The organism is Roseateles flavus, assembly GCF_039872765.1.
In the GTDB taxonomy this organism is placed as follows: Bacteria; Pseudomonadota; Gammaproteobacteria; order Burkholderiales; family Burkholderiaceae_C; genus Roseateles_B; species Roseateles_B flavus.
In genome coordinates, this window is sequence record NZ_JBDPZC010000016.1 from 1 (window position 1) to 56,986 (window position 56,986).

Consider the following 56,986-nt stretch of genomic DNA (forward strand, 5'->3'; position numbering starts at 1 on the left):
CTCTCCACGGTGCTCCAGCACCATGCGCACGGCACGCTCGCGGACTTCAGGGGAAAACTTCGGGGATTTCTTCATGGCTCCATTCTCTAGAGTTGGAGCCTCCGCGAAAGCCGGGGCGATTCAGCCAGGCTGTGGAGCATTCCTTCGCTCAACGTACGCTGGGTGCCTGCAACGATCTCCATAACGGCCCTTTTTCTTGAATCACCTCAATCGGGCTCGCATTTCACTGAAGACGGGAACTGGGCGCTACTCACCTATTGTTCAGGTGCACGTTTGAGCGCGTGCTGCGTGTTGTGCACGAAAGAGCTCGTCAACATCCCTCAAGCGGCCAGGTGGGCTCGCCGAAGAGGCTTCGTCAAGGCACCCTGCAAGGGTGCGGGCGCGTATCGCATCGCGTCGATGGCCCGCTGACAAGCAACGGTGTGGCAAGATGAGCGCCACCATGCACTTCCGCCTCTTTCGTGCGATCCGACCTTCCGAAGTTGCTTGATCGTTCAGATCAACTTGCCGCGGCGCTTCGCCAGCTCACGTACTGCGAGTTGCTACCGACGACACTGCGCGAAGCGCTGGCATTTGGCCAAGCCCGCCACTGCATGGAGTTGTCGGATGCGCAGCGGCTGCTGCTGCGGGCCGAGTTGGATGCGTCGGCCATGAGCCTCGTGAGGGTCCAGTTCGAATCCACAACACGGGCTTTGTGGCTCTCCAGTGCGGCAACCGACCACCAGTTGCAGCGCTACACCTCGCCGACTCCCTCAAGCGAGTTGAAGAGCGCTCATCAGGGGCCCTCCGTCGACGACATGCTGAAGGCCATGGGAGACGGGCCGGCCTCACACATCTCAGCAGTTCTGCGGGTGTTGAAGGAGGCCACCTGGCGCGCCATGAACCACTACAGCCATGCCTCGCTCATTGCGGTTGCCCAGGCGAACCACCAGCCTCGAGATCCCTACCAGTTGGCTGGAGCACTACTCAACGCCAACGGGATGCTCATGATTGCCGCCAACGTATCGATGATGTCGTCGCGGCACCTCTCGACCGCCGTGCTGCGGGCGGTCCAAGAGGAGTTTGCCAACTGCCTGCCCTTAACAAGCGGCACAGCCCATACGCAAGCTGCGACGTAGTGCCCCGCAGCGGCACGCGGCTACAGCCATCAACAGAGTTCAATGGCACTCAGCGTTTGCTCAGTCCAAGGCAAGGCGTCAACCACAGTGGCGAGCGCATGGAGGTTGCGATTCCAACCGTAGTCTTGGTGTTCAGCATCGACCAGCATGATGTTGCTGCGGGGCAATCCGAAGCGTACGCACTGAGTTCCGCTGCGCGGACACACTTCCAGACGCCAGTCCCAACCTAGAGACACGCCAACGTGCGAATCGCTCCCGATCCACTCGGTGTAGCCGCCGATCCACGTCACGGATTCTCCATGACGCTCACTTGAAGAGCTTTTCTCATCCAATCCGGAGATGAGATGCGTGAATTCGACGGACAACAGATCGGTCAACGCCATCCGCAGAAAGCCGTCAGGAGAGGAGGAAAGTACGGCTGGAGCCCCGAGCAACGGCGTCACCTTCTGACCATTATTTTTCGGACCTTCATCTTCCCATTCTCCGCCGGTATAGATCAAGCCTCAGTCCAGCAAACGCAGCGCGACCGCTTTCGCGACCGCCGCCGTGCGGTTGATGGTGCCGAGCTTCTCTGCCGCGTTGCGGGTATGAAACTTCACCGTCGCCACAGCGATATCCATGATCAAAGACGTCTCGCTGAAGGTCTTTCCATAGGCGGCCCATCGCAGAACCTCACGTTCACGGCCCGTCAGAGCAACGCTCCAGCGTGTCCAGAGAATCTTGCGAAAGCCCTGGTGTGCCATGCAGGCCAGCCACCGCATCTTGAACTCGTTCTCGACCAACTCCTCCGCAGTCAATGCACCGCGATTGCGAGCCAACGTCAACAGCCCCCCAGTACCTTGACCATCCAGCACCGACTTCGCCCATCCCACGCGCAGGCCGGCATCTCGCGCATCGTTCCACAACTCCGGTGCCTGGACGAAAAGGTCGTCGCACCACAAGATGGGCTGGGAAGACCTGCGGCCGGCATGCACGGTAGGGTCAATGTCCAGATAGCTGTTGCGCGCGTAGTGCTGCTGCCATGTCGCGGGATAGCTGTTCAGCATGAAGGTTTTCGGGTTCATGGCAGGCACGGGAATGAGCATGCCGTAGGCGCAGTATTCGAAACCCAGGGCCTGGGCTGACTCTTGCACCGTTGCGAACAGTGCGTGCTCGCAATCGACCGCATCGATCTCCAGTAGTAGCTTGTCGGCCCAACTCATGGCCACCTCCGAACGTAGAACAACCGTGGAGTAGCGCGACCACGTCTATCGTGGTGCCTTGCCGCCTGCTCTGATCCAGTGCGGGCGTGCACCGACAAAGCGACACTCCCTCTCATCCAGTGGCACGATACGGCGTCTGCGCGCCGGCGACCGGCGGGACAAATTCAGCATCCGTGAACAAATCAGTCATCAACTCAAATACATCCGGACGCCTGGGGAGCAGCTCTCGGACGGCTTGCTTCTCCGTGATACCAAGAATCAGACCAATCTGATCCTCATCAGCGCCGCGCGCATTCAAGCGAAATGCAATGGTGCGGCGCAGGGTCAGTGCCGATAGGCCGTGGATGTTGATACGTTTGAAAATCCGTCGGTAGGTGTCCAGCATCTGTCGGCACAGGTACCGCGAACGCCCCTCCTCCTCGTGACGCAGCACCGCATAGGGCTCTCCAGCATCGTTCAGGAAAATCCGCTCATCGGCCGCGTAGCCCCGATAGGGAAGCTCGCCGTCCGCGGCCCTGCCCTGCTGCTCAAGCCGGTGTGCGAGATAGGCATCGATCGCTCGGATGGCAGGCCTGCTGCCAAAGAACAGCGGCCTGTCTTTGCGGTTGACCGAGGCAGCCGCCCGCATGATGGAAGCTGCTCGCACGGATCCGTCTGCGTGGAGGTAGTCGGCGATCTCCAGGCGTGCGACCTCCAGCGGGCGAGCCCCCGTCGCAAGAACGATGTGGATGAGCGCCATGTCACGCAACGCAGTCGGGCTGCGTTGGCCAGCCCGGTTGACGATCGTGCGTACGTCTGCAGCGGAGAGGATCAGAGGCGGCGTCGAGGGACGAGCCTCGCCTGCCTCAAAGCGCTCCAATGTCGCTTCCACTTCGCGTCTGAATTCTCGAAGCTTGTGGACATAGCCAGTCGCTTCCGGGTTGAGCCCGGCAATACCGACCTGTCGATGGAGCAACCTCGCGAGACGCTTCACCCGGTGCTCGATGGCCGTCCTGGTCAAGCCGTGGTTTGACGCCACATCGTCATAGGTGCTTCCTGCGAGCACCGCCCTCAGGACTGCGATAGACAAGCGGGTGGAATCACTATGCATGGCTGGCAAACAGCGTGAGGTTTGACCTGAGCGCGATGCTCGTCCTTTGGAGCCGCACCCGACAGCGAAAGATCAGGACGAACACTGCCGAACTCGACACCAGTTCGGTTCCCATTCGCCACGTCGTTTGGCAAGTCCAATACTGCCCCTCCCCCGTAGGCACAGCTCAGCCAAGCCTTCATCCATCTCATGCCGTTCTCCTCCAAGACGATGTGGCATCGCGCGCGGTCGGCGCAATGCTTGTCACCGATCAGTCCACTGCGTCGTACTGCAGCGGGACACCCGCAGGGTTGCGGGAAGCGGTCTCCCGCCGACCCTGCATACGTCTGCAGGCGCCTGCTCCACACCACGGGTCTGCACGCGCGATCCATGAGTACCGCAGCCCCGGTCCAGCGGGCGCGTGCTCTCCTGCATCGGTCACTGCTTGTGTGACTCGGTCTGAATCTGAGGTTCGAGGGGGATGTGCGCCTAGAGACCCAGACCGCCGCGTGCGGCGATTCGGGAACCTCGCAGCGGGTGCGCCTACTCCTAAGACGAGTGGCGGGATTGCTGCTTCACTGGGAGTTTCCCTAGCATCGAAGCGGAGCGTCCTCTAGTGACCCACCGCCAGAGGCCTCAGGTTCTCCCAGCCACCTCCCCTAGGTGCCGCCATGCCAATGCCTGCGCCTCGTCTATGGTGGAGGTGGTCTCTACAGGGAGGCCGAAGAATGCAGCCAACTCGCCAGCTCGCGCATGGGCCTGCCGGCGCTCCCCCTCGTCAGGCTCGACGCTGATGAGGCCTTTGCATACGGAAGTCAGACGCCGCCTGTTGGCCTTGAACCAAATCATCCTGCGCTTTCCATCCTCCTGGCCTTCCTGCTCAGGGCGGCCCGCCGGGAAGAGCAGAACGAAGGGCTGCGGCTGCGCCGTCAGCGCATTCAGCTCTGCCTCCCATTGCACGGTGTAGCCCGGCGCGATGGCCTCGTTGCGCATGGTGATGATGGGGAATGCGGTGATGTCGAACACAGTGAATCTTCGAGGATCGAATTGCATGGACCTGTCCAAAGAAGTGGAAGTAACGCGAGTGGAGCCGACAGTGTTGGACCGAACGGTGAAAATCAGATACCGTTGTTTTGACGAAAAATAATGAATTTGAAGCATGCCCGACCTTGTCGAACCGTCTGCAGGAAAAGCGCAGAATCGAAACGAACGCAGCGATGGCCCCGTGCTGATTGCCTTGAGAGGGGCGGACACCCCCGAGCATCAGTTCCGGCTGGGGACCCGCGAGTACGACTGGCACAGCCATATGCGCGGCCAAGTGTTCTGCGTGGACAGCGGGCTCGTGCACGTTCGCACGGTGGGCGGCTCGTGGCTGCTGCCACCCCATCGTGCAGGGTGGATCCCCCCCCGCGAGGCCATCAAGATCAGCGTCAGCGGGGTCATGAGCGGATGGACCGTGTTCATTGCGCCCGATGCTGCACGCGACCTGCCGGATCAACCCTGCGTCATTGGCGTCAGTGAATTGATGCTCGCACTGGTCCGCCGGGCCATCTCCTGGTCAAAACAGGACGTGTTGCACCCCACGCAGGCGCGCCTGGCGGCCGTCCTTCTCGACGAGATCCGCCAAGCTCCCCACGAACCTTTGCGCCTGCTCATGCCCGTTGACCGACGCCTGCTGCGCGTCGCCCGCCAAGTCCTGGAACAGCCGCAAGATACGCGCACCCTGCAGGCCTGGGCCGCGTGGGCGGGTCTTTCTCCTAGCGCTCTGTCGCGCCGGTTTGTGGCCGAGACGGGCAGCAGCTTCGCGCAGTGGCGCCAGCAGGCTCGCCTGACACATGGGCTGGAAATGCTGGCCAATGGCGTGCCGGTGGCCCACGTTGCGGACGCCCTGGGCTACGCTACTCCGAGCAACTTCATCGCGATGTTCAGGCGCTGCTTCGGGGATTCGCCCGCCCGCTACTTCTCCAAGCGCCTGCATTGAGCCCCCAACGGTCGACTTACACAAAGTGGTGGCGGCAGGCCTTGAGTGCGAGAGCCCATCGGCGCGAGGTCCAGACCAACGCAGTCTCGGAGTGCTTGCGCCTGGTCATCAGGCGCTGATCGGCGCAGCGTCAGGCATCACGGACCATGACTGGCAAAGAAAAGCACCTCCGAACCCAGACCTCACTGAGAGATTTCGGAAAGTCTGCCAGCCCCCAGTGAGAGCCAGCCGCGAGGGGGCTACGCTCACTTGTGGGCCCCTACCCGAGCACATCGCCCCCCTTCCCGCGGCGTCCCGCAGAGAGCCTGGCACTTGCCGAGCGGCCCAAGCCCCTTCGCAAAAAAAGGGAACGCATCGCACCGTACGAGGCGCAAAAAAAACCCGGCCAGTGGCCGGGGTTGCAAAGCCTTTCCGCTGTCTTCACGCGAAGGCTCCTGCTCAGGGAGGAAAAAGCAGGGTGGCCCCATCGAGTACATGGTGACCACGGTGGCAGTGTACCGGAGAAGCCGTCCTTGCCCGGGAGCTGCGAATGCCAATCGTTTGCAATTCTGCACAGAGCGAGGGGCCCGATCGCAGGCCCATCAGCACAGTCCAACGACGCCGGGCCCCGCAGGCGGAAGCAGTGGCAACGCATCGCCTGAATCGCCGTGCCGGCCTCTGCAGGCACCAGAAGCACTGCCAAATCCATGAAGTCATCCCTTCGCCGCGGAGGCAGACTCAAGCCGATCCAAGTGCCGATTCCACAGCCGATACACCTGCCATGCGGCGAGCAGACCGACACTGCCAGACGCAATTTGGTCCCAGTCCAGCGAATAGCTGGAACGCGTGAGCTGGTCCTCCCAGAACTCGTAGCCGAAGTGCCATGTTGCCGTCAGACACCAGCCAATCCAGAAGGTCAGGCGCATGCCCCCCATCGCATAGATGGCGAAGGGCAGGAACAGCCCCAGCAGGAAGTGGGCAATGAAATAGTGCCTTGTGAAGTACAGGCCGATGGTTCCCTGCAGAATGACAACCATCAGGCAGCCTGCTGCAAAGAAACCCAGCGCAGCGTAGGAGGTTTTCTTTTCTCTTGGAGTAAGCGTGCTCATGAACCTACGCCCACCCCGCAGTGGGCGAAATCAGCAAAGGGGCGTCGCTGACCGCGGAACGGCAGGACAGGGATTTGACGCGAATTGTCCATCCCCTTGGTGCCGTGCCGACCAGTAGGGGCGGCCCGCGGCTCCCGCCCTGCACCCTGGCAACATGGAGTGCCGCCCACCTCCCTTGACCGGCAATGCGCAGGACCATCGACGCATTCGATCAGCGAGGGGCTTTCACCGAAGGCGAGTCGCCACAGAATCAGCCACTGCGAAGCAGAAGGACACCGGGACTTGCACGGCGCCAGCCTGCGCATGCGGCTTCACGCAGCGAATGCCGCCGTCGGGTGCGCGGATCATCTCCCAGTCCATCTGACTACTCAGCGGATTGGGATAGGGCTGCCGCAGGTGCCGGCGCGCAAACGGCACCCGCTTGTCGTCCAACAAATCATCAATCGATCTGGGAAACGCCTTGACGCGCCCGGGAGTCGATTCGTAATAGCTACCAATGGCCTGGGCGTACTGCTGCCCAACCCACTCCAGTTGCACCTGCCGCTGCCTGCGCGCCGTAGTGCTCCAGACCTCGGAGGCAAGCGACAGGCCCAAGCCGATCAAGGCGACCGCCAGTAGCACGCCCAGGTAGGTGAATCCGCGCTGGCCGTTCATCGTCACCAGCTCGAATAGCTTGTGCCATCCCGCGCGCTTCCGGGCGCGCCGCTGTGCACATCCACGACTCCGCTCAGGCCATCCATCGCATCCTGGGTAAGCACCCAGGTGTCCGCCCGGTCCGTGATCGGATCCAGCGGGATGGCTCGCAAGTAGCGGGCCTCGACGAGCTGCTCCAAGCCCTGGGGCAAGCGCCCGGTGTCCGCCCGATGCTTGTCGATGGCCTCGCGCATGATCCGAAGGTCGGTGCGAAGCGCCGATTCCTTGGCCCGCTCCAGTGAATCAAAGTAGCGAGGCGCGGCCAGCGTGAGCAAGGCGGCGAGGATGGCCATGACCACCAGCAGCTCGACCAGCGTGAAGCCAGCCCTCAGCCCTTCACCAATCACTTTACCAGTCACGATACGGCCTCCCATCCAGCCCCGAGCCTTCGGCCTTGGAATGGACATCGAACACATCACGCCCTGGCTTGGGATCATTGAAGGCGCTGTCATAGCTGCGAAGGGCCCAGGTATCGGCGGCATCCACGACCGCCGCCGAAGCCATCGGGTCACGGGGCAGGCGACGCAAGAAGACGAGTTTGCCCGCCATGGGCATCTGAGCATTGACCGCGCCCTCGACCAGCACCTGCAGCGAAGGCGGATAGCCCGAGCCGCCGACCGGCCGGGCGACCAGCCCCGCATCGGAGGCACGTTTGTAGGCGTCCAACGCAGTGCGTATCTCCCGCAGAGACCTGCGCAACTCTTCCTCCTGCGAACGCCGATGCGCGAGCTCCGCCAAGGGAAAGCCAATGCTGGCCAGCACTGCCATGATGGCGACGACGACCAACAGCTCGATCAAAGAAAACCCGCGAGCCATGGTCGATCAGGGAACGAAGGAGGATCGGGTCGACGTGGATGGCACGGTTCCCGACGTCTGCCCCGGTACGGCGGCTCCCTGCCCGCCCGGCGGCAAGGCAGGCGCGTTCCTCGGCGGCAGGATGGGGGCATTGGGCGTCATCACGGGGCGGCCCGGGAAGGGGTTGATCTGTTCCACGCGTGTGGGAGCTTGCGATGAAGGCGCCGGCGTCCCCAGCTGAATGGGCGCAGCCCCCGCAGCAGCATCCGTGCCCGACATGAACTCTTGCAGCCCGAGGCCGGGCGGTTCGATGTTGCGGACGATATGCGGTGTGACCAGCAGCACGATTTCGGTCCGGGAGTCGTTATCGCGGCTGCCGCCAAAGAGCTTGCTCAAGAGAGGAATCTCGTTCAGGCCGGGCACGCCGGTGTTGGATCGCTGCTCATCGCGCTTGATCAGCCCGGCCAGGATGTTGGTCTCGCCGTCGCGCACCCGCAGTGCCGTCGACGTGTTGCGGGTGCCGATTCTGTACGCCTGCGCACCGCTGGCGCGCGAGATGGTCTCAATGATGTTGGAGACCTCCAGTGACAGCTTCATCGACACATCGTTGTCGACCGATACCGTAGGTTCGATGTCGAGCTTCAGCCCCACATCCAGGTAGTTCACGGATTCAGCCGTACCCACGTTGGCCGTCGCCACGGTCGTAAAGACCGGCACACGCTCGCCGATCAGGATCTTGGCGGACTGCCGGTTCCTGACCCGGACACGGGGATTGGCAAGCAGATTGGCACTGCCTACCTGGCTACGCAGCTGGGCCGCCGCCATGGGATTGCCCACATTGAGCTTCACCATGTCAGCGCCGCGATGGCGCCATTCATTGAGCGTGAGCTGACCCGCGCCTGCGGCGCCGCTGAGCGTGGCGGAGACCGAGCTAGGCCAGGTGACGCCCATCTCGAGCAGGCGGTTCACGCTGACCTCCAGCACCTCGAGCTCCAGCATCACCTCGGGCTCGGCGACATCCTGCGTCGCCACCAGCTTCTCGACCAGGCGCACGACCTCGGCACTGTCCCGAACGACCAGGGTATTGAGCTTCTCATCCACCACCACGTCCCGCGCCCGTGCAATCGTCCTTACCAGGGTCGCCACCTTGCTCGCTTCGGCATTGCTCAAGTAGAACGTCCTCACGATCATCTCCCGGTACTCCGCCTGCTTGGCCGGCGTGTTGGGGTAGATGAGCAAGGTGTCCTCATCCAGGACACGCCGTTCCAGCTGGTTGGTGGCCAGCAGCAGGCGCAGGATGTCCTCAACGGGCTTGGCCGTCACGGACAAGGTCACGCGCTGGTCTACGCGCACGTCCTTGTCGATCACATAGTTCAGACCAGAAGCTTGCTTCAATGCCTCGAACACCTGTTGCAAGGAGGCGCCCGAAAAGTTCAGGCTCACCGGCTTGCGATAGGTTTCCTTCAATCGAGGGTAGATGCCCAACTCCTTGCCTGTCTTGTCCGCCTGCTGGCGTGAGAGCTGTCGATACAGCGCAGTGGCCCGGGCGTTGTTGGAGTTCTCTGACAAGACCTGCTGAGTTCGTGAGAGCGCCGTCTCCACATCGCCTTTGCGCGCAAGGTCCTGAGCCCCGTCGAGGATGGCCCAATGCCGCTGGGCATCGGCGACTCGCACGGTCCCCGCCGTCGCTCTCGCGTTTGCAGGATCAATCGCCAACACCTGGGCGTAGGCCTGTTGCGCGTCGTCAAAGTCTCCAGACCCCATCGCCTGATCCGCCCGCCGCATCAGTGCGTTCGTCGCGCTTTCCCGCTCCGTGAAGTAGCTGCGCCGGTACTCGACATTGCCTGGGTCCTGCTCAGACGCCTCCTTCAGCTTGGTGAGCCCTGCCTGCACCTTCCCTTCAGCAAGGTCGGCTTGACCTTCCCGATACGCGCGGTAGCCCGAGCACCCCGTCAGCACTGCCGCTGCAGCAACCACCGTCATTGATTTCTTGAGCACCTGAACCTACCTTGCCGCCGAGATGGGCAGCATCATTTCTTTGTTGCTGGGCAGATGGACCAACCTCACCTGCTGTGGAGTGACGCTGGCGATGCGGTACTCCGCCAACAAGACATCGCCCACCCTGCCCTGCCTCACCCCCTGGGGGCCGACGATGAACACGCTGAGGCCCTTCTCGTCCTGCCAGGTCCCGATTGCAGTCATGGGCGGCCGAACCGGAACGGGGTCCGCCAAAGGCTGGCTTGCTGGAGCGGCCACGGCCGGAGTCGCCATCGCTGGCGTCACAGCCTTGGGTGCAGGCAGGGTGGGAGGCTGAGGAGGCACCACTGGCGACCGTGGCGCAAAGGCATTGCCTGGCTCAGCCAGGTCCGGGTCCCGCGTGCCGGCTGCGGCATCTTGCGCACCCGCTGAAACATCCACGGCGGAAGTGGCGTCCGCCGAAGGCCGGAGAGCGGCCGTCTGCGGCGCTGAGCGAACCACCGGGTGCGCTATTTCATCGGCATGGAACCAACTCCATGAGCGCAGCCCAAGGAGCCCCACCATCACGGCCAGCAAGAGGGCCAAGCGCTTCTGCTTCATCGCAAGCGCCCTCGCCCGGTGCCGGCCTGGAGGTAGACAAGCACCGTCACCCGTGCCTCAACATCCGCCCCATCGGCCGAAGACCTGCTGAGGTTGAACTCTCGCAGTGTCAGCGCGGGCTCGTCCATCAGCATGCCAGTGACAAACCGGCGTATCGCCGGATAAGGCCCCTTGAATGAGCATTTCACCTCCAGGCTCGACGGCAACTCGGCGCTGGCGGCGTTGACCTTGTAGTCCGCCTTGGGCCAGCCCAGTCCGGCATCCACCGCCGTGCGCTGCATGCGAGCAAGAAGTCGCGGGATGTCCTGCTCGTCGGCCAGCACGGTCTTCGGAGCCTGCATTGGCGCGGGCAATGGGATAGACAAGGGCGCGGCTGTCATGACTGCGTCCAACTGCCGCAGACCGTGCCATGCCCGAAGGCCTGCGGCTGTGGCAACTGCCATCATCAACAGCCCCAGCCATCCCATAGGACCGATGGTTTCATGTAGCCGAGCCACCAGAATGCGCAGCTGAAGCTTGGCGCTCCGCCTTGGATGCGGTGACATCACCGGGTCCTCCAGGGGGTCGTTATCGAGAAGCGCACCAGCGTGCGCCCCGCCACATCCATGATCGACTCATGCGAGCCCAATCGAGCCGGCCCCAGCACGCTGTCGTCATCGAGCGTCTGCGCATAAGCCAGCACTTGATCGAAGCTGCCAGCCTCCCCCTCCACTCGCACCATGCCAGTCGCAGGGTCGATGGAAAGACTCAGGAGATGGACCGGCGGCTCTGTCGCATGCTCGATCACGCGCAAGACGGGCAGCCACGGCTGGCGCAACAGCGGTGCCACGTTGCGCAGTCGCACTTGGTCTGGCGTGGGCTTTTGCGCTGCTTGCACCGCCTTGCGGGATGCTTCCACCGCTTGCGCCTGTTCCAGCTGCCGAGCTTCGCGGCTCGCATGCACCATATCCCAGCGATGCTGCAGCCACAGGGCAGCCCCCAGGGCGAGCCCGCCCGCAACCAGCAGCAGCCTTCCCGCCGAGGGAGAAGGCCTGCGCTGAACAAAATCAATGCACTGCATCAGGCGGCTCCTGCCTCGTCCAGCAACTGCCCCGGCCAGCCAGCCGCCAGCACCGGCGCGTCCTTCACAAGGCCGCCCAGGCGCACGGACTCCAGCGCTACGCAACGCTTGGCCTCCTCTAGGTTCAAGACCTGAGAGGCCGCAGGATTCAAGCTCATCACACGCCCATCACGCAGCAGCGCCACCAGTGTGCGATCCTGCTCGGACCAGACCCACCAGGCGTCCTGCCGCGCACCATGGCCATTCGCTTGACGCTCTCCGCGGCGGCATAGGGCTTCACGCCCCCACACGAAGGCGGGCTGCAGAGACGCCAGCTCCACCCCTGCAGCCCTCGCCGAGGAAAGCAGCGCCGCTTTGACAGGGCGAGCCAGCGCGTAGCCCAGCACTTGAGGTTCTCCCGCTCGAAAATCCATGTTGACATCGCTCTGCCCGTCCAGCCCATGGACGTCACCGAAGCGGTGGCGCAGCAACTGTTCGGCGTGCTTCCTGGACCAAAGATCAGGTCCCAGTGGCACCAACATCACGGGGAGCCAGGCGGACTCCAGAACGGCCACCACAGCGTGAAGGGGCGCCTCCGCGCCCGCGGTCCGAAGCGCAGCCTCCATAGCCGGCACCAGAGCTGCCACTCGTTCGCCCTCCGCCACCACGCTAACCGCCGTCCTGCACACCCATCCTTGAACGGTCTGCTCCCATCGCTCGATGGCGTCTCGCCCCACACGAAGCACCTGGGCCCGCTTGCGCTTAGTCCGCCACACGGTCCACCTCCTCCAAACTGGTGTGCCCATCCCAGGCAGCTTGCAAGGCCAAGGCACGCAGGCTGCGCCAGCCATTGCGCTCGGCCTCCGCCTGGATCTGCGCCTGCGGGGCTCTCGCACCGATCAAGGCCTTGAGCCCAGGAGTGAGCACGAGCAGCTCGCCCAAGGCAAAGCGTCCCGCGTATCCGGTGCCGCGGCACTGCTCGCAGCCCACGGCACGAGCGAGCTGCGGAGCCCGCTCAAAGCTCACGTCGACTGAGCACTGCAAGGCTTGCACCTGCTCAGGCTGCAGTGGCGTACGACAGTGCAGGCACAGACGGCGCAACAAGCGCTGGGCGAGCACGCCGTTGATGGCCGACGCAAAGGTGTAGGCATCAATGCCGAACTGCTCGAAGCGCCCCACCACATCGAACACGGTGTTGGCATGGACCGTGGTGAAGACCAGATGCCCCGTGAGCGCGGACTGCACGGCGATCTGCGCCGTCTCGGCGTCCCGTATCTCGCCGACCAGGATCTTGTCGGGGTCGTGCCGCAAGATGGAGCGCAAGCCCCGGGCAAAGGTCAGCCCCTTGCGTTCATTCACCGGGATCTGCAGAACTCCAGACAGCTGGTACTCCACAGGATCTTCGATGGTGATGATCTTGTCCCGCGTCTGATGTGTCTCGGCAATGGCCGCGTACAGCGTGGTCGTCTTGCCCGAGCCCGTCGGGCCGGTGGCGAGCACCAGGCCGTGCGGCTTGCGGCACAGCGCGCGGATGCGATCCGCCGAGACCTCATCGAACCCCAGCTTGTCCAAGGTCAGCCCGGCCAAGGTCTGGGCCAAGTACTGCCGATCCAGAATGCGCAGCACCGCATCCTCGCCATGGATGCTCGGCATGATGGACACCCGTACATCCACCATGCGACCGTTCACCGCAATCTGAAGCCGGCCGTCCTGCGGCACCCGGCGCTCGGCAATATCCAGTTGGGCCATCACCTTGATGCGACTGATGGCCTGGGACAACAGCTCCATGCTGTCGATGCGGCTGACGGCCGTCAACACACCATCCAGGCGGAACTTCACGGTCAGGCCGCTTGGGTCGCTTTCAAGGTGGACGTCGGACGCACCACTCTTGAGGGCGTCGTACAGCGTCGAATTGACGAAGCGCACCGACGGACTGTCGTCCACACCGATCTGGCGCAAGCTGAGCACTTCCGCGCCGCCCGCCTGCCCTGGCTCACCACGCGCGTCCGGAGCCACCGCCAGCGCGTCCAGCGCTGTGAGCTGGCCTTCGCAGTGCGTCAGCCAGGCGTCGAAAGTCACCGTGCTGACCAGCGTAGCCTCGATGCGGCCAAAGCGCGTGCGCGCCCAGGCCAAGGTGTCGGTATCGAAAGGGTCCGTGATGAGCAGCCTGACCTGCGCCAGTGCCGGGTCGTCCAGCACAGCACAGCGCCGGCGCGCGCACTCGGGAAACGACAGGCTCTCGAAGCGCGGGCGCATGTCCAGCAAATCCTGGATGCGCAACGTTGGTAGCGACAGAAGCGCCCCCACCTCGTCAGCCAGCGACTGCGCATCGGGGGCTGCCCGAAGCAAGGCCCCGAACACATCGGCCTCGCCTTGCTCCCGCAGCGCAGCGATCCGCTGGGTCAATGTCATCGCAGGGCTCATTGCAGTGCCGAGGCCAGTTCAAAAATGGGCATGTACATCAGCACGACCACCACACCAACTCCGACCCCAATCAGCAGCATCACCAAGGGCTCCAGCACCCGGACACCGCGCTCCAGTGCTCGGGCCACTTCGGCATCGTGGTAGTGGGCAATGCGAGTGAGGACGCTGCCCATGTCTCCAATGCGCTCCCCCGCCAGGATCAATTGCTCGGCCACGGGCGTGGCCATGCCCGCATCCGCATGCGCTCTGGCCGGCGCCTGCCCCTCGCGCAAGGCACGCTCCACCGCCAGGCCGCCAGAGCGCATGCCCAGCGGCAGCACACCGTTGGACAGTGCCAGCGCTTCCGGCAGGGGAATACCACCAGCGACCAGCATCCCTGTGGAGCGGTACCAGCGGGAAAGAAAGTACACACGCAGACGCTCGCGCAAAGGTCCCCATTGCATCAAGCGCTGCATGGCCCTGGCGCGCACGCCGGGCGAGCCGGCCAGGGCCACCAATCCGCCAACGGCGATGCCCGCGGCCAGGAGCAGCCACACACCATGGGCCTGCAGCCAGTGGGACCAGCTGATCATGGCCTGGGCCGACCAGGGCAAGGTTCCATTCATGCCTTCGAATACCCGAGCGAAACGAGGAACGACATACAGCAGCAAGAAGAGCAAGACGGTCAGCCCCACCGCCGTCAGCACCAAGGGGTAGATGGCCACCGAGCTGATGCGATGGCGCAGCTCCGCCACTCGACGCTCATGCTCGATGAAGCGGGTGAGCGCCTGAGGCAGATCGGACGTCAGCTCTGCGGCTTTGATCAGGGACACCAGCAGCACCGGAAAGCGCGTGTCGGCCGACAACGCCTGCGAAAAGGCCTGCCCGCTCCGCAAGCGCTGCGTGAGCTGCTCCAGGGCCCGAGACGTGTCTGATGAGGCGGAGCGGCCCAAGGTGTCCAGGGCTTCAATCACGCTCAAGCCTGCTCCCAGCAAGTCACGCAGCTGCTCCGCCAGCACCACCACGTCCAGCGGGCGGGCCCGGCCCCGCAAGAGCTGCGGCCATTGCCCGCCGACCGCTTCGACATTCAGCACCGTGTACCCTTGCCGCACGGCCAAAGCTCGTGCCTCTTCCGAGGAGGCAGCCTCGACCTCCATCGCCTGAGGCACGCCGCGACCTTGCACCCCATTGATGCGGAACTGCATCACCTTCCCTCCTGGATGAGCGCCATCTAGCGCCCGCTGTCCCAGACGCTGACATCCGTGTTCTCGCCAGTGCCGCCCGGCTGACCATCCTTGCCCAGGCTTTGCAGCTCGTAGTCGTGCCCCGCCTCACCAGGCAGGCGGTACAGATAGGCATGCCCCCAAGGATCCGGCGGCAGGGCTTTGGAGAGGTAGGGACCGGCCCAACGAGCCTCTTCGGCCGGCCGCTCCGTCAGTGCTCTGAGGCCCTGCTCGGTGCTGGGGTAGTGGCCCGTATCCAGGCGGTAGGTGGCCAGGGCTTTGTCCAGGGCGTCGAGTTGAGCCCGGGCCGCCTTGGTTTCGCTTTTGCCGATCTGGTCGAAGAAGCGTGGTGCCACGTAGCTGGCCAGCAATCCGATGATCACCATGACCACCAGCAGTTCAAGCAATGTGAATCCAGCTGCCGGCACTGTACGTTTGTAGTTCGCCAATTCCCCTCCCCCAAATGCCTCTCGCCGCGCCTGACGCGCAGTCGGCCCAAGCCAATTTCTCTATCTACACCGACTTCTCGGACGCGGCACGAATCCTTCAGCCTAAACCTGACACCCTTGCTTTAAGCGAGAGCAAAACCACCTGCGAGAAATTTACTCGCAAACGTCAAGACGAAGTTTTAAGTGGGAACGAACCATGCACAGCCCGACTTCAAAGATTTTTTCTCAAATACCCATCCACCATCGCGCTCAATGCAACCATAAAAACCCCAGCCAAAAGCAATATGACAGATATCAAAAATTCAAAATCATAGAGCAAATACCCATATATACCCGCACCACCAAGCGCACCAGCCACCACGATCAGCAACTTCGCGAGCCAATGGCGAGATGCATCCTCAGCCATAAATCACCCCACCAAAGTAGCCAACCCAAAAATATCCAAAACCAGAGAGACTGAGCGCCTTGTAGCGTTCATTTCCCGAACAAACACAATGAAATTTCAAATTCACATCACTGTGCTTTTCACAGAATTGAGCCACCATCAATTCTGAAGCACTCAGTGCAGCTTCAGAATTCAGAAGAATTTCTGTAGCTTTGCCATGCGACTTTTTGAGACCAGCTGAGGGTCTAGACTCCCCTAAAAAGGCCTGCGTGGGCACCTGCGAAACAGTATTTCAGCAGCCTGCTAGCAGTCTCAGTTAGAAAAGACTCCTTATTCAGTGTCTTTCGGGCGGCGCCAATGCTCGCGGACTACGCAAAAATCCAGGTCAAACTTTCAGATTGCAGGCATTCTCTACCTTCTACGAATCCTTCGACCAGCCACAACTGCGACGATGGCGCCCATCAAACTTGCCGCGGCCAGCGCTGCAGCAATCAACGGCTGCCTACATCTTGCATTGGATGCAAAAAGATCAAAGGTGCCAGCGCACTCAGAAAACGCCATGCTGTATGACGAAAAAATCCAAAGTGCACACCAGAAAGAAAAACCAACCAGCACCACCGAAAGTAGATAGAAGAAAAACCGAAAGCCAATTTTTATCATAACGCCACAACTCCACTTATTAGAATCCGAACGGCGGGAGAGGGTTCGGAACTGCCCCCCGGCGCGGGTTTCTCATATGGAAACTTCGAGTGGGCAATTCCTTCCCGCATCCGAGCCCTCCGGGTGGCTTGACACCACCCTGGGCATGGCGCCATACACCGAAGCCGCAGCCAGCTCGGTCTACTTCACGCTCGCGAGCTTGCCATCATTGAATTCGAAGCGGATTGCCTCGTCCGCACTGCTCGTGATCACTCGCGGCGTATCCAGTTGGCCTGAATAGACGTTGTAGGCGACGTTGCTCAGCATCGAGCTGGCCGCGGTCCCGGCCTGTTTCAGTACCGCCACCGGCATCGAGCCCAGATAGACCGTTTCATACAGTGGTGCCTGGTTCGCGTCGTATTCCCCCACCAGGCGCCCAGCTTCGTCGTAAGCGAAGTAGCTCGCCCCCGAAAGGCACCAGCGCTGTGGGGCCCGTCTTGGCCACCCGCTGCTCCAGCCCGTTGTAGATTCGATGGAACGATAGCATTCCAAGACTTCCAGCACTGGCACCTCATCTACGGAAGGTTGATGTGAGCAATCCAATATTTACTTGTTGCGCCAAGCAATCCACCAACAATAACGCCAACTACAACACTAGTCGTGGAAACCAGCAGCAGCAAACACATTACACCCGCAGCCAACGCACCAACTGCAGCGCAAAGGATTCGCAATACATATGGGGAGATCCCCGCGCACGACTCCAAGATGTAGGCTATTCCTATAGCAGCGCCAAATACTCCACCGGCAGCCAATTTCCTCACAGTTGGATCGACCGCACTCAAGTAGACAGCAAATATGCTGAGTAGAGTGATCATGACTGCGAAAATCAAAGAATTTGAGAACAACCGTTGGATCCAGCTTCTGGATCTCTTCTCCACAGTGTCGTTATCATTCATTTCTTACACTCGCAGTCGTCGCCAATAGTCCAAGATTTCGCGGCTAGAGCCTTCTTTATCAACGCCCCGTTAACCCCCAAAGTTCCCTGCCATATGGCAAGCTCCTTGAATCCAAATCCTGCTAATGCAGACGGCAAGGCCATTCCTGCAGCACTTTTTCCTAGGGAAATAAAACCTGGCGAGAGTGCGCCAAATGTTGCCGCGGTCAAGACCGCTCCGATGTCGACACATCTCGCACTCCTTCCATCAATCAGCATTTCCTTGCCGATTTCCAGACCTGCTCCGATAAGCGCACCAGGAAGACCGATTCGCCCATCGGGATCAACAGAGCTGACCGGATTCCCGGCAACATACGTGTAGGTGTTGATACCGCCGCTAAGCCCTATCGGGTCACTTTCAATGTAGCGGCCAGCGTCAGGGCGATAGTCCCGGTTCCAGTTGTAGAAACTCCCCGTTTCCACATCTAGGAGTTGCCCTGGAAAGCGCTGGTTGAAAGCAAAGACGCCGAGCCCAGCGGGGCTCTGATCCGCCGCCGAGGCCCCAAAAGCTTCAGCCCCATCCCAGCGCCAGACGATCGTCTCGTCCGCACTGCGCGTAATCACCCGCGGTGCGCCAAGGTGATCTGAATAGACGTTGTAGGCAACGTTGCTCAGCGTCGAGCTGGCCGCGGTCCCGGTCTGTTTCAGTACAGCGACCGGCATCGAGCCCAGGTAGACCGTCTCATACAACGGCGCCTGATTCGCGTCGTACTCCCCCACCAAGCGCCCCGCTTCGTCGTAAACGTAGTAGCTCGCCCCCGAAGGCACCAGCGCTGTGGGGCCCGTCTTGGCCACCCGCTGCTCCAGCCCGTTGTAGAGGAAGCTCACCTTACCGCCCGCGACGGTGGCGCTGTTCATGCGCCCCCGGTCGCTGTAGCTGTAGCCGACGGTGCCATCCGCCAAGGTGTTGCCTGCGTTGTCGTAGTTGAACACTTGCGTGCCGCCAGGGGCCTGAGCCTGCGAGATCCGGTTGCTGGTCGGCGAGGTAGTCACGGTGTAGCCCGTGCCGCCCAAGGTCCTCTGCGTGCGGTTGCCAGTCAAGTCATAGCTGTAGCCATAGCTCGCTCCGCTCAGGGTATGAGCCGTGAGGCGCCCCAGATTGTCGTAGCTGAAACCTTGGTCAAACACAGCCTGGGGCCCAGCGGCATTGCTGTGCACATAGCCGAGGATCAGGCCGGCCGGATCGTATTGAAGCGTGCGGGTCATGCCGGCCGCAGTGCCACTGCCGTTGGGATTGCCCAAGGGGTAGCTCACCAGGCGACCAAAGCCGTCGTAAGTGCGTTGGTAGGCCGTCCCGTTTGCCCAGGTCCAGCCCGTCACTTCGTTGGCACCGTTGTAGGTCACGCTAGACAGGATGCTGACCGTAACGCCTGTGTTGGTGCCCACGCCGTTGGCATTTACAGGATTCGCGGTGAGTGCGTTGATCCGCCCGGCGGTGTCATAGGTATAGTTGACCTGGAGGCCGCTGGGATAAGTAATGGCCGTCAGCTTCTCTGCCGCTGGGCCGCTGGTTCCCCAGGAGTACCTCAGAACCTGCGGAAGCTTGCCTGCAATTACTTGTGTCTTGGTCAACACGTGACCCAGGTAATCATATGTATAGCTCGTCGAGCCGGATTCATCAGTAATACCAGTCAGTCGGCCTTTGCTGTAAGGCACAGGGCTGCCGCCACCGTCATACTCGAAAACCGTGGGCATGCCGCTGGCATAAGTTGCGCTCTTCAGCCGCCCTAGCATGTCGTAGGTGAAATTTGTGATCTTGCCGCGCGAATCGGTGCGAGCTAGTAAGTTTCCCGCCGAGTCATAGCTCATTCCCGAATTTCCCGTGTCAGGACTTGCCTGCTCGACATAGTTGCTCAGCCCATCGACGGAATAGGTTGTTTCCAATCCTCGAGGGTCATTGACAGCGACTAGGTTTCCCTGTTCGTCGTAGCGCATCCGGACGCTCGGCGAAATCGACCCCGCCGAAGGCGGCGGGCTATCTATCTGCACCAAGCGGTGCAGCGTGTCAAAATCTCGGCTTACGGCATTTCCCTTGGGATCCACATCGGCCCAGCGGTTGCCGCTCGGGTCATAGCCGTAAATCCAGGTCATAGCGCCAGTGCCGCCAGAACCACCGTCATTCACCTGAACGGCAACATGTTCAGATGAACAAGGTGCATTCGTGCCATCGCCGCTATAGATCGCCCGTAGCGAATGGAGCCCCGCCGTTCCGAGCGTAACTGCCAGTGATGCCTTATTTGCACTGATGGGAGCGTTTCCAAGTGCCGTTGAGCCATCAACAAAGCCGATGGTTCCGGACAGCGCGGTCCCTTCCAAACTCGCTGTCAGGGTAATCGCCGCGCCGCTAGCAATCGTGTCAGCAGAGCTGCTCAAGGTAAGGAGGCAACTCACCGTCACAACGACAGGACTTGAAACGCTGGCCCCGTAGACTCCATCGCCAGCATAGGTAGCGGTAACGCTATGCGTCCCGGAAGCTGAAAAGCCTGTCGTGTAGCTCGCTGCCCCACCGACAAGAGGCGCCGTTCCAATCGCCATAGCGCCGTCTTTGAACGTCACACTGCCCGACAATGAGGGTGGGCTGACCGTCGCAATGAAAGTCGTTGGCTGCCTCAGTGCAAGCGAAGCAGGCGAGGCAACTAACGTTGTCGACGAGGAGTTAGACAAGACCTCCTGCACCAACACCGGCGAGCTGCTTGGTGCATTGGTCTCGTCTCCAACGTAGTAGGCAGTAAGACTGTACGAACGTGCCGTACTAAATTGATGGACATGTTTGGCGACGCCAGCGGAACTCGTATCGACGGATAGATTCCCATACTCACTATCTCTGAATACGACATTACCGGTTGCCGTGGACGGCAACAAAGTGGCCGTCAAGGTAACATTCTGACCAGTAGCCGAAGGCGTCAAACTTGAGGAAAAGCTGACTGTTACCGGTGTTCGCTTGGCGCGAACAACTTGTTCGAATGCGGCCGATGAACTGCTCAAATTGGCGTCGTCGCCGGAAAACACGGCGGTCAAGCGGTGGGCCCCCGCGGTGTCAAAGGTCACCGACATAGCAGGCTGAGAGCCTGCTCGTGTAGGGACAGACGCAATTGCAACGCCACTATCGTAGAGGGTCAGCGTCCCCATCGGGCCACTACGAATGAAGGCGCCATCGACCTTTGGATAGATGGTGAACACTTCACCAACGTAGGCGTTAAAGACGGAATCCAAAGTTACAGACGAGGTTGCCTTACTCTTCACCGTCTGTGTGAGTGCCGCTGACGTGCTCGCGTTACTACTTACATTTCCATCATAGGTTGCTTTGATGCTGCGAGCGCCAGTAATAGTAAACGACGTTGTGAGTGTCGCAATTCCGGAGTTGATCGCGGACGTCCCCAATGTGGTGGCCCCATCTTTAAAAGTCACCGTGCCAACAGTGGCCGAGGGACTCACCGTGGCCTTGAGGGTCACCGGCTGATTGACATAGCTCGGATTCAATTCACTAGCAAGGGTGGTGGTGGTGGCCACCTTGGCGTTCACCACTTGACCAATCGATGTAGAGATACTCGGGCCATTGCCAACATCGCCAGCATACGAAGCAGTAACGCTATGGGTGCCAGCGCTACTGAAACTGGTGCTCAGCGTCGCCACACCGCCACTGAGTGTGCCCGTACCCAAATTTGTTGAGCCATCTTTGAATGTCACTGTTCCAGTAGCCGTAGACGGGCTCACCGTGGCAGTTAACGTGAGAGGTTGACTCACGTAGCTTGGGCTCAAACTAGTACCGATAGTCGTAGCGGTAGTAGCTTTAGCGTTGACGGCTTGGCTGAGCACAGCTGAGGTACTAGCCGCATTTGCAGCATCACCTGCATACACCGCCGTGACACTAGCATTTCCCGCTATGCCAAAGCTTGTTGTTAAGGTCGCCACACCGGAGCTGAGCGTAGCGGTGCCTAGCGTTGTCGCGCCATTCTTGAAGGTAACTGACCCGGTTGCGGTAACGGGTGCCAGTCTTGCCGTCAGAACCACACTCTGCCCCAGGAAACTCGGGTTGATGCTGGAGCTTAGCGTCGTGCTAGTGGCCGCTTTCACTACCTGATTGAGACCGGGCGACGTGCTTGCAGCATTGGCGCTGTCTCCGACATAGATTGCCGTCAGCACATGAGTGCCAGCAGCGGCAAAACTTGTAGTTAGGGTAGCGGTGCCTGCACTAAGACTACCAGTGCCTAGGACGGCCGCCCCATCTTTGAAGGTCACCATACCGGTGGCGGTGGACGGCGTAAGCTTCGCCGTGAGATTCAAGCTCTGCCCTGTGGCGCTGGGATTGAGGCCGCTGCTCAATACCGTAGTGCTTGTAGCTTTGGCCTTGATCACCTGGCTGATTGCTGCCGAGGTGCTCGAGGCATATGTGCCATTTCCAGCGTAGACCGCCGTCAAGCTACTTGTGCCAGAGGTGCTGAAGCTGGTCGACAGGACCGCTTTTCCAGCGTCGAGCGAAGCACTCCCTAATACGGTAGTTCCGCTCTTGAATGTCACCGTGCCTGTTGCCGACAACGGCGTCACGGTTGCCGTCAGCGTCGTTGCCTGAGATACATAGCTTGGGTTCAGACTGGACACAAGAGCGACGTTGGTAGCGGTTGCGGCTAGCCCAGCCTTGCAACTCAATATCAACAGCAGGAACAGAACTAGGGCCCGCGTAGATGCGATTCCTCGAAAAAGCAAAATATTTAGCCTTAGCCTAGGACCGATATCACACGGCCACTCTCCGGATGCAGTATCCGACCACATAGTTCCTCCCTAAATCTGTTTGTATCGCAGGCGCTTGCCGGCTTCAGTAGATCCAGCACACATCACTGCGGAGATCCGATTACTTGCTGCAAACGCCCCAAGGCATCAAATGATCTTCTAATATTGCGAGCCAGCAAGCCGCTGGCATCTTGAACCCGCTCGCTGATCCGGTTTCCTGCAGCATCAAGCTCATAAATTACTCGATTACCCACAGTGTCAGAAATTCCAGTGAGGCGGTGCGCTTCATCGTATTCGTAATTCAGTCCAGAGCCGTCCGGGAAAGTGGACTGGATAACGTTCCCAACACCATCGTAGGAATAGCTTGAAGTTAGCGGAGTGTGCCCCCCCACCGCCGATGTCACCGCCATCGAATTCAACCATCCACGAGGCGTGTAAGTCATCTCGCTAACAGCCCCATTGGGATCTATGGCCTTCAGAAGGCGTCCATTCCTGTCGTATCGCACATACTGAGTTACATGACCAGCTGGATTGGTGCGGCTCTTCAGATCCCCAATCATGTAGTCAGCACTTGAGCTGTCATAGTATTCAAAGGTTGTTGAAAACCCACGTGAATCCACGCTGGTAAGCATTTGTCCAAACTGGTTATAGGTGAAAGAAGAAATTCGCGGCGCCCCGACCGGAACTGCGGCTAGCCCCAATGCACCCCGATCGTCAGAGGTTGCTTGTTCAACCAACTTGCAAAGTACTGAAATAGGCTTTCCGTTGGGCAACTTTGCAGCAATTGGGGCACAGTTCGCAATCGCCCCGCCATTGAAGGGATCGGGCTGTCCGTTATAGACCCAGCTAGTACGTCGCTTGGGTTCTGCTCGACCGGTCTCTACACGCCAGTCAGGATGCCAAGCAGTACTAATCTTTCTACTACCAGCCGGCAGATTCGCTCCGGTTGCGACAACCCCCGAGCAGCTATATCCCGCAGCCAATCCTTCGACACGCACCGTCTCCAAATTCCGGCCATCGGTATATGCATAGCAGGTGCGATTCCCGGAGAAATCATCACGACTCGTCACATTTCCATTAAAGTCAAATGTGCTATTTTTCTGAGCCGCTGAACAACCCGAGCCGGCCGGTTGCGAAATCGCGGCCACATGAGGAACGTCATTGATACCGAAAAACTGCATCGTCCTCGATGCGCCCAGCGGATCGACAAGATCAACTTGGTTGGTTTGGCGATTCGCCACGACAAATCTATTCGATCCATTCGGACCTTCAGTAGATATTGCATGACCATCGGCATCATAGCTATACGAACCAACTCGAGTGGTAATTCCATTCCAAGTTTCCGACCGCCCAGTCAGTGATTGGAATCCATTAACTCCGGGCGCACGAGCCTCTTCCCCCCAGTGATAGCCCACAATCAATCCATTTGGATACTCAACCCCAACCAGCCGATTCTGAGGATCAAAGGAATACCTATACACCCCCCCTGCCGGATCCAGCATCGTAGACAGGTTGCCAACCTTGCCATATGTAAAATACATGGATCGACCAAATTCATCCGACTGAACAAGGAGATAACCGCCTCCCGGGGCAATATCTTTAGAAACCGATCCATCCGAGTAAAAATAGGATGTCTTTCTACCACCCATTGTCCAGCTTGAAAGCAATTGCCCGGAATTTGCATAGACATCAATATTGTCCGATTCCGTGGTAACCACCCATCGAGTCGAGCCATCTGAATCGATGACCTTTATCGCTGATTCTTTGGGGTTTGAGCTGGATTGAGCAACACTGTCCGTGACGCTGAACTCCACCAGCGCCCCCTCCCGCGTGGTGAGTAGCGCCTTTTTGGACCCATCAGGATACACAGGGAAGCAGCTTGATCGGACAGTTTTGGCTGGCTCAATTTCACCTTCTACAGTAGTGACCTCTGTCCACACTTGAGGCAAGCATGTGGCACTAATACTCTCAGCCTGGTAGTCCGAAAACCCAACATTTCGTGAGGCGACAGATGCGAATGAACCAGAATCACTTCTATAAGTACGCTCCATCTGTAGCGCCCCGCTTACAGATCGGTAGTCAACCTCTCTTTGCTCCTTCAGACCCGAAGCCGGGAATATTGGGTTGCCATACCCGCATTCATTCCGCTGCTTATCTCGCGTTTTGATAGTTACTTCACACCAGGCTTTTTGGAACTTTCCATCTGGAGTGATATTGGAGAATTTATAGGCAGCCCCATCCGGGCAATTAATATGCGCCGCAATAATTCCGGTAGTAATTGGATCAGACTTCAGAACATAGGTCCCATCTTTCATTTGAACATATCTAAATCTGTTCGCAGACCAAGAGTACAAGTTGTCAATCCCATTAATGTTCTTGCTCGCGTCATCCAAAAATGGGCTTCCAGAAGCCCGATCAGCATAGAATGGGATTCTCACCAAATACTGATCAAAATGAGCCGCCTGATATTCAACAAGGGCGGAAAATGCTTCCCCGAGTGAATCAAAGTAGCCAATGGTTGGCTCCAGATTTGTTCCCCAGCGCACCACTGGTGCCACCTTCAATTTGACGATTCCTGCTTGGCAAAGCGTCGAAGAGGTCAACAATATTGACAAAGCCAAGCAAGAACTTTCAACTTTCGAGAAGTAGAGCTTTTCCATCACTGAAGCAATCACAAGAAAATTAATCAACGTTGAAGCTCAACGCAAAGCCAGAAGCGACCAAATTCAAACTTGGCACGTCAAGTCAGCAGAAAAGGCGAAGGCTGTAAAAAGTGCTCCTATCGAAAGGGCGGTCTCAAATCCAAATTGCAACACCTTGCCGCTTCGGCAAGGTGTAAATATGACGAGAATATTCCGGCAGATGCAGGCCGTAGAGTGCGTGACGTTGGCCGCGCTGCGACAGCAAGGCAAGAGCCGCTGAGGTGCTGGGTAGCAGCGCGGGCAGGCTGAGCCGTGAACTGGCGCGCCACCAACATCCGGGTGTACTTTTGCGGTCCCCACAGACCCTGCCAGCGAGGCTCCTGCGAGAACACCCAACGGGCTGTTGCGTCAGGCGCTGCCCAAGGGCACCGACCTGTCGGTCCACGAGCAGCAGGCACTGGATTCCATCGCCCCCCCTGAACAACCGCCCCCGCCAAACCCTCAACTGGCGCAGCCCCATTCAGGCCTTCTGCGACCTCATGCAAGAGGTCGCCGAACAGACTCGAGCAACAATCCATTGACATTGCAATCTAGGTGGGGTGTTGCAATTCAGATTTGAGACCGCCGCGCCCTCAGGTCAAAAGAATATTTCACAACCCCTCCCATTGATATTATTTGACGAGATGCAATAGCCGACCTCAGCGACTGATTGCAAGCCAACCAAAAGCAGCATGACATGCAGAACGCGGAGCCGCCTCTCAGTGGCCCAATCGCGACAGCTCGCACGCTACTGATTTTTCCAAAGAATTGACACCCCTCTTTAGGGGGTAATTTCTCCAGAAAATCCGTGAATTAACAGCACCTTCACCGTGATTTCACGGTGGATCACTGATTCCTTCTTGATTCTCATCAACCCGCCACGCGGTACATGCCGTACAGCACGCTGTGGCGGGAATTTTTCTCCGCCCACTCCTACTCAACGCGGGGCGACAAATGGACGCGCACATCGAGCCAATGGGGATATTCCCCATGGGCGATAAAGCCGGCCGAGAATCTATATGTATGCGCGCCATTACGGGGATGTCATGAATGACATCGTCAAGAATTCATATTGCATGGAAGCGCGATGACTGATATAGATCGGCGCACGTACCAGATGGAGACGCGGTCCGGCCGGCGCTTCTTGGGAATTAGGGGACAGCTGCAACATCGCCCTGCGCTGCGATCCAGGCGCGGACGTCCTCCACTTTCCAGGCGGTCACCCGCTGAGACAGCTTCACGGGAGCCGGGAACGTGCGCGCCGCGACGCGGCGCCAAAGCGTCGAATGGGAGAACGGCAGGAACAGCAGCAGACGAGCCTCTCGCACGAAGCCGATGTCCGGCAGACTGGTCGGGATGGGACTGACAACGCAAGCAGGCGCATTGGCTGGCAGTAGCGTGGTGGTGGGCATAGCGAAACTCCATGGATCAGATGTCCATGACCCACTCGGTCGCCGTCGTGTTAGGTCAGGTTCGCACGACCGCTAGGGAAGCGCTGCAGGACGTGCCATCCGCTTCCCAAAAGATGACCCAAAGATGACGAGGTGCGGGCAGCGACTGCGTGCCTGCACTTGCGCGGATGTGGGGACGCCAATGGCTCCCCGATCCCGTGGGACGGTTGAATGTCGGGCGTCAACCAAAGAGGCGAGCTAGCGCCGTCACGGGGACAAGAGGAAGGCGGGTAACGTCCGCAACGATCAGCGGCCCGGGATCGGACCACCCGGCACAGGCGACATCACAGGAGATGACCTGGCCCGCATACGATAGGGGGTCAGCAGCACGGCGACAAGCCGTCAGCGGCGTATCGCATCTCCAGTGCACACGCAAGCCTCGCCAAGGCCGCCAGGCCAGACTGGAGCTCTTGCGCCGCGCGTCCGGCGGCATGATTCACATACCGGCCTCGTCCGCCAGCAAGGAGCCAACGGATTGCTCCGATGTCGCGACATCCGAAGGAGCGATCAAGCCTGGATCGGTAGCCTCATCAGACAGCCCCTCGCTTTGTGCTCCTGCAAGTCCGGCGCGCTCGAGAGCTTCGCCGTCCTCTTCCACGGCCGCTCCTGCATGGTCATCGCGCGCAAGCCGAGTGGCAACAACAGCTTCGCCATTCGAAGCTCGCTCACCTGAACCTGCAGCCAAAGCCTGCATCCTCCTGCGCAACCCTGTCGCCAGGCTTCGAGCCGAATTGGCCACGTCGCGAACCTGGCGCTTGAGTGTGGCCCGCTGCAGATCCAATGCCTGTGTACTGATGACCTCATGAATCTCCAAGGTCTGGAGCAAAGGCATGACCTGGTCAAACTTGCTGAGCAGCTCCAGGTAGCGGCGCCCCGTCGAAGAAATGATGCCCACCTCGATCTCTAGCGGCAGCGTGTCGTAGGTCGCCGCACTGGTGATGCCATGGGCCTGGAACAGTGCCTCCGCACCATCGATCGCCTTGTTGAGGGCATCGGCCGCCGCGTCAATCCGGGCCCGGATCGATTCCTCCACCTTGCCCACATCACTGGACTCCAGGCGCGTGCGGGCGAGGACAGAGATGAAGTGCGCATTGAGCTGCAAGGTGCTGAAGAATCGCACGAAGAGCCGCTTGCCCTCTGCGCTTGTCAGGCGCGTCACCACTTTGATGCTGGCAGCCTCCACGCGCCGAAAATCCACCTTGGACTCGCGAGCCAGGATGCGCGCATTCACCGCCCCCTCGTCGGTCTTCACGATCTGCGCGCTGGTCAGGTTGTTTGCCATGGGACTTCTCCACTGCTGAAGTGACGTCGATCGTCCTCGCGCCACCGTAGAAGCTCCATCCGAATTTCCCGCCCAAACGGATTGAATTTGTCATCACGCAGTGGAGCTCCTCTGGCAAGGATTGACGCCAGAGAGTCCGCGAGACTATCGTGCACCCATGCAGCAGCTGGCCCTGCATTCCACTCAGGCAAGCCCCCGAGCGCTCGGCGAACCACACGACAGGTCGCCACGACCTTCGCGGATCCCGCCGCGTGTCCTTCCCCCGCGCCGATCGGCGCTTTCGAGGCAAGAGCCTCCTGCCCCATCAGCAGCCTGGCTCTTGCGCCGAAAGCGGTTCTCTCCGCGGTAGCTGGCCCACCGACCTTGACGGCTCGTCCGTCACGCAGCCAGCCTTGCACAGCCGACCGACGCCCCTGGCGCCGATCTTCATCACCCCAGCAGGGCATTCGCCCACCGGGTGCGTCTTGCCTTGCCCATTTCATGGAGGCAACGATGCCGTCCCCATCACTTCAAGCTGTAGCCATCCATGCGAGTCCCATGCGCATGTTCCTGAGTTCCCATCCGACAGTCGCTCAAGCCGTCCAGGACCCTCATAGGGCATGGAGCCACATCGACGAGTGCGACACGAGCAACGATAGCGCCGCCATCGACTGGACCGAAGAGGACGTCGTGCGGCTGCACTGCCTGCTGCTCGAGGACCTCAGTGGTTTGGCCGACCCGGCGACGCCACTCGAAGAAAAGCTGGACGCCTTGCGCTGGGTGTTCACGGACCCCGACAAGGACGCCCTGCCCTTCTCCTTCGCCAACTGTGTCCGCGTGGCTGGATGCAGCCCTTTCTCAACCTTCCCCTACCTCGGGAACATGCAGCCAGAGGATGTTCGGTCGCTTCTGCAAGGCTACGTCAAGCGTTGGCTCAAAGAGTCACTGGATCGCTACCCCACGTGGGTCCGACAAGCGATCACGCACAACCTGCAGTGGTCCGCAGAGCAGCTCCAAAGGAATCCGCAATGGATCAATGAACAGCTGAAGCGTGCCTCAGAGCAAGGCGACCTGTTCGCCTGAACCTCCGCTCGATCGCATGAAAGGACATGCCATGACAACTTCCCAGAAATCGTGCTCGGACACGGTCACTGACGTCCTGACCTTCCTCGCAATCCTGCTTTGCTTTGGCTTTGCAGGATGGCTGGACGGTGCGGAGGTACACGGTGATGCAGAGCGCCCTCAAGTTCCAACTCCGGCATGGGCCTGGTGCGAGGCGGATCGGCCCCATGGTTCATCCTTGACCCTCGCTGTGCCGCCATCATCGAGCACGACCACCGGAGCATCGATCCGCCCTGGCGTCCGCCAGAACGCCGATCCCTGCGGCCTCAGCGCTGTCCACGCGCCCGCCGTGCGGCAATAGGAGCTCCTCATGCACATGCAAATGCAGATGTCCCAGGCTTCCGCCGCTTGGGCACGCGTTCGGTGCCTGGCCGAGATCGAGTTCCTGATCAAGGAGAGCGAGATGCTGACCGGCCATGCCGGCCGAACCTTCGTGATCTCCGGCGCGGACCACCTGGTCTATCGCATGTTCTGGCGCCCCTGCGGCGTAGAAGTTCAGCGCCTGGGCTCTGATGGAACGGCAGGGACGAAACGCCACCTTTGGCCTCGGGACTTTGAAGCGCACAGCCTGGTGGACGCAATGCTCGTGGGCCAGCTCTACACGCCCCCCGTCAGGGCTGCACGCTGAGGCCGCAGAGTCGCGCCGCCTTGCCGAACGCGGGAAGCACCCGAGAAGCCCTAGCGCTTCCCCTGATGAGTCACCGAGATCGACTTCTCCGCGCGTGAACCGATGCCCATTGCCAACGGCATGGCGTCGACCACGCGTCTATCCACCCTAGCGCTGTGCAGCAGACGCACAGCGCGTCGCCCCCGATCGCCCAGTCGAGTCTTTCTCCCGAGAGACCTTGCGCACGGGAGTCCCCAAACAGGAGGTCATCATGACCCATGAGGAATACCAAGCTCGCATCGAACACGTGAAGACGCTTGCCCAGGACCGCTGGCCGGAGTTTCTGTTGCAGCTGGGCTTGGACCCACGCATGATCAAGAAGCGCCTCAACATGCCCTGCCCCTTCTGCGGAGGCACGGATCGCTTCCAGTTCACCGACAAGTTTGGCCAAGGCAACTACCATTGCCGCAGCTGCGGACCTGGCGGTGGCTTTCAGCTGGCGCAGCAGGTCCTGGGGATGGACTTCCATCAGGTGCTGCGCCAAGCGGAGGACTACTTCAACGCCAGCCCGCGGCCCACACAGGCGCGGGACGCTGCCTCGGCCCAGTCCACCGACCGGGGGAAGATGCTGATCCAGCGAATCTGGAATGAAGCCCGACCCATCGCGAAGGGCGACCCAGTCGACCGCTACCTGGCCTCCAGAGGCCTGGCACTGAGCGCCTACCCTGCCGTGCTTCGCTGCCACCCCTGCCTCGGGTACTACCAGAAAGACGAGGCTGGCAAGTCACACAAGGTCGCGGAGTACCCAGCGATGCTGGCTCGCATCGACGATTCCAATGGCCATGTCGTCTCGCTGCACCGAACCTACCTGCCCGACGGGAGCAAGCTGGCCGCGAGTGATGCCAAGAAGGTGCTCTGCGCCGGGATCTCCGGTGCAGCCGTTCGACTCTTCGCGCCCACGCACCAGTTGGCCGTCACAGAAGGCATCGAGAAGGGATTTGCCGTGCACCTGGCGACCGGCCACGCGGTGTGGAGTGCGCTCAACGCTGGCAACCTGGAGAAGCTCTGGATCCCCAGCGGCGTGACCGAGGTTTCGATCTACGCCGACAACGACGCCGACAGCGATTTCGCGGGCCAGGCGTTTGCCTTCGCCTTGGCGCGCCGGCTCAGGCGGGAAGAGTGCCCGAAGGGGCGGCGGAAGGTACAGGTGTTCGTCACCCGACAGCCGGGCTCCGACTGGTCGGACGTCTGGTACCGCCGCTGGCAAGCGCAGATGGGGCCGTTGGGGCGCGCTGCCCTGGTGACCCAGATGGCACGGGCCGCGTGACCTGGCCCATGGCCTGCACGATGCCCAGGCGCGAGCGGGGCGCAGCGCAATTGCTGCCCCGTCTCGCCCATGAGCTCCAAAGGTCGCTGCGCCGGACCCCACCCGCGACGCAGCGCCCGAATCGAGCTCATCGGCGAGATTTCTTGGGGAGCCACGCTCCCTCGGTAGCTGCCACACCGACCCGCGCCATCAGCGTGGAGAAGGCAGCCTTTGAAGCCTGCGCGCGACCCCGGTCGCGCATTCAAGGACCGGCAGGCACCGGTCTGTCGTCAACCCACGCGGGGATGCACATCCCCAGCATGGGGTGTCCGTCTTCGCATTTCGCAATCAAAGGAGATGGTCATGAGAATCGGACGTAGCCTTGTAGATCTGGCAAATGAACTGGAGCGCCAGCTCGATACGAAGAAGGACCTGGTAGTGCCCTCGCCACTCGTGCGACACAGCACCACCGAGGCGGGTGGCACCACCCTGGTGATCGAAGAAGCAGCCGGGCCTGCGGTCTATGGCGTCACGACACTCGCGCGGCGCCAGTTGGCTGACAAACTGGGCATCCCCTATGCCTACTTCGAGCGCATGCGCGAGGGCCAGCCCGAGCTGCTGGACCGCAACGTGAACACGTGGCTGCAAAGCGAGCCCGACCGCCGGCTGTTGCGCACACTGGACGGCCAGGTGCGTGCCGTACTGTCCGATCGGTACCGCCGCCTGGACAACTATGACCTGGCCACGCATGTGCTGCCCATCTTGCGCGGTCTGCCTGGCCTGAGCTTCGAGTCGGTAGAGCTGACGGAGACCCGCATGTACCTCAAGTGCATCACTCCGCAGCTCAAGTTCGAGATGGCTCCCGGCGACGTTGTCCAAGCGGGTCTGGTCATCTCCAACTCGGAGGTAGGCCAAGGCACGCTGTCGGTGCAGCCTCTGCTGTTCCGGCTGGTGTGTCGCAACGGCCTGATCGTCGCGGACCGTGCCTTGCGCAAAACCCACGTGGGGCGCGCCCTCAGCCAGGAGGACGATGGTGTGACCGTCTACCAGGACGACACGCTGCAAGCAGACGACAAGGCCTTCTTCTTGAAGGTCCGGGACGTCGTGCAGGCAACCGTCTCCGAAGTCACATTCCGGCAGTCCGCCGCCAAGATGCAGCGAACCATGGGCATACGGCTGACGGGTGATCCAGTGCAAAGCGTCGAGGTGCTGGCCCAGCGCTACACCCTCAACGACGCGGAGCGCTCCGGCGTTCTGCGGCACCTGGTGGCTGGCGGCGACTTGTCTGGCTACGGGCTGGTCAACGCCGTCACCCACTTCAGCCAGGAGGTCGAGGACTACGACCGGGCCACCGAGTTCGAGGCCTTGGGGGGCAAGCTCATCGAGCTGTCGGAGCGGGACTGGAAGGGTCTGGCAGAAGCTGCCTGACCCGCACCTTTCACCAGTGCAGGTGCACGCAGTAGGCGCGCTGAAGAGGGTCGCCCCTTCAGTGCGCACTGCGCGCCGGTGCGCCTCGCTGCGTTTGTCCTGTTCGCCCGGATACGCAGGCCTTCCATGGCCTGCTTCCCGAGAACTCCGAACTACTGCACAGAAGTGACATTCCGCAGCATCTCACCTATGCTGACTCTTGATCGACCATGAAATTGCGCTTCACTAATGCGTTATTTTCATTCCATTTTGCGCACCATTCCCAAGAGTCGCCGCATGCCATCTTTTGCGGATGATCCTCTTCCTCACGCATTGACCTCCTCAGCGCGTGACGAATAGGCTCAGCTCCAAAGGCGCAATCGCCGGGTCTTCTCTTGATCGTGCGGACTGATCATCGATTGCGCCTCCGCTCATAGATTGCTCGGAGACTGCGATGGGTCCGGTTGAACTCTCACCCGTTCAGATTGCCAATCTGAACATGCTCGTCTTGATCGTCGAATGCACCAAGCACGACAGTGCTGGTGCCTGTAGCCGCTTCTGCCTTGATGCGGATCAGGCGGAGTTCCTGTGCTCACTGGCATTCCAACAGCTCCTGAGCTTCGTCACCCAACTCGGCGACGAATGCCTGTTTCCGCCGCGGGCCGACCTCGTGCAGGTGCTGTCTTGGCCGCCACAGCTCTCAGGGCCTATGCTGCTTGCACATCCTCCGGATCCTCGTGTTCCGGGACGCGCGCCAGACGAAAGCCCTGGTCACCCCTCCAGCGCAAGCACCGAGTAGTCGTTGGCCATGCCCATCGAACGCAACCTGGTGCATGCACAGCGACACATCCGCACCCTCGCCCTGGCAACCGCCTGCGCTGAAATGGGAGCCCGCCTGCGGACCATCCAACTCCTGACCGGCCTGGCGCCCAGTCACCTGCAGCGCCTGTTTCGCCAGCCGCTGGAGGGGCCCCGCCGGGGCCGCCACCCGGACTCCCGCGAGTGGTATCACACGGCCAACCTGCTTTGCCGCACCGAAGCTTCGATCGTCGTGGCCCTATACCGGCGCCTCGCGTCTCGCGGCATCGACCCACCCAACGCCCTGGTCGGCGCCTACCGCCACTACCTCAGCTCGTGCCGCTCGGTGCCCAGAATCACTTTCGACCGGGCGTTCGATCTGGTAGCGCATACCGCTGGGCGCTGGCTTGTGAGCAGCCGCAGCTTCTCTGTGTTCACCTGCCCACACTGCCACAGCGAGTACCTGACCGGGCTGAGCTTGGCACCCACATCCAATCACGAGTGCCCCTTTTGCAAGCTGCTCAAGCGCTACGCGTGCGACCCCCGGGTCAGAGCGGCCTACCCTCTGCGTGCCGCCCCGACCAATCCACAGACGCTCTGGATCCATGCCTGTGGGCCCGGCTACCGCTGCCGCAGCTAGCCACTGCCAAATTCACTGGCATACGGCACTGATTTCGCCTGGCCTGGATGGTCTGGCTCACGCACGATGGGCCATCCCCGTCCAATGCGCTGCACCGAGCAGCCTCCAGCGATGTCTGATGCGATGCCCGCCGAATCGAACAGCCCGCCCGTCGCCGACGCATCGGATCGCCCAGGCTTTCACTACCCCTCGGTAGACCCGGGCCTCCCTGCTCTGGAGGTCTCGGAGCTCCTGAATGCCCACCAGGATCTCATCGCTCGAATCAAGCTGTGCTTTGGCATGGACCGAGCGTCCTTTGAGCAGTCAGTACTTCCGGTCCTGCAGCGCTACGCCGCCTACGTCCATCTGCTCCCTTGCACCGCCGACAACTACTTCAACGAGCCGGGCGGCCTCTTGCAGCTCGGACTGGAAACCGCCTTCTATGCGCTTCAAGGGACGGATGCTCACATCTTCTCTGGCCGCGCCACCATCTCGGAGCGAACAGCTCTGGAACCACGGTGGCGCCAAGCCACCTTCGTGGCGGGGCTGTGCGCCGAGCTGCACCGCCCGCTGAGCCAACTGATCGTCACCGATCAGGCCGGCCATGAGTGGTCCCCCTACATCGAGCCTTTGACGGCCTGGCTTCATGACCGTCAGGTCGACCGCTACTTCCTGAAGTGGCGCCCCCACGCACTCGACATTCGCTCGCTCGGCCTCTTCGCCCTGCCCCATGTTCTGGCTCGGGAGGATCTGCGGGCACTCTCATCGGACGACGCCCCGATCGTTCCCCACCTGCTGGCCACAGTCGCGGGCGTCCAACTGCTTCGGGAGCACAACGCGCTGGAGGGCCTGGTGCATCGGGCCTTGGCCCTGGTCATTGACCGCTTCATGCAGGCCAGCGCCGAGCGCTATGGCAAGCCGCAACTGGGCTCCCACCTGGAGCGCTACCTCATAGACGCCCTGCGCCGCCTGCTTGCATCCAGCACCAACTGGGCCCCGAACACCGACAAGTCCCGCGTGTGGTTCGGCGCCGACGGCATGTTCCTGGCATGGCCGGGGGCTGCCGATGACGTGCGGCAACTTCTGGAGTCGGACCAGCTTCCTGGCATTCCCAAAGCCCCCAAGACCATCCTTGAGGTGCTTCTGAACGCGGGGGTCTTGCTCCGTCAGGAGGACGGCAGCCCGTCCTGGATCATCCATCCACCCGGTGGGAAGCCGCCTTTGGACGCCGTCAAGCTCAGCACGCCCGGCATCCTCTTTGCCGACCTTCACAAGCTGCCCACGGCGCTGCCCGTCCCGCTCTTGACGCCCGCGAATGCTCCGGGGCGCGGCGGGCCAACTGCAGGAACAGTTGAGGGGCCAAGTGCAGGCCTCGGGGCCTCGCCGGTTGCCGCCCACCCGTCGCGCCGCCAATGCCAAGACGGGGCATCCAAGGCCGTAGCACCCGGGCAACTGGAGCTGCCAGGCACTTCCCCGACCGAGCTGGGCTCCGAGAGAGCCGCCCCAGAGGCTGCGCCTGCACCATCGACCGCACTCGGGCGAGAAGCCGCCTCGACATCGTCGCCTCCACCACCGCAGCCCCGGCTGATTGCGCCCCTGCGACTCGCCCCGATGGTCAAGGACGCGCTGCAAGACATCGTCGCGACCCTGACCCTGGCCGAGACCGAGTGGGCCGCCTGCCCTGTGGAGAGCGGACTCTTCATCCCGCTCACTGCGCTCACCGCGCGCAAGCTTCAACCCCCTGCCGTCGTTCGGGCCTTGCAGGAGGCCCACATGTTGGAGGGCGGAGCGTCCACGGGCCCGGGGGTCGGCGGCCAGGAGCTTCAAGGCGTGGTCATCGCCGAGCGCTACATCCACGATCTGCCACGGCGGTCTTGAGCTGGAGGCGCCCGCATGCTCGCCCGCGCCTACGAGATGCCCTGGCGCCGCGCCTACGAGGCGTATGCCAGCGGCGTGTGGCTGATGGCTTCGGCGACTACGGTGGTCCTCAGCGCAAGATCGGGCATCCCCACCGAGGTGTCCCTGCCGCTAAGCAGCTATTGCCTGCTCATGGCCTTGTGGCGTGCGGCACAGGCCATGCACATCATGGTCCTGCGTGCCGCTTTGACGGGCCGGGCCATGCAGGTCATCGACCCGGCACAGCAGGAGCAGCTGACCCAGTGGCCCGATGAAGTGTTCCTGGGTTTCGGCTTCGATTGGCAGCCCCATCACTCGCAGCGCCTCTACGAACTGGCCAAGATCGACTACCGGCGCTACGCCACCTCTCCACGCCTGCTGCGGGCGTTGGGCTATCCCGTGACGCCCCAGCCAGATGCAGAAATCGGCCTGCCCTACATCCACGGAGTCGAGCCCCGCGAGCAAGCGCTGTACCGGCCCTTGCAGAACTTCGAGGGCGGCACGCTGCTGATCGGCACCACCCAGGCCGGCAAAGGTGTCGCGCTCTCCAACCTGGTCACCCAAGCGATCCGCCGTGGCGACGTGGTGATCGCCATCGACCCCAAGAACAGCAAGCGCCTCAAACGCGCGGCTGTTCGCGCCTGCGAACGCTACCGCGAGCCCGGCACCTTCCTGGAGTTCCATCCGGCCTTCCCGGAAACTGGTGTCCGGCTTGACTTTGCCTTCAACTGGCAAAAGCCGACCGAACTGGCCTCGCGCATTCAATCCATCCTCCCTGCCGACACGGCAGGGGCCTTCGGTGCCTTCTCCTGGGATGCGGTCAATGTCGTGGTGCAAGGGCTGGTGGATCTGGAAGAGCGCCCCAGTCTCGCCAAGCTGACGCGCTACATCGAAGGCGGCATTGAGCCCGTGCTGGAGCAGTCGCTGCGACGCTTCTACGACGCCGAGCTCGGGGAAGGCTGGCGCGAGCGCCCGGAGATGAAACGCCTGCTGCACGAGGCCCACCGGGGCAACATGAAGCGCCCCTCCGAGGCGGCCAGCGCAGACCTCATGGCCTTCGTCGCCTTCTACGAGCATCACGTGCCGCAGAGCCAGCGAAACAAGGTCATCGACTCCCAGGTCCGCGTGTTCCGGCACAACCGGGAGCACTACCAGAAGATCACGGCGAACCTGTTGCCCATCCTGTCCATGTTGACCTCGGGAGACCTCGGGCGCAGCCTGAGTCCGGACCCGTTCGATCCCCAGGACCGGCGGGCCATCATGAACTTCGAGAAGATCGAACGTGGGGGACACGTGCTGTACATGTGCCTGGACTCGCTGCCCGACCCCTCGGTCGCTTCGGCCATCGGCGCACTGGCCCTGGCCGACCTGGCGGCCCGTGCGGGCATGCGCTACAACCTAGGCGGCCAGCGGCGGATATCCTTGTTCGTCGACGAAGTCTCGAACGTGATCAATCAGCCGCTGATCGAGATTCTGAACAAGGGCGCCGAGGGCGGCATCTACACCACCTGCGCCATGCAGACCTTGGCCGATCTGGCCAAACGCCTGGGCAGCGAGGATGCGGCCCGCATGGCCCTTGGCAACCTCAACAACCTGATCGCCTTCCGCTCAAAGGACCGCCCCACGCAGGATTTCATTGTCGAGACCTTCGGCAAGACGGCCATCCACTCCCTGCGCGTCGGCCTGAGCCACGGGGCGGATGCCCACCTGGGGGACTTCTCGGCCAGCTACTCGACGCAGATTGCAGAGAGCTTCGAAGAAATGATCCCGGCCGATGTGCTCGGAAAGCTGCCCAACCTGCAGTACTTCGGATCCGTCTCAGGCGGCCGCATCATCAAGGGTCGCTTCCCCATCCTCGACACGGAAACACCAGTCCCCGCCCTCGACAGGAGGCCAGCCGCATGATCCGCGTCATCTCCGTGGCAGCACTGACCTTGCTGTTGATCCTGGTGCTCTATCTGCCGGCCGCGCATCCACCCGAGCGATTCCTGGCGCAGATCCGGGCAGAGCATGCGCTCAACGTCGCGTTCTGGGGTGAGCATTCAGCCCTGCACATCCTGGAGCGAGCGCTGGCAATGAACACGGCTGCGGCCAGCGCCAGCCCGGTCCCCAGTTCGTCGCAAGCGCCCTCTGCTGATCGGATGGGCCAAGCCGTCGCGAAGGAAATGGAGCGCGTGAACCAACGGTTCTTCGGAAATCCGTACTTCCGATCCATCGACGCGTTGCTGCTGCTCGCCTGCTTCCGGCTCTCCTGCCAGCTCGACTGGCTCCCGGCCCAGACTTGTCTGCTGCTGGCCATCGTCATCGACGGCCTCATGGTGCGCGTACTGCGCTCCAAGGAATTCAAGCCTCACGACCCGGAACTATTCGTCCTGTTCGCGAGCGCCTTCGTCCTCCTGGCATGTACCAGCATCGTCGCCTTCGTGGTGCCACTGACGATTGCACCCGCAGCGTTCGCTGGTTTGCTGCCTCTGGAGGCATTCTTCATCAGCAGGGCAATAGCGAACTTCCATCATCGGGGCTAGGCGTTCCAACGACGACTTTGACCCACTGCACAGCTGACTTCTCGCCTTGCAGTGCCGGCTGAATGCGCGCGAGAAGCAGTGAGGCATCTCGCACGAGATCCTTGAAGCGTATCAACATCCCGCTCTCCAATGGCGGAACGGGCGGTATCTCTTGCGCGATCAGTGCAGCCAACTGGATAGATGCATGATGCGCCTGCATCGCCTGCAGGAAGGGAGCGGGAGACTTCTGATACCGGATGTCAGCGGAACAGTGCACGTCATCCAGCAGCTTCCTCGGCAGAGGCTTCTTCCCCGCTGCTTGCCAGCAATCGTGCAGAACGCCCGCTACGTCGTGCCCATTCTTCCCAGTCTCCTTGACCCCAAGAGGTTCTAGCACTTCCTTCATGGCGCGCTCGACGAAGTGCAACGACTCCCAGCGCGATAGTGCATGGTGAACGCTGCCAGCGTAGAGACGTTGTGCCGCCGATTCCAGATGAACCACGGTAGTCGCATCCAACCTGACAATCAGTTCAAGGGCGCCGTAGAGATCGTTGTAGTCCTGCTCAAACTGCGCGAGCATCTTAGCTGGCAATCGCTGTTCAAAGCTTGGACTCAGACCATCGGCCGCTTGCGTTAACAGAATGCTGTCCGGCCGTAGGATGGGCATCCGCAGCAAATAGGTGATCCCATACAGCTGGTGTGCCACCTGCGGAAGGCAATACGAGATTTCTTGCCTCTCACCGAAATGGTTCGAAATCCAGTTGGCGACTGAAAGCCCAACAGCGTCGGGATCCGATCCCAGTTTGATCACGTAGCCATCCTTCTTTATCAGTGAGGCTGCCTGGAACAATGCCAGTTCAGGCACACAGGAAGCAGCGGTAAGCCGCTGAAATACATACTGCATGTACCGGTCGAACTGACCATCTCCGCGGCTCAGCTCCTCTTGGGTTATCTTGACTTTTTGCATGGATGAATAGGGGATTGCATTGCAGCAACCGCTGCAACGGTATCGACACCAACGAACGGAAAGCCCACCCGCCGTACCATCGTGGACAAGCTATCCTAGAAGGGCGGATCCGAGGCCCGCGCTAGCGGTCCATCGTGCCACATGCGGTCCGGCTTCAGCGGTCAGCACCCGAACTATCGCTTCCTGCTGCCGTCTCACCACATTTTTCAATTGCAGGCGCAGCGAGCACCCGACCATTGCCACGATCGAGAATTGCCCGCACTGCCTTGGACACCCGTTGAGGATCTTGGAGTGTGCGACTCAAGGATCGCTATCCTCATGGTTCAAAGCCGGTACACCGCTGAGCGTCGGCCGATTGACCAGAATCAAGAGACACCAACATGCCGAACGTCGCAAAGTTCGCGAAAGCCCTGTATGCGCTGCACCAGGCGGACTGCCTTAAAGACCCGAAGTGTCGACCGGCAGTGGGCATGTTCGTGCGCCAAGCAACGGAGTCAGCGCACTGGCACCTGACCACCAACTACCGTTCAAAGCAAGCAGCTGAGCTGATTGCAGCCCAGCCATTTCGATCGCCGGAGCACTATCACGATTGGTGCTGCAAGAATCTGAGGCATGAGCATATGGTGCCGATCGCCGTGGTCATCGACATGCTTGTGAATGAGCCGAAAGTCACCGAAGAGTTCATTGCACGGACGCTTCGAACCAACGGGCTGCGCGCGACGATCCATCGAGACGAAGACAGGCGTTTGAACGAGCATGGCTTTGCCAGGAAGATGCCACAGTCGTACTGGACGCCTGGGTCCCTGTACTTTCAAGACCCGCTTGCGCGCTACAAGGAAGCTGGCCTGTTCGAGAGCTTGGTTCCCCTGACCGGTGCCCGTTGGCATCCAGGTGTGAACGAAGGCTGCGTGGAGTGAGGACGTCGACCTGAGCGATGTGCCCACCTCGCCGCCCGCCAAACTCAGCGCCGGCCTCAAATTCCCCCCAAGATCACCCGATTTCACCCGCGACTCGGTGCTCCTCTATCGGTACGCTAGCTTCCATGCCGTATCGAGAGGTCGCCGCCATGCCATCGGTCCTGAGCCAGTCAATCCGCGAGCAGCAGTCCTGCCAGCTCAGCACAACAGCCCCCGACGTCGTCGAAACCCGACTCTGGCTGGAGGAGCATGCCTGGCTGTACGGCGTCCTCAAGAGTCCGCTGAACCAGGCTCCCAGTTTTCGCCTACCCGATCTGATCAGCGCCTCGGTCTCGGCAGTGCTGGACCTACCTGATGGACAGCAGACGCTCTTCAGCTACCTCGGCACGCAACTCGTTCTTCGTGACCCGGCGACCGTCCGCCGCCGCGAGGCCATGTGGCGACAGCAGTATGAACGGCTGCAGGCCCTGCAGCGATCGCCGGCAAACCAGCATCCGAACCCCAAGTTTCAACTGGACCAGTTCACCACGGCAGCCGTTGCGCTGTGCCGTGAAGCGGATGCATCAGGTCAGTCCTTGCTCCGGTTCGCGCGCCTGAACATGGCGCAGCGCGCCCAGCACAATGCCCAGCATCACGCCATGCAGGCAAGCAGCTGACGACCCCACGTCGCTGAGCAGCCTGGCCTCGGGCTAGGCCTACCCGCTGATTCACCCGCAAACCAGCCCCGCTGGCCTCGCACAGGCCCACCCGCCACCGACCCGCCCTATATCAGGCCGCACATCCGGCCTCCCACAGGTCCTCCCGCGCATGCGGAAGGCGGACTGGCTGTCGAGAGGTGTCTCATGCCCCGCGATTTCTGCCACGTGCTCTTTGCCGTGAGCCTGCTGTGTTGCCTTCCCGCCCAAGCGCATGCCTGCTGGAATCAAGCCGCCCAGCGCCATGGCGTGCCGGCTGCGCTGCTCTACGCCATTGCCAAAGTGGAGTCCGGTCTGAACCCACAGGCGGTGAACCGGTCCCACTTCCAGCGGACCCGCTCCATCGACATCGGCCTCATGCAGATCAACAGCCGCCATCTGCCCGCCCTCGCCCCGCATGGAATCACCGAGGCGAACCTCTACGAGCCATGCACCAACCTCGACGTAGGCGCCTGGCTTCTGGCCGGCCTCTTCGCCCGCAAAGGACTCAGCTGGGACAGCGTCGGCGCGTACAACGCCGCATGCAGCGAGCTGAAGGGGCTGGCCTGCACACAGGCGCGCTCCAACTATGCGTGGAAGGTGTTTCGGCAGCTCCCAACCTGGCAACCGCGACCGAATCCGGCCATGCCACGCCCACAGCCAGCGGCATCACTGCGTGCTGCAAGGGTGACGCCATGAGAACCTACCCTCACACTCATTCCAAGGTCGTCCACTGGCAAGCACTGGTGCTCCTCGCCACCAGCCTCGCGCTAGCCTCCTGCGCGAACACCACCTATCAAGCGCCCACAGCGCACGCGCCAGCACCCACACAGCTGATGCAGGTCGGCTACGGCGCCGCGGCCGGCTTTGTCCGATGCGTCTTGCCGAAGTGTCCGATCCGCTCCCCCAAGACCCTGGGCAGCCTCCCCATCGCGCACCCGACCGGACCTGCGGCGGCACCGCAGCCTGTCCCCGCCCCACACGCGGTGACGGGCGTAGTAGACATTCAGCCTCGGCCGATGTCTCAGCCGCCATAGCACGCACAGCACCTGACACCAGGTCTTCCGGGCCAACGGTCAGATCGCGCACTCCTACCCGCCTTCACCAGCTCCCAACACCCGCACCAGCATCCGCACGCCAGGCACGCTCATTGACCTGCCCCACCCGTCCAGCACCCGTCGCGCACCCGTCCTCTACCAGTCATTTGGACGCTCGACTCTTTGGAGGTCTTCATGAGCCCTGCAACTCTTTCGCCGGCACGCCCGGTTGCACGCCGCCCCCTCGCCTTCCTGTGCCTGCTCGGCATGCTCGCGACCGTCCCCAGTCTGGCGCTGGACCTGGTCAATTTCACCGGCATCACCGGGCCGATGACCTCCGCATTGACGCAGATCGGCACGCTCGGTCCCGGCATCAAGGCCCTGGTCGGATTCGTCGGCTTCGTGGTCGCGCTGATCTCTCTGGCGGCCCTGAGGAACTTCGGCCCCGTGCTCTTCTACGTTGGCCTGGCCATCTTCGGTGCCGTGGGTCTCGTGATCGCTGGCGCGATCATGGGCGCGGTCATCTGACCCGGACTCGATCAGAAGGAGTCCGGCATGCGCACCGACACCTACATCCCGCGCCGTCTTGACGATGCCTGGAAGCTCGGCTTCTGGGATGTCGATGTCGCAGCGCCCGTCCTGTTCGCCTTCTTCATCGGCTACCTGTCCGGCACCAAGGTGTCGTTCGCCGTGTGCATGGTCACAGGCTTCGCCATCTCGCGCTGGGTGTCCAAGCTGAAGGCGGACAAGCATCCCGCCTTTGCCGTGCACTGGCTGTGGTGGCACCTGCCGAGCACGCCGCTCACCAGCCTGCGGGCGACCCCGTCTTCCCATATCCGCCGCATGGTCGGTTGAACCGGAGCGCGCCCATGGATTTCGATCGGCTCAACACCGACCGCAAGGAACTCCTGCGCCGCAATCGCGGCCTGGGCCTGGCGGTCGGGGCCCTCGCCATCAGCCAGGTTCTCACCCTCACGGTTCTGATCAAGGTGCTGGGGACCGAGCGCACAGTGATCGTGCCCCCCACGCTCAACAAGACCTTCTGGGTGACGGACGCCAAGGCCAGCGGCGCCTACCTCGAGCAGATGGCCTCCTTCGTCGCCTGGCTGGTCCTTGACGTGACGCCCGCCACGATCGACTGGAAGAAGGACATCTTGCTGGGCTACGTCGAGCCCGCACAGCACGGCGAGCTCAAGTCGCGCCAGGAAGTCGAGGCTGAGCGCCTGAAGCGCATCAACGCCACCACCGCCCTGGTTCTAGAACAGCTGGTGCCCAGCAGCAACGGCCAGAGCATCGTGATCCGCGGCCGCTTGCGCACGCTGGTCAATGGCATTGAAACCGCCAACGAACCCAAGGCCTACCTGGTCGAGTTCGGATTCGGCGGCGCACGCATGCACCTCAAGACTTTCAAGGAGGTTCCCTATGGGACCCGTTGAACTCCACGCGAGCGTCAGGCGGCGGCTTGTCCCCGGGGCCTGCGTCCTGGTCGCCGCCTTGACTGGCGGCCATGGACCGGCGATGGCGATGCAGGTCCTCGACGCCAGCGACGGCGCCTCCATCGAGGCCATTCTTTCCATCCAGGAGCCGACGCGCATCCGCATCGATGGCACCGTAATCACGGAGGTGTTCGGGAACATCCACAGCAGCGGGTGCGCTGCGGAGGCAGTCAAGACAGCACTGCCTCCTGCCCTTCCCATTGGAACTGTCACGGCAGGCGCAGCAGGTGCAACCGCTGTTGCCGGTGCTGCAAACGGACTCCCACCGTCCCCTTGGGCAAGCGGCTCGCTGATCAACCCGATGGGCGAGCTCGTGATCGAGTGCGATCGCGAGAAGGGCGAGATCTACGTCCGGCCTATCGGAGAGGGCAAGAAGCCCATCAACCTGTTCGTGGCTTCGGCCCACGGCACCTACACCTTGCTGCTGCGCCCTGCAGACACACCAGCCGACACGATCGTCATTCGAGACAAGGCTGCGCTGCAGCGGCGTGCCGAAGCCTCCGCCCCTGCGCTCCCGCCTGGTACGGCCGCCAGCCATGTGCGGGGCCTGAAGGCGCTGCTCGTCGCGATGGCGTCAAACCGCCTGGCCCGTGACATCCAGGTGGAGGATCACGCGCAGCCCATCATCTTGTGGCGCGAAGCACTTTTCACCTTGCAACGCACCTACCGGGTCCGCGGGCTCATCGGCGAGCGCTATCGCCTGCAGAACGTGAGCGACGCCCCCTTGGTGCTGGCCGAGCAAGAGTTCGATCACCCGGACGACTCGGGCAGCAGCGTCGCAGCAGTGGCCATCGAGCACCACAACCTGCGGCCTGGCGACAGCACGCTGGTCTTTGTGATCCGACGGGAGGTGCAGCCATGAGCGGCCGCATCCCCCCTGTGCGCGAGCGCACGGCGCAACTCCTGCGTCGCGCCATCGAGCCGCTCTCCCCTCGCCAACGCCAGTACGGCTTGCTGGGCCTGATTTTCCTTGGCGGCATCACCCTGCTGTGGCTGGTCCTCACGCTCAACGCTCCCCCGCCGCGCACCAGCCCGGGAGATCGAGCTGCGGGAAGCCTCCCGCAGTTGGAAGCGCTCCGCGGCCCCACCAACATCGGCGTGATGCCCCCGGGGGCGCAGGTCAACCCGGTGGACCAATGGGTGGGCACCGCAGGCCGCCGGCTCGCCCAGTACGAATCGGAGCGTGAGGAACAGGGGCGGCTGAACAAGGAGCGCTCGGCCTTTGAGCTGCGCACCCAGCAACGCTTCGCCGATCTGGAGCACAAGCTCACGGCGGCCGCGCCAACGACTGCCCAGGCGGCGGCTCCCCCAGCGGCCACTCCAATCGACCCTCCCCTGCCGGTCGCGCCTGCGACCATGCCGCCCGCCAGCGGCCTGCCCGCTCCCAGCCGGCCTGTGCGTTCCGGAGGTGGCGACAACGCCTGGCTGAACCAGCCTCCTGGTCACCAGGATCCAGACGGGGTGGCTGCGCCTTCCCTGCCTCTGGGCATCCCCCGGATCTCCCGCATCGTCATCACCCAGCGCGACCAGACAATGGGCGCCACGTCGACTGCAGGTCATGTAACGACGGCCACGACGTCAGCAGCGACCTCGGCAGCGCCTCCGGCAATGGATAGCGCAAACGCCGAGACGCCGCGCACGATGTCGACCTTCCTCCCAGTCAGCCTGACCCGGGGCACGCTGCTGGGCGGCCTGGATGCCCCCACCGGCGGGCAATCGCAAGCCAACCCGCACCCTGTCCTGATCCGGCTGTCGGACGACTCCATCCTGCCCAACCGCATGCGCGGCGAGTACCGCGAGTGCTTCGTCATCGCCGCCGGCTACGGAGACATCTCCTCCGAGCGCGCCTACCTCCGCACCGAATCCCTGTCCTGCGTGAGAGACGACGGTGCCGCGCTGGAGGTGCGCATCCAGGGCACGGTCTACGGCGAGGACGGCAAGGTCGGGCTGCGTGGACGCCTGGTCACCAAGCAGGGGCAGATGCTGGCCAACGCCCTGCTCGCGGGCGTGGTGAGCGGGATCGGCCAGGGCCTGGCCACCTCGTCCACCGAATACAGCACCTCAGCACTGGGCACGGTCGCCAGCGCGTCCGGCGCCGATGCCTACCGCGCTGGCCTGGGCACCGGGGTCGGCAAGGCGCTGGACCGTCTCGCCCAGTACTACATCAAGCTGGCCGAGAACACCTTCCCCGTCATCGAGGTGGACGCGGCCCGCGAAGTGGATGTGGTGATCACCAAGGGCGTGCGCATCGACACGCCCATGACCGGGCCCGGGCCGACGCTGGCGACGCCCACGGCGCGTCGCAGCAGCGCCTACACGGGCACCACCTCCCCTGCCTACCGCTACCAGGAGACCCTCTATGACCCCGAGTACTGAAGGGCGGTATGCCCGTGCGCGCCGGCGCTTCGCCCTCGGCAGCCTGACGATCCCCAGTCGGTTCCCCATCCGACCCCAAGTGGGGCGCACCCGACGATTCGCTGTGCGGCTCGCGGCGGCGATCACCGTGCTACTGAGCCTCGCCTCCACTCTCGTCGCCAACCACGCCTTCGCCGAGCCGCAAGAGGCGGCCCGCCTGCGGGTGGCTCTGCAGAAGGCACATCCTGGGACACTCTTCACCGACATCTCGCCAGCACCGGTCAAGGGCCTGTACGAAGTGTGGATGGACGGGAACGTCGCCTATGTCCTCGCCGCCGACCCACGCTACTTCGTGTTCGGCCGGCTCTTCGACACCCAGACGATGCGGGATCTGACCGGTCCGAAGCTTGCGCAACGGTCCGCCCCCGAATCTGCCGGCGGTGCGGAATCTCCGGGAGACGCCTCTGTCGCCTCTGGCACTACAGGCGCCCCAGTCACCGCCCCCATCGTCAGCTTTGGGCGCCTACCGCTGCAAGACGCGATCCGCACGGTACGGGGCAGCGGCAAGCGCCAGCTCGCGGTCATCAGCGACCCCGCCTGCAGCTACTGCAGGCAGCTTGAAGCCGAAATCGCCGGCCTGGACAACATTACCGTCTACACCTTCCTGGTGCCATTCCTGGGCGAGGCCCGGCCGATCGCGATCTGGTGCGCCACGGAACGCGAGGCAGCCTGGCGTGACTGGATGGCCCGCGGGGACGCCCGCCGTCAGCACACCGGCGCGCCGTGCGCGCATCCCATCAGCCGCAACCTGGCGCTGGCGCGCAGCCTCGGCGTCCAAGGCACACCCACGCTGATCTGGGCCAACGGCGAGCGCACCGAAGGCTTCATCGACCGGGCCGCGATCGACTCGCGCCTCGCGGCCACGGCTGTGACGCCCCCCAGCGCCACAACGACCACCACCTCGCCGACCACCACCTCCGCGCCCACGCCGGGGAGCCGGCCATGAGAGCGCGCGGCCACTGCGCCCGGGCGCTCCCGCTGGTGGGTTTGCTTGCCCTGAGCGGCTGCATGTCCATGTCCGGACTGGGCGGCGAGTCCAAGTACGCCTGCAAGGCCCCAGACGGCGTGACCTGTGACTCAGTGTCAGGCACCTATGCGAACGCCCTGGCCAACAACCTGCCCGGCCAGCGACATCGCAAGGTCTCGCCCCGCGCGGCAGATACGGCAGGTACGGCCGACGCGGCCCCGCAGACGCCCTCTAGGCCCCGGCCCACCGCACAGCCTCGCACCCGCATGCCGGCTGCAGACGAGACCGCGCAAGAGTCCCCGGAGCTCCAGGGCTCGGGCTTGGCACTGCGCGCACCTCCACGCTACCTGCGCCTGTGGGTGAAGCCCTGGGAAGACATTGACGGCGATCTCTATGACCAAACGCACGTCTACGTCCAAGTCGACCAGGGCCGCTGGCTGATCGATCACGTGCAGCAGCGCATCCGGCAGGCCTACGCCCCGCTACGGCCGCCGCCCACCGCCAGCAGCGCGGCTCCTACGAACGACGGCCCCTCCCGAGGAGAGTCACTTTCTACAACAGCACGACCTGTGCTGCCTCCTGAACTCGGGATGCGCAGCTCCACGGAGGTGCCACGATGAAAGGCCACCACGCGCAATGGCAGCTTCTGAAGCTGCCCTTTGGGCTCGGCACCTCGCCCGACAGCCCGGCAGAGCAGTTCGCGGCCTGGTTGCCCTACATGGGCTACCTCGAGGCCGATCGCATCTTCAGCAACCGCGACTGCATGGGCTTCATGCTGGAGTTGATGCCGCAGTCCGGGGCCGATGAGCGCATGACCGAAGTGCTGGTCTCGCTCTACGCAAACTGCCCGGCCGGCACAGGCCTGCAGCTGAGCCTCTTCGCCTCGCCCCACATCCGCCCGCAACTGCGTCGCTACGCCAACCTGCGTGTCGAAGACGAGGACCAGCTTGAGAAGGCCCAGCACTGGGGCCGCCCTGCGCGCAACGAGAACCTGTTCCGCGTCCTTGCCCGGCAGCGCGTGGGGCACCTGCTGGACGGGGCCCAGCAGTCGCTCACCTCGGGCTTTCACTACACGATCCGCGACTTCCGCCTGATGCTGTCGGTGTCATTCCCCGGGGAACCGGACAATCTGAACAAGCGTGAGGAGCTGCTGGCCCTGCGCGACTCGATGGCATCGACGCTGCGCTCCGCCTCGCTGCCCAACCGCGTGTGCGATGCCGCCGACCTGATCAACTGGTGCGCGATCTTCACCAACCCGGACCGGCTGTCCGGCACTGACGCACCCGACCTGAACTACGACAACGGGCGCGAGTTGCGCGACCAGATCGTTGACTTCGACACCATCCAGGATCCCCAACCCAGCGGCCTGACCTTCTGGAAGGAATCGAGCCCCGACGTCCTGGAGGCCCGCTTCTACTCGGTCAAGTCCTTTCCGGAGCGCTTCGCGCTGTGGCAGATGGGCTCGCTGATCGGCGATCTGATGCAGCCAGCACTGCAGTACAGCGCCCCCTTTCTGCTCACGCTGGGCGTACACATCCTCGACCCCAACGCCACCAAGTCCGTGGTCACGGCCAACCACGTCCGCGCCACCCAGAACGCCAAGTCCAGGATGGCTGACGTGATGCCGGACGTCCGCAAGAAGCTGGACGACTGGACGGCCGCTGCCGACGCGATCGACACCGGCGGCAGCCTGGTCAGCCTGTACCAGCAGTTGGCGCTGTTCTCCACACCCGAGAAGGCCGCCTCGGCGCACGAGGCGGCCAATGCCATCTGGCGCGGCCGGGGTTTCACGCTCAACGCCGATGCCTACATGCATCGCCAAGCCCTGCTTGCCAGCCTGCCCATGACGCTCTCCGAGCGCTTCCACCAGGACCTGGCCAAGATGCGGCGGGTCACGCGCAAGACCATGGCAAACGCCATCCACCTCGCGCCGCTGATCGCCGAGTGGCGGGGCACGCGCACGCCGGCCCTGGTCTTTGGGGGGCGGCGCGGGCAGCTGATGACCCTGGACCTGTTCGACAACGACCTGGGCAACTACAACGCCGCGATCATCGGCGCCCCCGGCTCAGGCAAGTCGGTGCTGATGAACGACATGGCCTGGTCCTATCGCTCCATCGGCGCCCAGGTCTGGATGCTGGACCTGGGGCGTTCCTTCGAGAAGCTCTGCCGCAAGGCCCGCGGCACCTACATCGAGTTCAGACCCAATGTCGACATCTGCCTGAACCCGTTCTCCATCGTGCAGGACATCCACGAGGACATCGACATGCTCGTGCCGGGCATCTCGAAGATGTGCTCGATGCTGCATTCGCTGGAAGAGGTCCAGTACAAGGCCATCTCCGCCATGGTGCTCAAGCTGTGGCGCGAACACGGCCAGGACCTCACGATCACGGGCCTGCGCGATGCGTTCCGCCAGGGCACCTTGCGGGAGCTGGGCGCCGTCAACGACCAGCGCATCAAGGATCTGGCCCTCATGCTGAACCCCTATGCCAAGGGCGGGCAGTACGAACGCTTCTTTGAAGGGCGCGCCAACATCGATTTCAGCAACGACTTCATCGTCATCGAGAACGAGGAGCTCAAGCGCCGGCCTGACCTGCATGCGGTGGTCAACATCCTGCTGCTCCACCGGATCACCGGGGAGATGTACCTGACGCGCAACCGCCGCAAAGTGCTGTTCATCGACGAGCTCAAACAGCAGCTGGGCGATGTCGGCGCCGACGATCCGGTCAAAGCCGCCGTCGTGGAAGAAGCGGCCCGGCGCGCACGCAAGTACGGCGGGGCGCTCGTCACGGCGACGCAGTCGGCGGATGACTACTACGGGTCCGCCCAGATGGAAGCCGCCTTCAATTGTTCCGACTGGGTGTTCCTGCTGCGCCAGAAGCCGGAGTCCATCGAGATGCTGGACCGCAAGGGACGGCTCGCCATGGACGAGCCGAAGAAGCGCCTGCTGCACTCGCTGCGCACCGAAGCCGGGTCGTTCTCTGAGCTCTACATCTCGTCGCCCGTCGGGGAGGGGGTGGCCCGCAGCATCCTCGATCCGGCCACCCATTTGCTCTTCTCGAACAAGCTCGAAGACAACGTGCCCATCGACGAGCTGCGCGCCCAGGGCCACTCGATCGATGAGGCGATTGCCATCGTGCTGCGCCGGCGAGGCCTCGTGCCATGAGCCCGCGCACGCTCCTCATCGCCAATGCGCTGGTCAGCCTGGCCGTCGCCGCCATGGTCCAGTGGGTCTATGACCGGCAAGTGATCCGCCCCGGGCGCACCGTCGGCGTTGTGGATCTTGCTGAGGTGTACCGCGCCAAGGAAGACGAGTTCACCCGCCGCCTCACGGCGGCCCGCACGGAAGAGGAACGCCAGGCCGCGTTGCTGATGGCCCGTCACTTCTCCCAGCGCCTGCCCTTGGCCCTGGAGGCCCTGCCCATCGAGTGTGGCTGCCTGGTTCTCCTGAGGACTTCCGTCGCGGGCCCCACGCCCGACACCGTTGATCTCACGGCGCGCCTGCGCCAGAAAGTGGAGGCTCCATGAAAGCCGATCACCCGCGCGATCCTGCGGCGAAGTCCAGTCGCCCATGCCGCCTTGATGGCCAGGCTTGTGGACCTCTCGAGGGACACATTCGGCGTGCCGTCCGGGCTATCCAGGGTCCTGGGCGCCATCTGCGCCAGCGCTGGTTCCTGTACCTGCCCATCTTCGTGATCTGGGTGCTGGCCTACCTGCGCCTGTTCATCGACCCCACGCCACGCCTGCCGGTGCTGTTCAACTGGACGCCCAGCCTGCCCTACCGGGTGGCGCTCCTACACCCAGCCCAGGGCCCCCTGCACCGGGGGGACTTCATCGTCTTCGCTTTCGCGGGCGAAGGCGCTCGCGACTACCCCGGCCTCGCCGGCCAGCCCTTCTTCAAGATCGTACGGGGCCTGCCCGGCGACCTGGTGACAGTGGATGGACGCGAGGTGCGGATCAACGGCGTGAGCGTCGGCCTGGCCAAGGCCCGGACCTTCGATCGCAGGCCCCTGGAGCCGATTGCGCCCGGCGTCATCCCGCCCGGCCACCTGTACGTGCAGGGGACGAGCCCCGATTCATTCGATTCACGCTACCGCCAAAGCGGCCTCGTGCGGGCCACGCAGGTGATCGGCGTCGTGGATCCAATCCTTTGATGGAGGCCGCCATGCGCCTACCACCCTACCCATCCCGCTCTGCCGGCCCCGCATGCACAACGCGCCCGTCCCGCCAGACCTGCGCCAGACGCTGGCGGATCGTCCGCTTCTCGCTGCTGCTCGTGACCGCCATCCTGTCGGCTCTCATGGCGCTGGGGGCGTTGCTGGCCTCCTCGCCCGCCCAGGCACAAACGAGCCCGGCGCGCGGTGCGATCACTACCGAGGCCGACCTCCCCATGGCTGACATCCCCATGGCCAACCTCCTGGCTCTGCTCCAGCAGATCGCACCCGCAGCCAGCGAAGGCGCCAAGGTCTATCTCGGCGCATTCCGCTTGCAGTGCGGCCGAGCGCTGAGCACGGCTGAGCTTCGTCACGCCCTGGCCCGCGACGGCGGTGATCCCGTACTGATGGGCCTGATCCGCAGCTGCCAGCAACAGGATCTGGGCGCCCGAAACCAAGGTGTGCAGGAACTTGTGCGCCGGATCCGCTGCCCCGCCGGAGGACTGCGATGAAGCGCCTCTCCTGCGCCCTCTGGCTCGTCATCGCAGGCACTGCGCTGCACATGGCAGCGCCCACGGCACACGCATTGAGCGCCGACGTGATCGGCCCGACCTACGAGATCGCCGAGCCGCACCTGCTCCAGTTCATCGAAGGACGCCTGCGCCAGTTGGAGGCCAGCGGTGAACTCCGCCAGCTGCAGGAGGACGCACGCAAGCGCGGCATCGATGCGGTACGCCAGCCCGAGCCTGTCCCGGGCCTATCCGCGACCCAGGCCCAGCGCAGCTTCTACTTCGACCCCACCTACACGCTGGATCGCAACCTCCACGACGGCCAAGGGCACCTGATGTTCACCGCCGGCACTCGCGCCAACCCGCTGGACATCGTCTCCCTGCCGCAGCGCCTGCTGTTCTTCGATGCCCGCGATCCGCGCCAAGTCGTGCAGGCCCGCCGGTTGATCTCCCGCTACGAGGGCCGGGTCAAACCCATCCTCACGGGCGGCTCCTATCTGGCACTGATGCAGGCCTGGCAGCGCCCCGTCTACTTCGACCAGCTCGGCCTGCTCACCAGGCGTCTGGGGATCCGGCAGGTGCCAGCCCTGGTCTCGCAGGAGGGCCAGAGGCTGCGCATCGACGAACTGGAGGTCACGCGATGATTGCGCTGCCATCCTTGCCTCAGCGAGCCTGGGCGTGGCCGCTGACTCGGCTCCTGGCTCCCCTGCTCGCCTCGGTCCTTGGGCTCACCGCGCTGCAGGCGCAGGCCTCAGGCGCAGCAACCTGCGTCGGACGCTTCCCGAACCCCATCACCGACATCTGCTGGTCCTGCATCCTGCCGCTGTCGATCGGTGACGCCCGGCTGGGAGACATTGGCGGCCAGGAGGACATCGCCAACCCCGCGAGTCCGCTGTGCAGTTGCGGGGTCAACCCCACCATCGGCCTGTCCATCGGCTTCTGGGAGCCTGTGCGCCATGTCGAAGTCGTGCGCTCCCCGTTCTGCCTGGTGTCGCTGGGCGGCATCAACCTCGACCCTGGCGTGCCGGCACCCGAGGCGGCACGCTTCACGCGACCGGAGGGCGATGGCGACGGCGGCGCCTTCTACCAAGCGCACTTCTACGTCAACCCCGTGATGTACTGGCTCAAGGTCGTCACTGACTTCCCCTGTCTGGAGAGAGGGGCCTTTGACCTGGCCTACCTGACCGAAGTCGACCCCCTGTGGGCCGATGACGAGCTCACGCTCATCCTCAATCCCGACGCCGTGCTCTTCGCCAACCCGGTCGCCGTCGCCGCCTGCGCAGCGGACTGCGTGGCAGCAACGGCCGGCTTCGGCATCCGGGAGATGTTCTGGTGCGCCGGCTGCCAAGGAGGCATCTATCCCCTGGATGGCCATGTGCCCTACCACCTGGGAGGCGTACGCACCGCGTCTTTGCTCGCCCAGCGGCTGACCGCCAAGATGCATCGGGAGCTGATCGCCTGGGGCTGGCACGGCACGCCAGGCCTGTGCGGCCCCTACTTCCTGCCCGTCATGGACAAGACGGCCTACAAAACGCAGCTCACCTACCCGGTTCCGAGCACCGGCAAAGAAGGCGGCCGCTGCTGCCAGCCCTTCGGCCGCAGCACGATCACCTGGGGCGCAGGCAAGGAGTACCCGATCCGCGGCGAGGACTTCGCCTTCCTCCTCTTTCGCAAAAGGAACTGCTGTGTGGGCTTCTGATCCTCTCCCCGCCCGCCGCCCAGGCCAACCACGCCGGTGGCGACACTGGTGCTTGGTCCTCCCGGCCGCGCTCCTCTGGACCTTCGCATCACATGCGCAGCCCGTGGTGACCATTACCGAGGAGGACCTGGCCAAGGCCCGTCGTGACACGCCCACGATCGCCGAGGAGGACGTCCGCCGCATCCAGCGCCAGCACCTTCATCAGCCGCGCTTCGTTCCCCAGCCAGCGCCCGAACCGAACACATCGCCTCGCATCGACGCGTTGCCCAAGCCACTGACCCCGGCCCTGCCGGACCTGTCGGCCATCGCGCGCGGCTATGCGGCTGCAGCCGCCCCCGACGGGTTGAGCATGGGGCCGAGCCTGCTCATCTTCATCAGTCTGGGCATGCCCCCCGCGACCCTGGCGAGGCTCACGCAGCAGGCTGCACAAGCCCAGGCCACGATGGTCCTTCGGGGACTCAGCGGCCACTCGCTGCGCGAGACGGTCGTTCAAGTGCAGAAGCTGATCGGAGCGCAGCAAGTCGCCGTTCAAATCGACCCGCAGGCTTTCGACCGCTACGCGATCCAGCGCGTGCCGGCCTTTGTCCTCGCACGCCAAGGCGGTCGCCCGGCGACCTGCGCCAGCGGCAGCTGTCCACCTCCCACTGACTTTGCCAGCGCCTCCGGCGACGTCAGCCTGGACTATGCGCTGGAGCATCTGCGCCGCGTATCGCCGGGCCTGGAGCGGGAAGCCGGGATCTTTCTCGCACGCCTGAAACGCTAGGAGCCTGACCATGTATCGCTTCATCGTCTGGTTGACCCTCTGCAGCTTCCTCGGGACGCAGTCCGCAGCGCTGGCGCAATCGCCAGCCCACGCGCATACCGAAGGCACAGCGGCAGGACAGGCCGCCAACACGGCCGCGCGCCCTGCCGTCGGCACTGCCAGCGCCACCGCTGTCGCGCCCGGCTACACCACAACCCCGCCGGAACGATCACTCTATGGGCGGTCCGATCTCGGCACGGTGGCCGGTAACCGCCTGGTCGCCTGTGCCCATGGCAGCGGGGATCCGGTTTGCGAGGCCCAGCTCAACGCAGCAAGCTCCGCGACGCTGCCCCACCCCACCGTCTCACCGCATGACCCCGCCATCAGCGCGGCGGCACACGTCACCGCCAACCCCGGACTGCAGCTGGAGGATCTCGCCTCCTACTACCGCGGCTGCTCGTCCGCCAGCGGCCCGCCGCCTTCCAGCTGCCCCAGCGGGGTCTTCTGCTTCGCCGGCAGTTGCTTCAGCACCTCCTACAGCATGGATGCGGACTTCGCTCGCGCCATGAGCTTCATGGAGGCGGCGCGTGAAGCCGGGGTCTACCTCGACCCGCACAGCTTGCGGGTCTTCACCGGTGAGGTCGGCAAGTGCCGCAACCGCCTGCTGAAGAACTGCTGCCAATCGGACTCGGCCGGCGCAGGCATGAGCAACCAGAGCCTCTTTGGTCTGGGGTCTCGCCTCGTCTTCGACGTGCTGATGAGCTCAGCGAACCGCCAGTTCCTCTACCAGGGCCTGCAGGCCTTGCTGCTCAGCGGCGGCTTCTCGGGGAGTTTCACGACCTACGGGGTCACTGTCGCCATCAACGGCACGGCCCTGCCCGCCGGCTCCTCGGTCCTTTACGCCGGCGACAGCATGGTGATCGCCTTCGATCCCTGGTCACTGGCCATCGCCGTCGTCCTCTACGTCGCCCTGTCGCTGGCGAGCTGCAACCAGGACGAGGGCCGCCTGGCCATGCAGGAAGGGGCGCACCTGTGCCACACCGTGGGCACCTACTGCTCGTCCTGCATCCGGATCCTGGGCAAGTGCGTGGCCTGCATCGAGCGCACGACAGGCAAGTGCTGCTTCAACAGCGTCCTGTCACGCATCGTCAATGAGCAAGGCCGCAACCAGCTGGGACGAGGCTGGGGCAGCGGCGAAGCACCCGACTGCACCGGCTTCTCGGTCAACGAGCTTCAGTCGCTGAACTTCTCGACGATGGACCTCACTGAGTTCTACGCCTCCATTGTCCCCACACTGCCCAGCCTGGGGAGTTTTCAGCGCAGCAACGCGGCCCGCGTCCCCTCCTGCTATTACGGAAAGGGGAGATGCTGATGAAAGCGCTCACAACTCTGGCCGCCCTGATCACGCTCGCCGCGACGCCCATCGTCGTGATCGCGGGACACGGCACGCCGCCCGACCCCGTCAGCCGCACCGCCGTGACGGACGTGCGCCCCTTGATGATCGAGGCCCTGCAGGCACCCCTCGGCCAGGCCCATGGCGTGCTCACAGGAATGAACGCGCAAGCCATCACCCTGCACTTCAAGGCCACGTCTCCCATCCACATCGACGTGGCCACGCTCCAGCGCTTTGCCCAGGCGGGCTGCGCCAGGCTCCAGGTGACCTTCTGGCAAGAAGGCGTCCAGTTGGGAGGCCAGGGGCCCGAAGCCGCAGGGCCGCGCCGCCAAACCATCGACTTCGGTATCAACTACTGCCTGGACGGTCGGCCGCCCCTGTCGCTTGCCCCCGAGGCGCTCTTCCCTGACCGCCCCTGAACGCCCTGAATACCCATGAACCGCGTTCTCACCGTCGCAGGCCCCTTCGCCATCCTCCTGGCGCTGGCCGCGTCGTCCTCGCCGCTTGCCCAGGAACGCGCAGGGGCCGCGTCAACTTCGGCTTCGACTTCAGCGCAGCCACCATCGTCCCCCTACTGGCAGGACCGCTGGCGCGGCTGGCACTTCTACGAGGAGCCGGAACTCGAAGTGCGCAGGCCCGCCTCGCAGCCGCAGGCCGCTGCGCCCGCAACATCCGCCCGCCCCGGCTCATCCGGCGCTCGCCCCCCTGAATTGGAGGAGTTCGCGCGGCTCCAGAAGCGGCTGGAGGACTACCGCAACATCGCCATCATCCGCCCCACCGAGGCCAACGTGCGGCGCTACATGGAGCTGGAAGCCAAGGTCGTGGCCCAGGCCTCGACCTTTGCGGACATGGCCCAACGGGTTGCTTGGGCAACACCCGCGCTGGACCCGACCCTGCAGGGGCGCCCCGTCAATGCCAAGGCCTTGGAGGTGTTCGACGACACCCAACGCGTTGATCGTGCACGGACCATGGCCCAGTTGGGCAAGGACCACGTGCTGCTCTTCTTCTATCGCTCGGACTGCCCGTACTGCCATGCCCTGGCCCCCACCCTGGAGGGGTTTCAGGATCGCTACGGCATGCAGGTGGTCGCCGTCAGCATCGACGGTGGGCCCATGCCTGGCTTCCCCTCCGCGCGGCGCGACAACGGCATCGCCCGCACCTTGCAGGTGGCCCAGGTACCTGCCGTATTCCTCGCTCAACCCTTCTCCGGCCAGATCACGCCCATCGGGTTTGGCGTGCTGTCCGAGTCCCAACTGCTGGAGCGCATCGCTGTCGTGAGCAGCCCTCAAGGCCTGGCCATGCTTCCCAGTGCAACGCACCAGATTGGCCAGGTCGCCATGCCATAGGAGCTTCCCATGATTCGGATCCAAGCAACCACCGGCCATAACGAAGCAGGTCGGCTTCCAGCCCGCCGATTCACGGCCATTGCCATCTCCATGGCGCTGCTGATCACGGCCTCGCCGCTACAGGCTGGAGACCTCAACACCGAGGTCAACAACATGTTCAACAGCCTGGGCGCCGTCGGCAACTACACCGCGCCAGGCGCCTTTCGGGGCCAGGCTTACAACACCTACACCGGCGGCAACCTCATGATGCGCACCCCGAACAAGGTGTATCAACTCGCCGCCATCCAGTTCCCCAGCGCCAAGGCGGGCTGCGGCGGCATCGACATCTTCGGCGGCAGCTTCAGCCACATCTCGGCCGCGGAGTTCAAGAACATGCTCAAGAACATCACGGCGGCCCTCCCCGGCATCGCCTTCCAGCTGGCCCTCGAAGCCGTCTCGCCTTTGCTGGGCGGGCTCACCAAATGGGCCAAGGGCTTGGAGACCTGGATCAACAACGCGCGCATCAACTCGTGCGAAACGGCCAAGGCGATCGTGAGCACCGCTGCGGAGTCCATCGGCTTCAGCTCCCAAGAGAGTTGTGCCGATCTCGCCATGTCCATGGGCATGGAGAGTGATCGGGATGCGGCGCGTCGGCGCTG

The 56,986-nt window shown here is 62.9% G+C and carries 56 protein-coding genes and 1 pseudogene (1 of these 57 cut by a window edge); 33 read left to right on the forward strand and 24 right to left on the reverse strand.

The window, feature by feature from the left end; all coding sequences use genetic code 11:
• The first annotated feature begins 461 nt into the window (after positions 1–461).
• Entirely contained in the window at positions 462–1,118 is a 657-nt protein-coding gene (locus ABDJ40_RS22645; RefSeq protein ID WP_347613114.1) for a DUF6988 family protein, read from the forward strand.
• A 29-nt stretch (positions 1,119–1,147) separates the two neighbouring features.
• Here the strand turns inward: ABDJ40_RS22645 and ABDJ40_RS22650 are convergent, their stop codons facing one another.
• From ABDJ40_RS22650 to ABDJ40_RS22665, 4 genes are all read right to left on the reverse strand, one after another.
• Complete coding sequence (locus ABDJ40_RS22650; RefSeq protein WP_347613115.1) at positions 1,148–1,618, reverse strand: DUF4902 domain-containing protein; 471 nt, start codon at positions 1,616–1,618, stop codon at positions 1,148–1,150.
• A 3-nt stretch (positions 1,619–1,621) separates the two neighbouring features.
• Positions 1,622–2,320, reverse strand: a complete 699-nt coding sequence (locus ABDJ40_RS22655; protein WP_347613118.1) for a LuxR family transcriptional regulator — start codon at positions 2,318–2,320, stop codon at positions 1,622–1,624.
• A gap of 112 nt (positions 2,321–2,432) precedes the next feature.
• Positions 2,433–3,389, reverse strand: coding sequence for a tyrosine-type recombinase/integrase (locus ABDJ40_RS22660; RefSeq protein WP_347613120.1), 957 nt, complete (start codon positions 3,387–3,389; stop codon positions 2,433–2,435).
• 636 nt (positions 3,390–4,025) lie between these two features.
• The gene (locus ABDJ40_RS22665) at positions 4,026–4,442 is read right to left on the reverse strand and encodes a hypothetical protein (RefSeq protein ID WP_347613123.1); all 417 of its coding nucleotides are present in this window, start codon (positions 4,440–4,442) and stop codon (positions 4,026–4,028) included.
• A gap of 106 nt (positions 4,443–4,548) precedes the next feature.
• Between ABDJ40_RS22665 and ABDJ40_RS22670 the strand changes: the two genes are divergently transcribed.
• Entirely contained in the window at positions 4,549–5,370 is an 822-nt protein-coding gene (locus ABDJ40_RS22670; RefSeq protein ID WP_347613124.1) for an AraC family transcriptional regulator, read from the forward strand.
• Positions 5,371–6,062: 692 nt separating this feature from the next.
• Here the strand turns inward: ABDJ40_RS22670 and ABDJ40_RS22675 are convergent.
• The 17 genes from ABDJ40_RS22675 to ABDJ40_RS22755 all read right to left on the reverse strand — a co-directional run bounded on the left by ABDJ40_RS22675 (position 6,063) and on the right by ABDJ40_RS22755 (position 25,043).
• On the reverse strand, positions 6,063–6,458 hold the full coding sequence (locus ABDJ40_RS22675) for a hypothetical protein (RefSeq protein WP_347613125.1): 396 nt from the start codon (positions 6,456–6,458) through the stop codon (positions 6,063–6,065).
• A gap of 225 nt (positions 6,459–6,683) precedes the next feature.
• Positions 6,684–7,112 carry a type II secretion system protein gene (locus ABDJ40_RS22680; protein ID WP_347613127.1) on the reverse strand — a complete coding sequence of 143 codons (429 nt, stop codon included), beginning with the start codon at positions 7,110–7,112 and terminating at the stop codon, positions 6,684–6,686.
• A gap of 2 nt (positions 7,113–7,114) precedes the next feature.
• Positions 7,115–7,510, reverse strand: a complete 396-nt coding sequence (locus ABDJ40_RS22685) for a type II secretion system protein (protein ID WP_347613128.1) — start codon at positions 7,508–7,510, stop codon at positions 7,115–7,117.
• Entirely contained in the window at positions 7,500–7,967 is a 468-nt protein-coding gene (locus ABDJ40_RS22690) for a type II secretion system protein (RefSeq protein ID WP_347613129.1), read from the reverse strand. Before ABDJ40_RS22690 ends, ABDJ40_RS22685 begins: the two co-directional genes overlap by 11 nt.
• Before the next feature lie 6 nt (positions 7,968–7,973).
• Positions 7,974–9,929 (reverse strand): secretin and TonB N-terminal domain-containing protein, encoded by a 1,956-nt coding sequence (locus tag ABDJ40_RS22695; protein ID WP_347613130.1) that lies wholly within the window; start codon positions 9,927–9,929, stop codon positions 7,974–7,976.
• A gap of 21 nt (positions 9,930–9,950) precedes the next feature.
• On the reverse strand, positions 9,951–10,148 hold the full coding sequence (locus ABDJ40_RS22700; protein ID WP_347613132.1) for a hypothetical protein: 198 nt from the start codon (positions 10,146–10,148) through the stop codon (positions 9,951–9,953).
• A gap of 371 nt (positions 10,149–10,519) precedes the next feature.
• Entirely contained in the window at positions 10,520–10,903 is a 384-nt protein-coding gene (locus ABDJ40_RS22705; RefSeq protein WP_347613134.1) for a hypothetical protein, read from the reverse strand.
• Positions 10,904–11,067: 164 nt separating this feature from the next.
• On the reverse strand, positions 11,068–11,583 hold the full coding sequence (locus ABDJ40_RS22710) for a hypothetical protein (protein WP_347613135.1): 516 nt from the start codon (positions 11,581–11,583) through the stop codon (positions 11,068–11,070).
• Positions 11,583–12,104: a hypothetical protein gene (locus ABDJ40_RS22715; protein ID WP_347613137.1), complete on the reverse strand. Its 522-nt coding sequence runs from the start codon at positions 12,102–12,104 to the stop codon at positions 11,583–11,585. The genes ABDJ40_RS22710 and ABDJ40_RS22715 overlap by 1 nt, the downstream gene beginning before the upstream one ends.
• A gap of 220 nt (positions 12,105–12,324) precedes the next feature.
• Positions 12,325–13,974: a GspE/PulE family protein gene (locus ABDJ40_RS22720; protein WP_347613138.1), complete on the reverse strand. Its 1,650-nt coding sequence runs from the start codon at positions 13,972–13,974 to the stop codon at positions 12,325–12,327.
• 8 nt (positions 13,975–13,982) lie between these two features.
• On the reverse strand, positions 13,983–15,170 hold the full coding sequence (locus ABDJ40_RS22725; RefSeq protein WP_347613141.1) for a type II secretion system F family protein: 1,188 nt from the start codon (positions 15,168–15,170) through the stop codon (positions 13,983–13,985).
• Between the two features lie 26 nt (positions 15,171–15,196).
• Positions 15,197–15,637 carry a type II secretion system major pseudopilin GspG gene (gene gspG, locus ABDJ40_RS22730; protein ID WP_347613143.1) on the reverse strand — a complete coding sequence of 147 codons (441 nt, stop codon included), beginning with the start codon at positions 15,635–15,637 and terminating at the stop codon, positions 15,197–15,199.
• A gap of 211 nt (positions 15,638–15,848) precedes the next feature.
• The gene (locus tag ABDJ40_RS22735; RefSeq protein WP_347613145.1) at positions 15,849–16,043 is read right to left on the reverse strand and encodes a hypothetical protein; all 195 of its coding nucleotides are present in this window, start codon (positions 16,041–16,043) and stop codon (positions 15,849–15,851) included.
• Between the two features lie 819 nt (positions 16,044–16,862).
• Entirely contained in the window at positions 16,863–17,225 is a 363-nt protein-coding gene (locus ABDJ40_RS22740) for a hypothetical protein (RefSeq protein WP_347613146.1), read from the reverse strand.
• A gap of 11 nt (positions 17,226–17,236) precedes the next feature.
• Positions 17,237–17,617, reverse strand: a complete 381-nt coding sequence (locus tag ABDJ40_RS22745; RefSeq protein ID WP_347613148.1) for a hypothetical protein — start codon at positions 17,615–17,617, stop codon at positions 17,237–17,239.
• Entirely contained in the window at positions 17,614–22,254 is a 4,641-nt protein-coding gene (locus ABDJ40_RS22750; protein ID WP_347613149.1) for an Ig-like domain repeat protein, read from the reverse strand. Before ABDJ40_RS22750 ends, ABDJ40_RS22745 begins: the two co-directional genes overlap by 4 nt.
• A gap of 233 nt (positions 22,255–22,487) precedes the next feature.
• Positions 22,488–25,043, reverse strand: coding sequence for an RHS repeat domain-containing protein (locus ABDJ40_RS22755; RefSeq protein WP_347613150.1), 2,556 nt, complete (start codon positions 25,041–25,043; stop codon positions 22,488–22,490).
• A gap of 306 nt (positions 25,044–25,349) precedes the next feature.
• On the opposite strand from ABDJ40_RS22755, the pseudogene ABDJ40_RS22760 reads away from it, so the two are divergent.
• Positions 25,350–25,606: pseudogene (locus ABDJ40_RS22760) on the forward strand (transposase); the annotation flags it as partial.
• A 609-nt stretch (positions 25,607–26,215) separates the two neighbouring features.
• Here the strand turns inward: ABDJ40_RS22760 and ABDJ40_RS22765 are convergent.
• Together ABDJ40_RS22765 and ABDJ40_RS22770 are read right to left on the reverse strand one after the other, a co-directional pair.
• Positions 26,216–26,476 (reverse strand): helix-turn-helix transcriptional regulator, encoded by a 261-nt coding sequence (locus ABDJ40_RS22765; RefSeq protein ID WP_347613153.1) that lies wholly within the window; start codon positions 26,474–26,476, stop codon positions 26,216–26,218.
• 475 nt (positions 26,477–26,951) lie between these two features.
• Positions 26,952–27,797: a DUF1845 domain-containing protein gene (locus ABDJ40_RS22770; protein ID WP_347613154.1), complete on the reverse strand. Its 846-nt coding sequence runs from the start codon at positions 27,795–27,797 to the stop codon at positions 26,952–26,954.
• 537 nt (positions 27,798–28,334) lie between these two features.
• On the opposite strand from ABDJ40_RS22770, the gene ABDJ40_RS22775 reads away from it, so the two are divergent.
• The 9 genes from ABDJ40_RS22775 to ABDJ40_RS22815 all read left to right on the forward strand — a co-directional run bounded on the left by ABDJ40_RS22775 (position 28,335) and on the right by ABDJ40_RS22815 (position 38,056).
• On the forward strand, positions 28,335–28,859 hold the full coding sequence (locus ABDJ40_RS22775; RefSeq protein ID WP_347613156.1) for a hypothetical protein: 525 nt from the start codon (positions 28,335–28,337) through the stop codon (positions 28,857–28,859).
• A 349-nt stretch (positions 28,860–29,208) separates the two neighbouring features.
• Positions 29,209–29,526, forward strand: coding sequence for a hypothetical protein (locus ABDJ40_RS22780; RefSeq protein ID WP_347613157.1), 318 nt, complete (start codon positions 29,209–29,211; stop codon positions 29,524–29,526).
• A 250-nt stretch (positions 29,527–29,776) separates the two neighbouring features.
• On the forward strand, positions 29,777–30,832 hold the full coding sequence (locus tag ABDJ40_RS22785) for a DUF7146 domain-containing protein (RefSeq protein ID WP_347613158.1): 1,056 nt from the start codon (positions 29,777–29,779) through the stop codon (positions 30,830–30,832).
• Between the two features lie 342 nt (positions 30,833–31,174).
• On the forward strand, positions 31,175–32,239 hold the full coding sequence (locus ABDJ40_RS22790; RefSeq protein ID WP_347613160.1) for a DUF932 domain-containing protein: 1,065 nt from the start codon (positions 31,175–31,177) through the stop codon (positions 32,237–32,239).
• A 433-nt stretch (positions 32,240–32,672) separates the two neighbouring features.
• Positions 32,673–33,017, forward strand: coding sequence for a hypothetical protein (locus ABDJ40_RS22795; protein WP_347613162.1), 345 nt, complete (start codon positions 32,673–32,675; stop codon positions 33,015–33,017).
• A 9-nt stretch (positions 33,018–33,026) separates the two neighbouring features.
• A complete protein-coding gene (locus ABDJ40_RS22800) occupies positions 33,027–33,656 on the forward strand; it encodes a FlhC family transcriptional regulator (RefSeq protein WP_347613164.1) in 630 nt (209 codons plus the stop codon).
• Between the two features lie 111 nt (positions 33,657–33,767).
• Positions 33,768–35,513 carry a MobH family relaxase gene (mobH, locus tag ABDJ40_RS22805; RefSeq protein WP_347613165.1) on the forward strand — a complete coding sequence of 582 codons (1,746 nt, stop codon included), beginning with the start codon at positions 33,768–33,770 and terminating at the stop codon, positions 35,511–35,513.
• A 15-nt stretch (positions 35,514–35,528) separates the two neighbouring features.
• Positions 35,529–37,436, forward strand: coding sequence for a conjugative transfer system coupling protein TraD (traD, locus tag ABDJ40_RS22810; RefSeq protein ID WP_347613167.1), 1,908 nt, complete (start codon positions 35,529–35,531; stop codon positions 37,434–37,436).
• Positions 37,433–38,056: an IncC plasmid conjugative DNA transfer DtrJ family protein gene (locus ABDJ40_RS22815; protein ID WP_347613168.1), complete on the forward strand. Its 624-nt coding sequence runs from the start codon at positions 37,433–37,435 to the stop codon at positions 38,054–38,056. Before traD ends, ABDJ40_RS22815 begins: the two co-directional genes overlap by 4 nt.
• Here the strand turns inward: ABDJ40_RS22815 and ABDJ40_RS22820 are convergent.
• Entirely contained in the window at positions 38,019–39,002 is a 984-nt protein-coding gene (locus ABDJ40_RS22820; RefSeq protein ID WP_347613169.1) for a hypothetical protein, read from the reverse strand. The two genes, ABDJ40_RS22815 and ABDJ40_RS22820, sit on opposite strands and share 38 nt — an antisense overlap.
• Positions 39,003–39,382: 380 nt before the next feature.
• Here ABDJ40_RS22820 and ABDJ40_RS22825 point away from each other — a divergent pair, with 380 nt between their 5' ends.
• The 21 genes from ABDJ40_RS22825 to ABDJ40_RS22925 form a co-directional block, all read left to right on the forward strand.
• The gene (locus ABDJ40_RS22825) at positions 39,383–39,919 is read left to right on the forward strand and encodes a hypothetical protein (protein ID WP_347613171.1); all 537 of its coding nucleotides are present in this window, start codon (positions 39,383–39,385) and stop codon (positions 39,917–39,919) included.
• Positions 39,920–40,068: 149 nt separating this feature from the next.
• Positions 40,069–40,575 (forward strand): hypothetical protein, encoded by a 507-nt coding sequence (locus ABDJ40_RS22830; RefSeq protein ID WP_347613172.1) that lies wholly within the window; start codon positions 40,069–40,071, stop codon positions 40,573–40,575.
• A gap of 186 nt (positions 40,576–40,761) precedes the next feature.
• Positions 40,762–41,292 (forward strand): lytic transglycosylase domain-containing protein, encoded by a 531-nt coding sequence (locus ABDJ40_RS22835; protein ID WP_347613174.1) that lies wholly within the window; start codon positions 40,762–40,764, stop codon positions 41,290–41,292.
• A gap of 533 nt (positions 41,293–41,825) precedes the next feature.
• Positions 41,826–42,158 carry a hypothetical protein gene (locus ABDJ40_RS22840; RefSeq protein ID WP_347613175.1) on the forward strand — a complete coding sequence of 111 codons (333 nt, stop codon included), beginning with the start codon at positions 41,826–41,828 and terminating at the stop codon, positions 42,156–42,158.
• Between the two features lie 27 nt (positions 42,159–42,185).
• Positions 42,186–42,485 (forward strand): type IV conjugative transfer system protein TraL, encoded by a 300-nt coding sequence (gene traL / locus ABDJ40_RS22845; RefSeq protein WP_347613176.1) that lies wholly within the window; start codon positions 42,186–42,188, stop codon positions 42,483–42,485.
• Between the two features lie 14 nt (positions 42,486–42,499).
• Complete coding sequence (gene traE, locus ABDJ40_RS22850; RefSeq protein WP_347613177.1) at positions 42,500–43,066, forward strand: type IV conjugative transfer system protein TraE; 567 nt, start codon at positions 42,500–42,502, stop codon at positions 43,064–43,066.
• Positions 43,053–43,988, forward strand: a complete 936-nt coding sequence (locus ABDJ40_RS22855) for a type-F conjugative transfer system secretin TraK (protein ID WP_347613180.1) — start codon at positions 43,053–43,055, stop codon at positions 43,986–43,988. The genes traE and ABDJ40_RS22855 overlap by 14 nt, the downstream gene beginning before the upstream one ends.
• Entirely contained in the window at positions 43,985–45,502 is a 1,518-nt protein-coding gene (locus ABDJ40_RS22860) for a TraB/VirB10 family protein (RefSeq protein ID WP_347613182.1), read from the forward strand. The genes ABDJ40_RS22855 and ABDJ40_RS22860 overlap by 4 nt, the downstream gene beginning before the upstream one ends.
• Positions 45,486–46,487: a DsbC family protein gene (locus ABDJ40_RS22865; protein WP_347613183.1), complete on the forward strand. Its 1,002-nt coding sequence runs from the start codon at positions 45,486–45,488 to the stop codon at positions 46,485–46,487. Before ABDJ40_RS22860 ends, ABDJ40_RS22865 begins: the two co-directional genes overlap by 17 nt.
• Positions 46,484–47,128: a type IV conjugative transfer system lipoprotein TraV gene (traV, locus tag ABDJ40_RS22870; RefSeq protein ID WP_347613184.1), complete on the forward strand. Its 645-nt coding sequence runs from the start codon at positions 46,484–46,486 to the stop codon at positions 47,126–47,128. Before ABDJ40_RS22865 ends, traV begins: the two co-directional genes overlap by 4 nt.
• Positions 47,125–49,671 (forward strand): type IV secretion system protein TraC, encoded by a 2,547-nt coding sequence (gene traC, locus ABDJ40_RS22875; RefSeq protein ID WP_347613185.1) that lies wholly within the window; start codon positions 47,125–47,127, stop codon positions 49,669–49,671. The genes traV and traC overlap by 4 nt, the downstream gene beginning before the upstream one ends.
• Entirely contained in the window at positions 49,668–50,033 is a 366-nt protein-coding gene (locus tag ABDJ40_RS22880; protein WP_347613186.1) for a hypothetical protein, read from the forward strand. Before traC ends, ABDJ40_RS22880 begins: the two co-directional genes overlap by 4 nt.
• Entirely contained in the window at positions 50,030–50,659 is a 630-nt protein-coding gene (gene traF, locus ABDJ40_RS22885; RefSeq protein ID WP_347613188.1) for a conjugative transfer signal peptidase TraF, read from the forward strand. Before ABDJ40_RS22880 ends, traF (ABDJ40_RS22885) begins: the two co-directional genes overlap by 4 nt.
• 122 nt (positions 50,660–50,781) lie before the next feature.
• On the forward strand, positions 50,782–51,171 hold the full coding sequence (locus ABDJ40_RS22890) for a hypothetical protein (protein ID WP_347613190.1): 390 nt from the start codon (positions 50,782–50,784) through the stop codon (positions 51,169–51,171).
• Complete coding sequence (gene traW, locus ABDJ40_RS22895; RefSeq protein ID WP_347613191.1) at positions 51,168–51,812, forward strand: type-F conjugative transfer system protein TraW; 645 nt, start codon at positions 51,168–51,170, stop codon at positions 51,810–51,812. Before ABDJ40_RS22890 ends, traW begins: the two co-directional genes overlap by 4 nt.
• Positions 51,809–52,867: a conjugal transfer pilus assembly protein TraU gene (gene traU / locus ABDJ40_RS22900; RefSeq protein WP_347613192.1), complete on the forward strand. Its 1,059-nt coding sequence runs from the start codon at positions 51,809–51,811 to the stop codon at positions 52,865–52,867. The genes traW and traU overlap by 4 nt, the downstream gene beginning before the upstream one ends.
• A 103-nt stretch (positions 52,868–52,970) precedes the next feature.
• On the forward strand, positions 52,971–53,630 hold the full coding sequence (gene trbC, locus ABDJ40_RS22905) for a type-F conjugative transfer system pilin assembly protein TrbC (protein ID WP_347613195.1): 660 nt from the start codon (positions 52,971–52,973) through the stop codon (positions 53,628–53,630).
• A 10-nt stretch (positions 53,631–53,640) separates the two neighbouring features.
• Complete coding sequence (gene traN, locus ABDJ40_RS22910; protein ID WP_347613196.1) at positions 53,641–54,981, forward strand: conjugal transfer protein TraN; 1,341 nt, start codon at positions 53,641–53,643, stop codon at positions 54,979–54,981.
• Complete coding sequence (locus tag ABDJ40_RS22915) at positions 54,981–55,421, forward strand: hypothetical protein (RefSeq protein ID WP_347613197.1); 441 nt, start codon at positions 54,981–54,983, stop codon at positions 55,419–55,421. Before traN ends, ABDJ40_RS22915 begins: the two co-directional genes overlap by 1 nt.
• A 15-nt stretch (positions 55,422–55,436) precedes the next feature.
• Positions 55,437–56,348 (forward strand): conjugal transfer protein TraF, encoded by a 912-nt coding sequence (gene traF / locus ABDJ40_RS22920; RefSeq protein WP_347613198.1) that lies wholly within the window; start codon positions 55,437–55,439, stop codon positions 56,346–56,348.
• A 9-nt stretch (positions 56,349–56,357) separates the two neighbouring features.
• Positions 56,358–56,986 carry the beginning of a conjugal transfer protein TraH gene (locus ABDJ40_RS22925; RefSeq protein WP_347613199.1) on the forward strand. Its footprint extends 847 nt past the window's final position, so only the first 629 of its 1,476 coding nucleotides appear in the window; it begins with the start codon at positions 56,358–56,360; its stop codon lies beyond the right edge, outside the window.

Coding starts and splice junctions, on each gene's coding strand:
- ABDJ40_RS22655 (WP_347613118.1), bottom strand. CDS start 2,320: ATGAGTTGGGCCGACAAGCTACTACTGGAGATCGATGCGGTCGATTGC.
- ABDJ40_RS22665 (WP_347613123.1), bottom strand. CDS start 4,442: ATGCAATTCGATCCTCGAAGATTCACTGTGTTCGACATCACCGCATTC.
- ABDJ40_RS22670 (WP_347613124.1), top strand. CDS start 4,549: ATGCCCGACCTTGTCGAACCGTCTGCAGGAAAAGCGCAGAATCGAAAC.
- ABDJ40_RS22675 (WP_347613125.1), bottom strand. CDS start 6,458: ATGAGCACGCTTACTCCAAGAGAAAAGAAAACCTCCTACGCTGCGCTG.
- ABDJ40_RS22680 (WP_347613127.1), bottom strand. CDS start 7,112: ATGAACGGCCAGCGCGGATTCACCTACCTGGGCGTGCTACTGGCGGTC.
- ABDJ40_RS22690 (WP_347613129.1), bottom strand. CDS start 7,967: ATGGCTCGCGGGTTTTCTTTGATCGAGCTGTTGGTCGTCGTCGCCATC.
- ABDJ40_RS22695 (WP_347613130.1), bottom strand. CDS start 9,929: ATGACGGTGGTTGCTGCAGCGGCAGTGCTGACGGGGTGCTCGGGCTAC.
- ABDJ40_RS22700 (WP_347613132.1), bottom strand. CDS start 10,148: ATGACTGCAATCGGGACCTGGCAGGACGAGAAGGGCCTCAGCGTGTTC.
- ABDJ40_RS22705 (WP_347613134.1), bottom strand. CDS start 10,903: ATGACAGCCGCGCCCTTGTCTATCCCATTGCCCGCGCCAATGCAGGCT.
- ABDJ40_RS22710 (WP_347613135.1), bottom strand. CDS start 11,583: ATGCAGTGCATTGATTTTGTTCAGCGCAGGCCTTCTCCCTCGGCGGGA.
- ABDJ40_RS22715 (WP_347613137.1), bottom strand. CDS start 12,104: ATGTTGGTGCCACTGGGACCTGATCTTTGGTCCAGGAAGCACGCCGAA.
- ABDJ40_RS22720 (WP_347613138.1), bottom strand. CDS start 13,974: ATGACATTGACCCAGCGGATCGCTGCGCTGCGGGAGCAAGGCGAGGCC.
- ABDJ40_RS22725 (WP_347613141.1), bottom strand. CDS start 15,170: ATGCAGTTCCGCATCAATGGGGTGCAAGGTCGCGGCGTGCCTCAGGCG.
- ABDJ40_RS22735 (WP_347613145.1), bottom strand. CDS start 16,043: ATGGCTGAGGATGCATCTCGCCATTGGCTCGCGAAGTTGCTGATCGTG.
- ABDJ40_RS22745 (WP_347613148.1), bottom strand. CDS start 17,617: ATGAATGATAACGACACTGTGGAGAAGAGATCCAGAAGCTGGATCCAA.
- ABDJ40_RS22755 (WP_347613150.1), bottom strand. CDS start 25,043: ATGGAAAAGCTCTACTTCTCGAAAGTTGAAAGTTCTTGCTTGGCTTTG.
- ABDJ40_RS22765 (WP_347613153.1), bottom strand. CDS start 26,476: ATGCCCACCACCACGCTACTGCCAGCCAATGCGCCTGCTTGCGTTGTC.
- ABDJ40_RS22770 (WP_347613154.1), bottom strand. CDS start 27,797: ATGGCAAACAACCTGACCAGCGCGCAGATCGTGAAGACCGACGAGGGG.
- ABDJ40_RS22775 (WP_347613156.1), top strand. CDS start 28,335: ATGCGCATGTTCCTGAGTTCCCATCCGACAGTCGCTCAAGCCGTCCAG.
- ABDJ40_RS22780 (WP_347613157.1), top strand. CDS start 29,209: ATGCACATGCAAATGCAGATGTCCCAGGCTTCCGCCGCTTGGGCACGC.
- ABDJ40_RS22785 (WP_347613158.1), top strand. CDS start 29,777: ATGACCCATGAGGAATACCAAGCTCGCATCGAACACGTGAAGACGCTT.
- ABDJ40_RS22790 (WP_347613160.1), top strand. CDS start 31,175: ATGAGAATCGGACGTAGCCTTGTAGATCTGGCAAATGAACTGGAGCGC.
- ABDJ40_RS22795 (WP_347613162.1), top strand. CDS start 32,673: ATGGGTCCGGTTGAACTCTCACCCGTTCAGATTGCCAATCTGAACATG.
- ABDJ40_RS22800 (WP_347613164.1), top strand. CDS start 33,027: ATGCCCATCGAACGCAACCTGGTGCATGCACAGCGACACATCCGCACC.
- mobH (WP_347613165.1), top strand. CDS start 33,768: ATGTCTGATGCGATGCCCGCCGAATCGAACAGCCCGCCCGTCGCCGAC.
- traD (WP_347613167.1), top strand. CDS start 35,529: ATGCTCGCCCGCGCCTACGAGATGCCCTGGCGCCGCGCCTACGAGGCG.
- ABDJ40_RS22815 (WP_347613168.1), top strand. CDS start 37,433: ATGATCCGCGTCATCTCCGTGGCAGCACTGACCTTGCTGTTGATCCTG.
- ABDJ40_RS22820 (WP_347613169.1), bottom strand. CDS start 39,002: ATGCAAAAAGTCAAGATAACCCAAGAGGAGCTGAGCCGCGGAGATGGT.
- ABDJ40_RS22825 (WP_347613171.1), top strand. CDS start 39,383: ATGCCGAACGTCGCAAAGTTCGCGAAAGCCCTGTATGCGCTGCACCAG.
- ABDJ40_RS22830 (WP_347613172.1), top strand. CDS start 40,069: ATGCCATCGGTCCTGAGCCAGTCAATCCGCGAGCAGCAGTCCTGCCAG.
- ABDJ40_RS22835 (WP_347613174.1), top strand. CDS start 40,762: ATGCCCCGCGATTTCTGCCACGTGCTCTTTGCCGTGAGCCTGCTGTGT.
- ABDJ40_RS22840 (WP_347613175.1), top strand. CDS start 41,826: ATGAGCCCTGCAACTCTTTCGCCGGCACGCCCGGTTGCACGCCGCCCC.
- traL (WP_347613176.1), top strand. CDS start 42,186: ATGCGCACCGACACCTACATCCCGCGCCGTCTTGACGATGCCTGGAAG.
- traE (WP_347613177.1), top strand. CDS start 42,500: ATGGATTTCGATCGGCTCAACACCGACCGCAAGGAACTCCTGCGCCGC.
- ABDJ40_RS22855 (WP_347613180.1), top strand. CDS start 43,053: ATGGGACCCGTTGAACTCCACGCGAGCGTCAGGCGGCGGCTTGTCCCC.
- ABDJ40_RS22860 (WP_347613182.1), top strand. CDS start 43,985: ATGAGCGGCCGCATCCCCCCTGTGCGCGAGCGCACGGCGCAACTCCTG.
- ABDJ40_RS22865 (WP_347613183.1), top strand. CDS start 45,486: ATGACCCCGAGTACTGAAGGGCGGTATGCCCGTGCGCGCCGGCGCTTC.
- traV (WP_347613184.1), top strand. CDS start 46,484: ATGAGAGCGCGCGGCCACTGCGCCCGGGCGCTCCCGCTGGTGGGTTTG.
- traC (WP_347613185.1), top strand. CDS start 47,125: ATGAAAGGCCACCACGCGCAATGGCAGCTTCTGAAGCTGCCCTTTGGG.
- ABDJ40_RS22880 (WP_347613186.1), top strand. CDS start 49,668: ATGAGCCCGCGCACGCTCCTCATCGCCAATGCGCTGGTCAGCCTGGCC.
- traF (WP_347613188.1), top strand. CDS start 50,030: ATGAAAGCCGATCACCCGCGCGATCCTGCGGCGAAGTCCAGTCGCCCA.
- traW (WP_347613191.1), top strand. CDS start 51,168: ATGAAGCGCCTCTCCTGCGCCCTCTGGCTCGTCATCGCAGGCACTGCG.
- traU (WP_347613192.1), top strand. CDS start 51,809: ATGATTGCGCTGCCATCCTTGCCTCAGCGAGCCTGGGCGTGGCCGCTG.
- traN (WP_347613196.1), top strand. CDS start 53,641: ATGTATCGCTTCATCGTCTGGTTGACCCTCTGCAGCTTCCTCGGGACG.
- ABDJ40_RS22915 (WP_347613197.1), top strand. CDS start 54,981: ATGAAAGCGCTCACAACTCTGGCCGCCCTGATCACGCTCGCCGCGACG.
- traF (WP_347613198.1), top strand. CDS start 55,437: ATGAACCGCGTTCTCACCGTCGCAGGCCCCTTCGCCATCCTCCTGGCG.